51 protein-coding genes (2 of these 51 only partly in view) are annotated in these 56961 nt (G+C 70.9%); 17 read left to right on the forward strand and 34 right to left on the reverse strand.

The window, feature by feature from the left end; all coding sequences use genetic code 11:
- Window positions 1-910, forward strand: partial view of a phytoene desaturase family protein gene (locus ACN6M5_RS11095; protein ID WP_434949780.1) — the 3' portion only. Its footprint begins 656 nt before the window's first position; only the last 910 of its 1566 coding nucleotides appear in the window; its start codon lies off the left edge, out of view; its stop codon occupies window positions 908-910.
- Window position 911: 1 nt separating this feature from the next.
- Window positions 912-1352 carry an SRPBCC family protein gene (locus ACN6M5_RS11100; RefSeq protein WP_434949782.1) on the forward strand — a complete coding sequence of 147 codons (441 nt, stop codon included), beginning with the start codon at window positions 912-914 and terminating at the stop codon, window positions 1350-1352.
- A gap of 5 nt (window positions 1353-1357) precedes the next feature.
- Here the strand turns inward: ACN6M5_RS11100 and ACN6M5_RS11105 are convergent, their stop codons facing one another.
- The 11 genes from ACN6M5_RS11105 to ACN6M5_RS11155 form a co-directional block, all read right to left on the reverse strand.
- Window positions 1358-2140 carry an alpha/beta hydrolase gene (locus ACN6M5_RS11105; protein WP_434949784.1) on the reverse strand — a complete coding sequence of 261 codons (783 nt, stop codon included), beginning with the start codon at window positions 2138-2140 and terminating at the stop codon, window positions 1358-1360.
- Between the two features lie 29 nt (window positions 2141-2169).
- Window positions 2170-2982, reverse strand: coding sequence for an HpcH/HpaI aldolase/citrate lyase family protein (locus ACN6M5_RS11110; RefSeq protein ID WP_434949786.1), 813 nt, complete (start codon window positions 2980-2982; stop codon window positions 2170-2172).
- Window positions 2979-4172, reverse strand: a complete 1194-nt coding sequence (locus ACN6M5_RS11115; protein ID WP_434949788.1) for a CaiB/BaiF CoA transferase family protein — start codon at window positions 4170-4172, stop codon at window positions 2979-2981. Before ACN6M5_RS11115 ends, ACN6M5_RS11110 begins: the two co-directional genes overlap by 4 nt.
- Complete coding sequence (locus tag ACN6M5_RS11120; protein WP_434949790.1) at window positions 4169-6142, reverse strand: SUMF1/EgtB/PvdO family nonheme iron enzyme; 1974 nt, start codon at window positions 6140-6142, stop codon at window positions 4169-4171. Before ACN6M5_RS11120 ends, ACN6M5_RS11115 begins: the two co-directional genes overlap by 4 nt.
- 67 nt (window positions 6143-6209) lie before the next feature.
- Entirely contained in the window at window positions 6210-7175 is a 966-nt protein-coding gene (locus ACN6M5_RS11125) for a ribokinase (protein WP_434949792.1), read from the reverse strand.
- Window positions 7172-8620 carry an ADP-ribosylglycohydrolase family protein gene (locus ACN6M5_RS11130; protein ID WP_434949794.1) on the reverse strand — a complete coding sequence of 483 codons (1449 nt, stop codon included), beginning with the start codon at window positions 8618-8620 and terminating at the stop codon, window positions 7172-7174. Before ACN6M5_RS11130 ends, ACN6M5_RS11125 begins: the two co-directional genes overlap by 4 nt.
- Window positions 8620-9771 (reverse strand): ADP-ribosylglycohydrolase family protein, encoded by a 1152-nt coding sequence (locus ACN6M5_RS11135; RefSeq protein WP_434949796.1) that lies wholly within the window; start codon window positions 9769-9771, stop codon window positions 8620-8622. Before ACN6M5_RS11135 ends, ACN6M5_RS11130 begins: the two co-directional genes overlap by 1 nt.
- A 65-nt stretch (window positions 9772-9836) precedes the next feature.
- The gene (locus ACN6M5_RS11140) at window positions 9837-11132 is read right to left on the reverse strand and encodes an ABC transporter substrate-binding protein (protein ID WP_434949798.1); all 1296 of its coding nucleotides are present in this window, start codon (window positions 11130-11132) and stop codon (window positions 9837-9839) included.
- Between the two features lie 56 nt (window positions 11133-11188).
- A complete protein-coding gene (locus tag ACN6M5_RS11145; RefSeq protein ID WP_179150844.1) occupies window positions 11189-12133 on the reverse strand; it encodes a carbohydrate ABC transporter permease in 945 nt (314 codons plus the stop codon).
- Window positions 12130-13086: a carbohydrate ABC transporter permease gene (locus ACN6M5_RS11150; protein WP_085370564.1), complete on the reverse strand. Its 957-nt coding sequence runs from the start codon at window positions 13084-13086 to the stop codon at window positions 12130-12132. The genes ACN6M5_RS11145 and ACN6M5_RS11150 overlap by 4 nt, the downstream gene beginning before the upstream one ends.
- Window positions 13083-14174, reverse strand: coding sequence for a LacI family DNA-binding transcriptional regulator (locus ACN6M5_RS11155; protein WP_434949801.1), 1092 nt, complete (start codon window positions 14172-14174; stop codon window positions 13083-13085). Before ACN6M5_RS11155 ends, ACN6M5_RS11150 begins: the two co-directional genes overlap by 4 nt.
- Before the next feature lie 138 nt (window positions 14175-14312).
- Between ACN6M5_RS11155 and ACN6M5_RS11160 the strand changes: the two genes are divergently transcribed.
- The 3 genes from ACN6M5_RS11160 (at window position 14313) to ACN6M5_RS11170 (ending at window position 16357) form a co-directional block, all read left to right on the forward strand.
- Window positions 14313-14585: a DUF2277 domain-containing protein gene (locus ACN6M5_RS11160; protein ID WP_085370566.1), complete on the forward strand. Its 273-nt coding sequence runs from the start codon at window positions 14313-14315 to the stop codon at window positions 14583-14585.
- Between the two features lie 100 nt (window positions 14586-14685).
- On the forward strand, window positions 14686-15162 hold the full coding sequence (locus ACN6M5_RS11165; RefSeq protein ID WP_434949803.1) for a GNAT family N-acetyltransferase: 477 nt from the start codon (window positions 14686-14688) through the stop codon (window positions 15160-15162).
- Between the two features lie 52 nt (window positions 15163-15214).
- Window positions 15215-16357 carry a S1C family serine protease gene (locus tag ACN6M5_RS11170; protein WP_434949805.1) on the forward strand — a complete coding sequence of 381 codons (1143 nt, stop codon included), beginning with the start codon at window positions 15215-15217 and terminating at the stop codon, window positions 16355-16357.
- Between the two features lie 3 nt (window positions 16358-16360).
- Here the strand turns inward: ACN6M5_RS11170 and ACN6M5_RS11175 are convergent, their stop codons facing one another.
- Window positions 16361-17119, reverse strand: coding sequence for an IclR family transcriptional regulator (locus ACN6M5_RS11175; RefSeq protein ID WP_434949806.1), 759 nt, complete (start codon window positions 17117-17119; stop codon window positions 16361-16363).
- Between the two features lie 193 nt (window positions 17120-17312).
- Between ACN6M5_RS11175 and hutH the strand changes: the two genes are divergently transcribed.
- The 3 genes from hutH to hutI are packed head-to-tail and all read left to right on the forward strand — an operon-like array spanning window position 17313 to window position 21790.
- The gene (gene hutH, locus ACN6M5_RS11180) at window positions 17313-18860 is read left to right on the forward strand and encodes a histidine ammonia-lyase (RefSeq protein ID WP_434949808.1); all 1548 of its coding nucleotides are present in this window, start codon (window positions 17313-17315) and stop codon (window positions 18858-18860) included.
- A gap of 48 nt (window positions 18861-18908) precedes the next feature.
- Complete coding sequence (hutU, locus tag ACN6M5_RS11185; protein WP_434949810.1) at window positions 18909-20564, forward strand: urocanate hydratase; 1656 nt, start codon at window positions 18909-18911, stop codon at window positions 20562-20564.
- 2 nt (window positions 20565-20566) lie between these two features.
- A complete protein-coding gene (hutI, locus tag ACN6M5_RS11190; RefSeq protein ID WP_434949812.1) occupies window positions 20567-21790 on the forward strand; it encodes an imidazolonepropionase in 1224 nt (407 codons plus the stop codon).
- 23 nt (window positions 21791-21813) lie between these two features.
- On the opposite strand, the gene ACN6M5_RS11195 is transcribed toward hutI, so the two are convergent.
- From ACN6M5_RS11195 to yczR, 4 genes are all read right to left on the reverse strand, one after another.
- Window positions 21814-22725, reverse strand: a complete 912-nt coding sequence (locus tag ACN6M5_RS11195; RefSeq protein ID WP_434949814.1) for an arginase family protein — start codon at window positions 22723-22725, stop codon at window positions 21814-21816.
- 309 nt (window positions 22726-23034) lie between these two features.
- A complete protein-coding gene (locus ACN6M5_RS11200; protein WP_434949816.1) occupies window positions 23035-26505 on the reverse strand; it encodes an efflux RND transporter permease subunit in 3471 nt (1156 codons plus the stop codon).
- A gap of 157 nt (window positions 26506-26662) precedes the next feature.
- The gene (locus ACN6M5_RS11205; protein WP_434949818.1) at window positions 26663-27661 is read right to left on the reverse strand and encodes a putative endonuclease domain-containing protein; all 999 of its coding nucleotides are present in this window, start codon (window positions 27659-27661) and stop codon (window positions 26663-26665) included.
- A gap of 152 nt (window positions 27662-27813) precedes the next feature.
- Window positions 27814-29298: a MocR-like transcription factor YczR gene (yczR, locus tag ACN6M5_RS11210; RefSeq protein ID WP_434949820.1), complete on the reverse strand. Its 1485-nt coding sequence runs from the start codon at window positions 29296-29298 to the stop codon at window positions 27814-27816.
- A gap of 61 nt (window positions 29299-29359) precedes the next feature.
- On the opposite strand from yczR, the gene yczE reads away from it, so the two are divergent.
- Complete coding sequence (gene yczE, locus ACN6M5_RS11215; protein ID WP_434949822.1) at window positions 29360-30289, forward strand: membrane protein YczE; 930 nt, start codon at window positions 29360-29362, stop codon at window positions 30287-30289.
- A gap of 209 nt (window positions 30290-30498) precedes the next feature.
- Here the strand turns inward: yczE and ACN6M5_RS11220 are convergent, their stop codons facing one another.
- The 6 genes from ACN6M5_RS11220 to ACN6M5_RS11245 all read right to left on the reverse strand — a co-directional run bounded on the left by ACN6M5_RS11220 (window position 30499) and on the right by ACN6M5_RS11245 (window position 37471).
- A complete protein-coding gene (locus ACN6M5_RS11220) occupies window positions 30499-31254 on the reverse strand; it encodes a MerR family transcriptional regulator (protein WP_434949824.1) in 756 nt (251 codons plus the stop codon).
- Between the two features lie 72 nt (window positions 31255-31326).
- Window positions 31327-33456, reverse strand: coding sequence for an APC family permease (locus ACN6M5_RS11225; RefSeq protein WP_434949826.1), 2130 nt, complete (start codon window positions 33454-33456; stop codon window positions 31327-31329).
- Between the two features lie 272 nt (window positions 33457-33728).
- Window positions 33729-34355, reverse strand: a complete 627-nt coding sequence (locus ACN6M5_RS11230; protein ID WP_434949828.1) for a PadR family transcriptional regulator — start codon at window positions 34353-34355, stop codon at window positions 33729-33731.
- Window positions 34352-35248 carry a DUF4097 family beta strand repeat-containing protein gene (locus ACN6M5_RS11235; protein ID WP_434949830.1) on the reverse strand — a complete coding sequence of 299 codons (897 nt, stop codon included), beginning with the start codon at window positions 35246-35248 and terminating at the stop codon, window positions 34352-34354. The genes ACN6M5_RS11230 and ACN6M5_RS11235 overlap by 4 nt, the downstream gene beginning before the upstream one ends.
- A gap of 488 nt (window positions 35249-35736) precedes the next feature.
- A complete protein-coding gene (locus tag ACN6M5_RS11240; protein ID WP_434949832.1) occupies window positions 35737-36366 on the reverse strand; it encodes an antibiotic biosynthesis monooxygenase in 630 nt (209 codons plus the stop codon).
- 55 nt (window positions 36367-36421) lie between these two features.
- Entirely contained in the window at window positions 36422-37471 is a 1050-nt protein-coding gene (locus ACN6M5_RS11245; RefSeq protein WP_434949834.1) for a LacI family DNA-binding transcriptional regulator, read from the reverse strand.
- Between the two features lie 163 nt (window positions 37472-37634).
- Here ACN6M5_RS11245 and ACN6M5_RS11250 point away from each other — a divergent pair, with 163 nt between their 5' ends.
- From ACN6M5_RS11250 to ACN6M5_RS11275, 6 genes are read left to right on the forward strand one after another with little or no spacing between them, the layout of a single operon-like run.
- Window positions 37635-37790, forward strand: a complete 156-nt coding sequence (locus ACN6M5_RS11250; protein ID WP_434949836.1) for a hypothetical protein — start codon at window positions 37635-37637, stop codon at window positions 37788-37790.
- A 49-nt stretch (window positions 37791-37839) separates the two neighbouring features.
- Complete coding sequence (locus tag ACN6M5_RS11255) at window positions 37840-39093, forward strand: sugar ABC transporter substrate-binding protein (RefSeq protein ID WP_434949838.1); 1254 nt, start codon at window positions 37840-37842, stop codon at window positions 39091-39093.
- Between the two features lie 40 nt (window positions 39094-39133).
- Window positions 39134-40285, forward strand: coding sequence for a carbohydrate ABC transporter permease (locus ACN6M5_RS11260; protein ID WP_434949840.1), 1152 nt, complete (start codon window positions 39134-39136; stop codon window positions 40283-40285).
- Window positions 40282-41208: a carbohydrate ABC transporter permease gene (locus ACN6M5_RS11265; protein WP_085370911.1), complete on the forward strand. Its 927-nt coding sequence runs from the start codon at window positions 40282-40284 to the stop codon at window positions 41206-41208. Before ACN6M5_RS11260 ends, ACN6M5_RS11265 begins: the two co-directional genes overlap by 4 nt.
- Window positions 41205-41993, forward strand: a complete 789-nt coding sequence (locus tag ACN6M5_RS11270; RefSeq protein WP_434949843.1) for a Type 1 glutamine amidotransferase-like domain-containing protein — start codon at window positions 41205-41207, stop codon at window positions 41991-41993. The genes ACN6M5_RS11265 and ACN6M5_RS11270 overlap by 4 nt, the downstream gene beginning before the upstream one ends.
- Before the next feature lie 8 nt (window positions 41994-42001).
- Window positions 42002-44023 (forward strand): glycogen debranching N-terminal domain-containing protein, encoded by a 2022-nt coding sequence (locus ACN6M5_RS11275; protein ID WP_434952381.1) that lies wholly within the window; start codon window positions 42002-42004, stop codon window positions 44021-44023.
- Window positions 44024-44069: 46 nt separating this feature from the next.
- Here the strand turns inward: ACN6M5_RS11275 and ACN6M5_RS11280 are convergent, their stop codons facing one another.
- Entirely contained in the window at window positions 44070-45143 is a 1074-nt protein-coding gene (locus tag ACN6M5_RS11280) for an NAD(P)-binding domain-containing protein (RefSeq protein ID WP_434949845.1), read from the reverse strand.
- 145 nt (window positions 45144-45288) lie between these two features.
- On the opposite strand from ACN6M5_RS11280, the gene ACN6M5_RS11285 reads away from it, so the two are divergent.
- Window positions 45289-45492: a DUF3073 domain-containing protein gene (locus ACN6M5_RS11285; protein WP_055898390.1), complete on the forward strand. Its 204-nt coding sequence runs from the start codon at window positions 45289-45291 to the stop codon at window positions 45490-45492.
- Between the two features lie 42 nt (window positions 45493-45534).
- On the opposite strand, the gene ACN6M5_RS11290 is transcribed toward ACN6M5_RS11285, so the two are convergent.
- The 10 genes from ACN6M5_RS11290 to ACN6M5_RS11335 all read right to left on the reverse strand — a co-directional run bounded on the left by ACN6M5_RS11290 (window position 45535) and on the right by ACN6M5_RS11335 (window position 55541).
- A complete protein-coding gene (locus tag ACN6M5_RS11290) occupies window positions 45535-46149 on the reverse strand; it encodes a response regulator transcription factor (protein ID WP_434949848.1) in 615 nt (204 codons plus the stop codon).
- Window positions 46146-47327, reverse strand: coding sequence for a sensor histidine kinase (locus tag ACN6M5_RS11295; protein ID WP_434949850.1), 1182 nt, complete (start codon window positions 47325-47327; stop codon window positions 46146-46148). Before ACN6M5_RS11295 ends, ACN6M5_RS11290 begins: the two co-directional genes overlap by 4 nt.
- 25 nt (window positions 47328-47352) lie before the next feature.
- Window positions 47353-48096, reverse strand: a complete 744-nt coding sequence (locus tag ACN6M5_RS11300) for an ABC transporter permease (protein WP_434949852.1) — start codon at window positions 48094-48096, stop codon at window positions 47353-47355.
- The gene (locus ACN6M5_RS11305) at window positions 48093-49079 is read right to left on the reverse strand and encodes an ABC transporter ATP-binding protein (RefSeq protein WP_434949854.1); all 987 of its coding nucleotides are present in this window, start codon (window positions 49077-49079) and stop codon (window positions 48093-48095) included. The genes ACN6M5_RS11300 and ACN6M5_RS11305 overlap by 4 nt, the downstream gene beginning before the upstream one ends.
- A gap of 179 nt (window positions 49080-49258) precedes the next feature.
- Entirely contained in the window at window positions 49259-50677 is a 1419-nt protein-coding gene (locus ACN6M5_RS11310; protein WP_434949856.1) for a Calx-beta domain-containing protein, read from the reverse strand.
- Window positions 50678-50779: 102 nt separating this feature from the next.
- Window positions 50780-51985 (reverse strand): glycosyltransferase family 2 protein, encoded by a 1206-nt coding sequence (locus ACN6M5_RS11315; RefSeq protein WP_434949858.1) that lies wholly within the window; start codon window positions 51983-51985, stop codon window positions 50780-50782.
- Window positions 51986-52026: 41 nt separating this feature from the next.
- Entirely contained in the window at window positions 52027-53148 is a 1122-nt protein-coding gene (purM, locus tag ACN6M5_RS11320) for a phosphoribosylformylglycinamidine cyclo-ligase (protein ID WP_434949860.1), read from the reverse strand.
- Window positions 53149-53175: 27 nt separating this feature from the next.
- Window positions 53176-54750, reverse strand: coding sequence for an amidophosphoribosyltransferase (purF, locus tag ACN6M5_RS11325; RefSeq protein WP_085370901.1), 1575 nt, complete (start codon window positions 54748-54750; stop codon window positions 53176-53178).
- 21 nt (window positions 54751-54771) lie between these two features.
- On the reverse strand, window positions 54772-55134 hold the full coding sequence (locus tag ACN6M5_RS11330; RefSeq protein WP_434949863.1) for a hypothetical protein: 363 nt from the start codon (window positions 55132-55134) through the stop codon (window positions 54772-54774).
- 50 nt (window positions 55135-55184) lie between these two features.
- On the reverse strand, window positions 55185-55541 hold the full coding sequence (locus tag ACN6M5_RS11335) for a sterol carrier family protein (protein ID WP_085370899.1): 357 nt from the start codon (window positions 55539-55541) through the stop codon (window positions 55185-55187).
- Between the two features lie 33 nt (window positions 55542-55574).
- Here ACN6M5_RS11335 and purD point away from each other — a divergent pair, with 33 nt between their 5' ends.
- Window positions 55575-56834: a phosphoribosylamine--glycine ligase gene (purD, locus tag ACN6M5_RS11340; protein ID WP_434949865.1), complete on the forward strand. Its 1260-nt coding sequence runs from the start codon at window positions 55575-55577 to the stop codon at window positions 56832-56834.
- Between the two features lie 96 nt (window positions 56835-56930).
- Here the strand turns inward: purD and ACN6M5_RS11345 are convergent, their stop codons facing one another.
- On the reverse strand, window positions 56931-56961 hold the final stretch of the coding sequence (locus ACN6M5_RS11345) for an FAD-binding protein (protein ID WP_434949867.1). Its footprint extends 1214 nt past the window's final position; 31 of the gene's 1245 nt are visible here — the last part of the coding sequence; its start codon lies beyond the right edge, outside the window; the stop codon is at window positions 56931-56933.

Consider the following 56961-nt stretch of genomic DNA (forward strand, 5'->3'; position numbering starts at 1 on the left):
CCAGTCGATCGCGGATGCGATGGTCGCCGACATCGTCGCGCACGGCGGGGAGGTGGTCACCGGCACGGAGGTCTCCAGCCTGGCCGAGCTGCCCGATGCCCGCGTGGTGCTGTTCGACACCGGCGCGGAGGCTGCCGCCCGCCTGGGCGAGGACCGGCTGCCCCCGTCGTATCTGCGCCGCATCGCCGCGTTCCGTACCGGCAACGGCGTCTCGAAGGTCGACTTCGCGCTGTCCGGGCCGGTTCCGTGGGCGAACGCGGAGCTCACCGAGTCCGCCACCGTGCACCTCGGCGGCACGCGCGCCGCCGTCGCCCGCTCGGAGCGCGAGGTCGCCGCCGGGCGGCACAGCGACGACCCGTACGTGCTGGTCTCGCAGCCGTCGCTGTTCGACAGCACCCGCGCGCCGGCCGGGAAGCACGTCCTGTGGGCATACACCCACGTGCCGGCCGGGTCGTCCGTCGACCAGACCGAGGCGATTACGCGCCAGATCGAACGGTTCGCGCCCGGCTTCCGGGATCTGATCCTCGGCAGCGCGCACAAGACCGCCGCGGAGATGGCCGCGTACAACCCCAACTACGTCGGCGGGGACATCTCGGCGGGAGCGCCCAGCCTGCGGCAGCTGATCGCCCGGCCGGTGGCCTCGCCCGACCCGTGGCGGATGCCCGGCCGCGGGCTCTACCTCGCCTCCGCCGCCGCGGCCCCCGGGCCCGGCGTGCACGGGCTGGTCGGGTACTACGCCGCCCGCAGCGCGCTGCGACACGAGTTCGGGATGCGCACCATGCCGTCGCTCGCGCCCGACGACCTGAACCGGGATGCGCTGCACGGGTCGACGAGTCCTCGCCTCGACCCGACCGGCCCGATCGACCCCGCCGAAGCGTCGCTCCGGCCCGACGGACTCCCGGAGCAGTGACATGTCTGTGACCGTGCGCGCACTCGACTGCACCCCCGAGCAGGTCTTCGCCGTGCTCGAAGACCCGTGGGTCTATCCGACCTGGGTGGTCGGGGCGTCCAGGCTGCGCGCCGCCGACCCGACGTACCCGCGCCAGGGCGCACGCCTGCACCACTCGATCGGCGTCTGGCCGCTCGTGCTCGACGACGAGACGGTGGTGGACACCTGGGATGCGCCGCGGCGCATGGTGCTGGAGGCCAAGACCCGGCCGTTCGGCAGGGAGCGCGTGATCATCGACGTGAAGCCGCGCGGCACGGGCTGCGTCGTACGCATGGAGGAGTATCCGATCGGCGGCCCCGCCCGGCTCATCCCGCGCCCGATCGCCGACCTCATCCTGCACATCCGGAACGTCGAGACGCTCCGCCGCCTCGAATACGTCGCCAAGGGCCGCGCCGCCGGATAGGCGACTCAGCGGACGAAGAGCGGGCGGAGGGCGTCGAGGAGGGCGGTGCGCCAGACGGTGAAGTCGTGGGCGCCGGGGTACGTGCGGGCGTGGACGGTGATGGCGGGGGTCGCGCGGGCACGGCGCGCGATGGCGGCGGTCTGAGGGCCGATGGCGAGCGCATCCGGAGCACCGGGATGCGGCTGCTCGGCGTCGCCGGCCGCGAGCACGAGGTCGAGGGGCGGGCCCTGGAAGGCGTCGAGCATGGCGTGCGGTCCGAGGGTGCGGTAGCGGTCCGCGTCGTAGAGCGTGTCTCCGACCCCGAACGCGCCGTGCTCGCGCGCCGACGACCCGGCCGGCGGCTCCGGATCGTACGCGGCGGGGCTGAGCGCGACCGCGCGCCCGAACAGCTCCGGATGCGCGAGGCCGAACCGCAGGGCGCCGAATCCGCCCATCGAGTACCCGGCCACCACCCGGGATGCGCGCCCCGCCACGGCGATCCCGTCCGGCAGCTGCGCCTCGGCGTGCGCGACCAGGTCGCGGGTGAACGCGGTCTCGACGGGTCTGCCGTCTCGGTGGGCGGAGTCGACGTAGTATCCGGCGCGGTCGCTCCACGGCGCATCCGGGAGCACCGCGATCAGAGGGAGGGCGAGCAGGTCGTCGATGACGGGAGCCCACGACTCCGCGCTGTCGCCGCGGCCGTGCAGCAGGTAGACGATCGGCACCGGGCCGCCCGCGCGCTCCGGCGTCAGCAGCGTGTACACCAGCGGCCCGATCGCGGGGCTGACGAACGAGCGCTGTTCCAGCATCCGGGTGCCTCTGTCGCCGCGGCTCTGCCTCAGCGGCCGGGCTGCGCGGCGAGGATGCCGCGGGCGCGGCCGAGCATGGCCGGATCGACCATCTCGCCGGAGTCCAGCGTCGCCACCCCTCCGCCGTCGACCGCGGCGAGCACCGCGCGCGCCCAGGCCAGATCGGCCTCGCTCGGCGCGAACACCGCGGCGATCACGGCCAGCTGGCTGGGGTGCACGGCCGTGCGGCCGAACCAGCCGAGCCGCGCCCCGCGCTCGGTGTCGGCGCGGAGGCCGTCGAGATCCCGGATGTCCGGGTATGCGGACAGCATCGGCGCCGGCAGCCCGGCCGCGCGGGCGGCGAACAGCAGGCGCGTCCGCGCGTAGTCGATCACGGTGGCGTCCCTGCTGCCGACGTCGCTCGCGAGGTCCGACTCCCCGAGGGCGAGCGACACGACCCGGGGATGCGCGGCGATGGCCCCGGCGTTCTCGACGCCGAGCGCGGACTCCACCAGGGCGGCGACGGGCAGGTCTCCCGCGACGGCGACCACCCTGTCGATGTCCGCGGCGCTCTCCACCTTCGGCACCCGCAGCTCGACGGCGACGCCGAGGTCGCGCAGCGCGGCGAGCTCGTGGTCTGCTCCAGCGTTCACCCGCACCTGGACGAGCGGTCCACCGGATGCGCGCCCGCGCAGCCACGCCGTGACAGCATCCAGCGCCGCCGGCTTCGCCTCCGGCGCGACCGCGTCTTCCAGGTCGAGGATGACGAGGTCGGCTCCCGTCGCGACCGCCTTGTCGAAGCGGTCCGGCCGGTCGCCCGGCACGTACAGGCCGGTGACGATGCGTCGCTCGTCCGTCGTCATCGCACGACCCCCTTCTCCCGCAGGGCGTCCAGCTGTTCCCTGGTCACGCCGACCTCCGCGAGCACGTCGTCGGTGTCCCGGCCGTGCTGCCTCCCCGCCCAGCGGATCGCGCCCGGCGTCCCGGAGAGCCGGAACAGCACGTTCTGCATCTTCACCGGCCCGAGTTCGTCGTCGTCGACCGTCTGCACGGTGCCGATCGCCTGGTATTGCGGGTCGGAGAGGATGCCGCGCACGTCGTAGACCTGCGCGATGGCGGCCTGCGCCTCCTCGAACTCGCGGACGACCTCCTCGGTGGGGCGGGCCGCGATCCAGGCGGCGACCGCCGCATCCAGTTCGTCGGCGTGCTCCGCCCGGCTGTGCCCGGTCGCGAACCACGGTTCGTCGATCACGTCCGGCCGCCCGACCAGCCGCATCACGCGCTCTGCGATGGACTGCGAGCTGGTGGACACCGCCACCCAGTCGCCGTCCGCCGTGCGGTAGACGTTGCGGGGCGCGTTGTTGACCGAGCGGTTGCCGGTGCGCGGCTGCACGGTGCCGAGCTGGTCGTACGCGGTGATCTGCCCGCCGAGCAGCATCAGGATCGGCTCGATGATGGCGAGGTCGATCACCTGCCCGTGCCCGTCGCGCTCCGCAGCGCGCAGCGCGACCATCACGGCGTACGCGGTGGACAGCGCGGCGATGCCGTCTGCCAGCCCGAACGGCGGGAGCGTCGGAGGGCCGTCCGGCTCGCCGGTGAGCGCCGCGAAGCCGCTCATCGCCTCCGCCAGGCTTCCGAACCCCGGCCGCCTGGAGTACGGGCCGAACTGGCCGAACGCGGTGACCCGCGCGATCACGAGCCGCGGGTTGGCCGCGTGCAGCGCATCCGGGCCGATGCCCCAGCGTTCGAGGGTGCCCGGCCGGAAGTTCTCGATCAGCACGTCGGCCTCCGCGGCGAGCGCGAGCAGCAGCTTCGCGCCCTCCGGCGATCCGAGGTCGATCGTGACCGTGCGCTTGTTGCGCCCGAGCGTCTTCCACCAGAGGTTCACGCCGTCCTTCGCCGGGCCGTGCCCGCGGGCGGCATCCGGCCGGGTCGGATGCTCGACCTTGATCACGTCGGCGCCGTAGTCACCGAGGAAGGTCGCGGCGAGCGGCCCGGCGAACAGGGTCGACACATCCAGGACGCGGAGGCCGTCGAGGGCGGACGCGGTCATCGGTCGCCCTCCAGGTCCCCCGCTACGTCCCACGCCAGCCGGAAGCCGATGCTACTGGAGCGCTCGACGCCGAGACCGGGAAGCAGGAACTTGAGGCTGAACGTCGCGTCGCGTCGTCCGCCGTCGGTGTACCAGTCCGAGCCGGTCGTGACGTGGTCGCTGCCGCCCTTCAGCATCACGAACCGGGTGATGCCGTCGGTGTGCTCGCTCTCCGTCCAGTTCCACACGGCCGGCTCGGCCCTGCCGAATCCGGGCTGCTCGGCCGCGAGCTGCCACTCGAACTCGTCGGGGAGCCTGGCGCCCGCCCAGGCCGCATAGGCGCGGGCGTCCGTCAGCGAGACGCCGGTCACCGGTGCAGCGCCGGAGGCGGAGCCCACCAGGAACCGGTCGGCGACCAGCGGCCGGTACCCGGTCTCCTCCACGAACGCCGCGAACTCGGCCGCCGTCACCTCGCGGGCCGCGACGGCGACGCGTCCCCGGATCGTGACGGTCAGCGTCTCGCTCCGGTCGTCGTGCAGCCGGGGAGGCAGCGGCTTCCACTCCTCCACGTACGGTGCCCCCTGGTAGAAGCCCGTCTCGCGGCGGCGGAAGGTCACGGTCAGCTCGCGCGTCCCCGGCTCGATGACCACCGCATCCACCGGGATGCGCATCGCAGGCGCGAGCGCGGGAACTGTGCGCACCGCCTCGCGCGCCGGGAACCGCGCGGCGTCTGCTTCGTTGTCCGCGGCGGTGTCCGCGGCAGCAGCCAGCAGCAGCGACTCCGGATGCGCGCCCCCGGCAGCGACCTCGATCACCCCGGTCACACCCCGCGCGGGCACCCGCACCGTCGTCACGTCGGCCATGCCCGCGGTCACGTCGTGCCTGCGCGCACCCGCTGCCGCGGGCTCTGCGAGGGGATCGCCCGTCCAGTCGGTGTCCCCGCGGTTCACGACCGTCCAGAGCGTCACGCCGTCCGCGGCGAACCGGGACACGTAGATCCCGGCAGCGAGCGCGTCCTCCGTCGCGCCGAGCAGCGGGGACCACTCGCCGTCCACCAGGACGTCGCCGTACGCCCGCTGCACCCGGAGCATCCTGCGCAGAGTGGCCTTGTCGCGCTCGCTCCAGCCGACCCACACGCCGAAGACCGCATCCCACACCAGCAGACCGGTGCCGTTCATCCACGCAGACTGCAGCTCGTCGCTGTGGTCGCGGTTCCAGCGGCGGGTCGAGTGCATCATGTGCCTGCGCTCGAACCAGTGCGCCCGCATCACGCCGGGCGCCGCCGAGTCGGAGAACCACTGCGCCCAGCTCAGCTGGTGGTCCTGGATGCGCTGGTTCGGCACCCGGGATTCGCCCTCCAGCACCTGCGGCGGCGTCGCCTGCAGCAGGGCGTCGATGAGGCGGGCGTCTCCCTCTTTCATCGTGTCGAGGAAGACGCCGTCGACACCGAGCTCTCCGACGATCGCGGCCAGCTCCTCCGGGTCGGCGTGCTGGGCGCGGCGCGTGCCGGTGTCCCAGGGGTTGTAGTCGATGAACACGCGGACGCCGCGGTCGTGGAAGGCCGCCACCACCGCATCCAGGCCGGGAACGTCCCGGTAGAAGTCGAACTGGTTGCGGTCGTCGATGCCGATGACCGGGTACGCGTGCCAGAGCACGACGCCGTCGAAGCCACCGTGGTCTGCTGTCGCCGCGAGGAAGGCGTCGACCGTGAACTGCTGGCGTTCGTGGTCGAACAGCCGTTCGTCCCAGAGCCAGATCTGCGCGACGCTGTACGCGCGGCGGGCCCAGCCGGTCTCCGCCCGCTCGTACACGGCGCCGTCGTAATCGAGTCGGGAGCGGGCCTCGTCGCGCCAGGCGGCCAGATCGGAGCGCCAGGCCGGCCAGTCCGCCGGATCGTCCGGGGCCGCGAAGATTTTGGCGATGTCGCCCACCGCCGGGTCGATGGCGCCGCCGCGCGGCAGCACGGTCGGCCGGTCGATCGCGCGCGGCACCAGCGGATCGAAATCGTTGGTGTTCTCCTCGTCCGGGTCGAACGCGGCGACGGGAGCGGGAGCCTGGTCAGCTGGCCGAGTGGAAATCGTGAATCTCCTCGAGAGTGGGGATGGACGGAACGGCGCCTGCGCGCTGCACCGAGAGAGCGGCTGCGACCGTCGCGAACTCGGCGGCGCGCACCAGCGTGCCGAGGTCGGGGCGGGCGCCGGCTGTCCTTCCGGGTCGCTCGGCGGGGCCGCGGCGGCGGTCGAGCTCGGCGACGAGGGCGCCGCAGAAGGTGTCGCCCGCTCCTGTCGTGTCGACGGCCTGGACGCGGAGCCCCGCGACGTGTGCAGGCGGCTCGTCCGGCACGCGCACGACGGCGCCCTGGGCGCCGAGCGTGACGATGACGGCGAGGCCGAGCCTGCTGAGCACCCCGGCGAGGTCTTCGCCGCTGGCGTCGTGCACGGGCTCGCCGGACAGTTCGGCGGCGAGGTGCGCCGCCTCGTGCTCGTTCACCACGAGCACGTCCACGTCACCAAGCAGAGCGGTGGGCAGCGACCGGATGGGCGCGGCGTTGAGCACCACGGTCGTCCCGGCGGCGTGCGCAACGGCTGCGGCCTCGGCCACGGTGGCGAGCGGCGTCTCGAGCTGCAGCAGGAGCACGTCGGCCGCCGCGACGAGGTCGCGCTCCGCCTGGTCGAGGCCGTCGAGCATCCCGTTGGCTCCTGAGTCGACGACGATCGCGTTCTCCGCTCCGTCGTCGACGGTGATGATGGCGGTGCCGGTCGGGGCGCCCACCCGGCGAGCGCGCAGGTCGACCCCCGCGTCGGCGAGGCTCGCGATAAGCCGCTCGGCCGCAGCATCCCTGCCGAGTGCGACGACGAACGCCGACGGAGCACCCGCCCTGGCCGCGGCGATCACCTGGTTGTTGCCCTTGCCGCCCGGAGCGGAGTCCGACCCGAGCGCGAGCACCGTCTCGCCGGGCGACGGGATGCGCTCGACGCGGTAGACGAGATCCAGGTTGGCGCTGCCGACGACCACGACGCTCATCGCGTGCGCTCCGTGCGCTCCGGGTGCTCCCCGCCCTCCGCCAGGCGCAGCGTGCGCGCGGCGAGGTCGCTGAACCGCACCCCGGAGAACCCGGGAACGCTGGTGGCGAGGGTGTCGTGCAGCGGGTCGATCCAGCGCGCGGGGAGCGCGCGGGCGCCGGTGACGGCTCCGGCGATGGATCCGGCGGTCGCGCCGACGGAGTCCGTGTCCCAGCCGCCGCTGACCGCCAGCGTGATCGTCCGCTCGAAATCGCCTGCGCCGCGGGTGAGCGCGAACGCCAGCACGGCGGAGTTGCCGAGCACGTGCACCCAGTGCAGGTGCCCGAACTCGGCGTGCAGCGCATCCACGGCCGCCTCGTCGTCGAGGTCGCTCTCGCCGAGTTCGACGCCGCGACGGATGGCGGCGGCGTACCTGCTGCCGGTGGGCACGACCGACAGCCCGGCCCGGATCGCCGAGGTGACTCTGGTTTCGACGACGCCGTCTGCGACGACCGCCGCCGAGCAGGCCGCCGCGGCGAACATCGCGCCGTAGACGCCGTTTCGCGCGTGGCTCAGGCGGGCGTCCGTCCAGGCGAGACGTGCAGCGGCGACCGGGTCGCCGGGGTGCGCCCAGCCGTACACGTCGGTGCGGATCTGCGCGCCGATCCAGTCCCGGAACGGGTTGCGCGCCGACGCGGCCCGCTCCGGCTCGTAGCCGTCGAGCAGGTTGCGGTAGACCACCCGCTCCGCGGTGAACACCCGGCCGCCCGGCAGGCTGTCCAGCCAGGCCTGGGCGACATCGTCGGTCGTGAAGTCGTCGCCGGCCCGCTCGAGCAGGCCGAGCGCGATCAGCGGGAAGTTCAGGTCGTCGTCCTCCGGCATCCCGTCGATGTTCTCGACGAGGCTGGTCGGGCGGCTGCGCCTGTTCCACGGGTATCGCGCTGCGACCTCGGGGTCGAGCCCGACCTCGGTGAAGTACGACCGCAGCGGCCAGTTGCCTGTCGACCGCGCGATGGCCCTGATGCCCTCCAGCGAGATCTTCTCCACCGGCTTCCCCAGCAGGCATCCGGATGCACGGCCCAGCCAGGCGCCCAGGATGCGGTCGCCGAGGTCGCCCGAGGCGTCGGAGTCCGAGGGATCGCCGGGCCGGTCGGAGACACCGCCGCCGGCCTCGCCCGCCGCGCCGACCGGCGACGCCGCCAGGATCGCGTCGAGCGCATCCGGTTCCGCCGCGAGCAGCGCAGCCGGATCGTCGCGCTCGTCGATCTCCGCCAGCAGCTCCCTGGCCAGCGCCACCAGTGCAGGGGGCGCAGGCTCCGCCGTCGCGCCGCTGACCGCCGCCGTCGGCGCGCCGCCTGCCGCCTCCCACCGCTCCCGAAGATCGGCCACCGGCCGCCCGTCGAGCTCGGCGGCGACCAGCGCGTGCGGCAGCAGGTCCTCCGGCTGCGTCCAGCTGAGCCTGAGCACTACGCCACCTCGAGGTCGGCGGCGAAGGCGTCGCGCACGGACTCCACCGCGCGGGCACGGGCGGCGTCCGCCGCCCACACCTCCCGCGCGACGGACGCGATGACCGGTCCCGTCGCCGTGATGTCCATCCTGCTCCCGTCGCTCACGCCGTCGATCCACTCGGAGGGCACCACGTCCACCCCGCCGAGAGCACCGGCGATCGAGCCGGCCATCACGGCGATCGAGTCGGAGTCCCTGCCGTAGTTGATCGAGCCGAGCACCGCCTCCCGGTAGTCGCCCTGCGCAGCCACGAGCATCCCGAGCGCCACCGGCAGCTCCTCGATCGACTTCGTCCTGCTCGGGATGCGCGCATCCTTCGCGGGCTGCCGGTACTGCGGGCCGACCGTGTCGAACGGCTCGACCGCGGCGCGGAGCACGCCGAGACCGGAGCGCCAGTCCGTCACCGTCGCCGCCGCCTCGACGACGGCCTCGATCGCGTCCCTGGTGCCGTCCTTCGCCAGCCGGAGCGCCGTCTCGACGACGCTGCCGACCGACGCGCCTGGACGCATCGCCTCCGCGACGGCCGCGGCGTAGACGCCCGCCGCCTCGCGACCGTAGCTGGACTGGTGCGCCCCCGCCACGTCGATGGCCTCCGCGTACGCCGCGTCCGGGGCCCCGGCGTTGACGATGCCGATGGGGGCGACGTACATGGTCGCCCCACAGTTGACGATGTTGCCGACCCCGGCCTCGCGCGGGTCGATGTGGCCGTAGTGCAGCCTCGTCACCAGCCACTTCTCCGCGAGGAAGATGCGGTGCAGCAGCAGTCCTTCCGACTCGAACTCCGGGATCCAGCGCTTCTCGCCGATCAGCAGCGGCACCAGGTGGTCGGCGATCGCGTACGCATCCAGGTGGGCGCGCACGGTGTCGTAGACGTCGACGAGCGCCGTGGTCATCAGGGTGTCGTCCGTGACGTGCCCGTCGCCCTTGTGGTACGGCGCGATCGGCCTGGCGTTGCGCCAGTCCTCCAGGAACGGCGGGACGATGCCGGTGATGAAGCCGTCGTAGCGCTCCTGGATGGCCTCCGGCGTGTTGCCCTCAGCCGCTCCTCCGAGCGCGTCGCCGACAGCCGCTCCCGCGAGTGCCCCCGTCGCCTTCATCACCAGCGCGTCCATCGATCCTTCTCCTTGTTTCCGTTGTTCTCTGTCGCCGTGGTCAGCAGGTCAGCAGGTCGGCCAGGTCAGCCGACGGCCGACCAGCCGTCCGTCAGCTGCTTCTTGAGCTCGTCCAGCGAGATCGAGTTGGCGAAGTACTTCTGCAGGGCGGGAGTCGCGTACTGGTCCTTCCACTGCGGGTAGTTCGTCGCGCCCTGGAACGGAGCGGCCTTCAGCGCCTCGCCCGACTTCAGGATGGCCTCCCAGCCGTTCTTGCCGGAGGTGTCCTTCGCGACCTGGTCGCGCGCGGCGGCCGATGCCGGGATCAGCCAGTCGCCCTCTGCGAGTTTCGCCTGGTTGGCCGCATCCATGAAGTAGTTGATGAACTTCGCGGACTGCTCGATGTGCTTGCTCTGCGCGGAGACGGACATCGTCTGCGGGTTGGCCGCCTGCGCAGTGCCGTCCGAGCCGGCCAGCGGCGGGAGGACGGCCCAGTTGAAGCCGGCGGGCGCAGACTCGGTGATCTGCTGGGCGACGTAGTTGCCGCCGACGTACATCGCGTATTTGCCACCGAAGAAGCCGGGAAGCACATCCGTGCCGCTCTGCGTCAGCGAGGTCGGGTCGAGCGACTTGTCGGTGTACGCCATCTCGTTGATGCGCTTCGGCACCTGCAGCTCGTCGTCGCCGACCTTGATCGTGGACTTGCCGTCCTTGTTGGTGAAGAAGGTACCGTCGAAGCCGAGCGCCAGGTTCATGACGGTGGCGGTCGGCTGCTTCAGACCCCATCCCGTGCCGAAGTTGCCGCCGGAGGTGAGCTTCTTCGACAGGTCCTGGAAGTCGTCCCAGCTGAGCGTCTTGCCGCTCGGGACCTCGGCGCCCGCCGCCTTGATCGCGTCGGTGTTGGCGAAGACCACGTACGACTGCAGCAGCGTCGGCGCCGCCACGATCTTTCCGTCCCCGGTGGTGACCGAGCTCCAGACGTCCTTGGAGACCTGCTTCTTGACGTCGGCGTCGAGGTATTTGCTGAGGTCGGCGAGGTAGCCCTGGTTGGCGAAGCCCATGATGTCCGCCGACTCGTCGTGGATGATGTCCGGGGCCGTTCCGCCCTGGAACTGCGTGACCAGCTGGTCGTGAACGTTGTCCCAGCTGCCCTGGCGGAGCTTCACCTGGATGTCCGGGTTCTTCTTGTTCCAGGAGTCCACGATCTCCTTGGTCGCGGCGACCGTGGTGTCCTGGTAAGCCAGCGACTGGAAGGTCAGGGTGACCTTGCCGCCGCTGGAGGCGTCGGAGCTGCCAGACGTGGAGCATCCGGACAGTGCGAGCGACGCGGCCACGATGCCGGCAACCGCAACGCCCAGGCGGGCGAAGGTTGTTGTGCGCATTGCACACCTCTTTCTGTTGATTCGACTCTCGATGTGGTGGGGGTGGTGCGGGTGTTCTAGCCCTTGACGGCTCCGCTGAGGAGACCGGACGTGAGGCGTTTCTGGATGAGCATGAAGAAGACCAGGCTCGGGATGGTCGCGAGCAGCGAGGCGGCGGCGAGCTGCCCGAGCTGCACCTGGCCTTCTGCACCGACGAAACGGGCCAGCGCCAGCGGCAGGGTCTGCAGGTTGGGGTCCTGGATGAGCACCAGGGCGAAGAAGAACTCGTTCCACGCCGAGATGAACGTGAACAGGCTGGTGGCGACGAGCCCGGGCGCGAGGAGCGGGAGCACGATGGAGCGCAGCGTGCGGAACCGGGTGGCTCCGTCCATCGCTCCGGCCTCTTCGAGCTCGACCGGGATGCCGGCCACGTAGCCCTGCAGCATCCAGAGCGCGAACGGCAGCGACCACACCGTGTAGACGAGGATCAGCCCGAACAGGCTGTTGATGAGGCCGATGTTCTTCAGCACCAGGAACAGCGGAATGATGATCAGGATGAACGGGAAGACCTGGCTGAGCAGGATCCAGCCGGTCGCGAGCCCGCGCAGCTTGGTGCGGAACCGGGCGAGCGCGTATGCGGCAGGCAGCGAGATGAGCGTCACAAGCACCGTGGTGCAGACGGCGACGATCAGGCTGTTGCCCGCGGCCGTGAACAGGTTCGCCTTCTCGATCGCTTGGGCGAAGTTGTCCCAGTTGAGCGTGGACGGGAAGAACCCGGGGTTCGGCGACTGCAGCTCGCGCGGGGTCTTGAACGCGGCCGTCAGCAGGAACAGCAGGGGGAACCCGAGGAAGACGATGTACGCGAACAGCGCGAGGTACTGCAGCGGGCGGCCGATCATCCTGCCGCGGCGCAGCGAACCGCTCTGAGACGACTCCGGCTTACGGCCGCCCTGGCGCTGGCGCTGGACCTGGTGCTGGCCCTCCGCCGCTGTGTTCTGGATGCTGGTGTTCGTGGCGCTCATGAGTTCCGGCTCCTCATCTGGCCGCGCAGGTAGGCGAACAGGAAGATCGCGATCACCACGACCATCACGTTGCCCATCGCGGCGGCGTACCCGAAGTTGCCGTACCGGAACGCCTCGTTGTATGCGAACAGCATCGGGAGCATCGTCGTGCCTCCCGGCCCGCCCGCCGTCAGCACGTAGACGAGGGCGAACGAGTTGAAGTTCCAGATCAGGTCGAGCGTGGTGATCGCGACGATGATCGGGCGAAGCGCAGGCAGGGTGACGTGCCAGAACCTGCTCCACGTGCCCGCGCCGTCGATGGCGGCGGCTTCGAGCAGCTCGGTCTGCACGCTCTGCAACCCGGCCAGCAGGGTGATGGTGGTCTGCGGCATCCCGGCCCAGACGCCCACGATGATCACCACGGGCAGGGCGATGGATGCGTTGCCCAGCCAGTTGATGTCGCTCGGCAGCCCGACGGCCTTCAACATCTGGTTGATCGGCCCGTAGCTCGGGTTCAGCATCAGGCGCCACATGATCGCGATGATCACCGGGGGCATGGCCCACGGCACGAGGGCGAGCGTGCGGGCCAGCCAGCGCAGCCGGAGATTGAGGTTGAGCAGCAGGGCGAGGCCGAGCGAGGCGAGGAACTGCAGGATCGTGACGCTGAACGCCCAGACCAGCCCGATGCCGAACGAGTTCCAGAACAGCTGGTTGGAGCCGAGCTTGACGTAGTTGTCGACGCCGTTGAAGTTGACGGGCAGGTTCAGTCCGGCGCGCGCATCGGTGAAGCCGAGGAAGATGCCCTGCACCAGCGGGTAGACGCTGAACAGCACGACGGGGATGAGCGCGGGAAGGACGAGCAGCCAGGCGTCGCGGCCGCTTCCGCCCGCGGGTCCGCCGCGGTTGCGGCGGCGGCGCTTCGGGGTCTTGGCTGCGTCGCCGGGAGCGAGGATCACGGGGGCGGAGGTGGTCATGCCTGCACCTCCTCGGTGGTGGCTGCGTCGGGGGCGGGGGCGACGGCGGCGTTGGCGACGGGGGCGTCGGTGTTCTTGCCTCCGACGACGGACGACTCGCGCACCGAGAGCGTCGGCTCGATCACCACCTGCTTGACCGCAGCATCCGGGTTGGCGAGGCGACGCAGCAGCAGCTTCGCCGCCGCCTTCGCACGCTTGCCGGAACCGAGGTCGACGCTGGTGATGGACGGGTTGGCGAGCTCGGCGGCGTCCGTGTCGTCCATGCCGACCACGGCCACGTCCTCCGGAACGCGCGCGCCGCGGCTGGTCAGTTCTTTCAGCGTCGCGACGGCGAGGAGGTCGTTGGCGCAGACGATCGCATCGGGGGTGGACTGGCGCAGCAGCTTCGCGGCCGCCTTGCGACCGGCCTTGTACGTGAAGTCGGACGCCGCGACCTGCACGTCGGCGCTCGTGCTGAGTCCGAAGCGCTCGATCGCGGTCAGGTATCCGCTGAGACGGGCGGCGCCAGGAACGGTGTCGACGGGGCCGTTGACGAAGGCGATGCGCTTGCGTCCCTGGCCGACGAGATGCTCGACGGCCAGGCCGATGCCCGCGACGGAGTCGGCGCGCACGTTGTCGAGCTCGACGCCCGCCGGGAGCGAACCGATGATGACGATGGGGAGGCGGCTGGCGCGCAGCGCATCCACCAGGGGCTCCGTCACGCGCAGCGGGCTGAGCAGGAGCCCGTCGACGAACCCGCGGTTGAGGCTGCTGAGCAGGTCGATCTGGTCCTGCGGGTCGTTGCCGGTCGAGGAGAGCACGAGGCGGTAGCCCGCCTTGGAGACGACGCGGGAGACCTCGTGCATCATCGCCACGTAGACGGGGTTTCCGACGTCGGCCACGGCGAACGAGATCTGGTCGGTGCGGCCGACCTTGAGGGAGCGTGCTGTGGCGTCCGGGACGTAACCGAGCGCATCCGCCGCTTCGCGCACCTTCGCGGTGAGCTGGGGAGAGGCCGGCAGTCCGTTGAGCACCCGGGAGACCGAGGCGATCGAGACTCCCGCGCGCTCCGCCACGAGGACGAGCGTCGACTTCCTGCTCTCAGCCATGGTGCTCCCTGCATCATCGAAGGTGGGTTCGTAAACGTTTACAAGAACGTTTACAGAGACTATAGGCGCTCCCCGCGCGGCCTGCAAGCCGAACAATCGCCCGACCATTCGGCGCAGCGGCGGCGTACCCTGGTCGGCATGTGCCGGAACATTCACACGCTCCACAACTTCGAACCGGCCGCGACGAGCGACGAAGTCCACGCGGCCGCCCTGCAGTACGTGCGCAAGATCAGCGGAACGACCAAACCGTCGAAAGCCAACGCAGAGGCCTTCGACCGCGCCGTCGCCGAGATCGCCCACCTCACGCAGCACCTCCTCGACGACCTCGTCACCAACGCGCCGCCGAAGAACCGGGACGAGGAGGCCGCGAAGTTGAAAGAGCGGTCGGCCAGGCGGTTCGCGGCGGCCTGAGGCGTCGGCGCGCGCATCCACTCGGTGCGCTGCGCGTCCGCCGTGCGCGATGCTCGGCGCGCGCATCCACTGTCGCCGCGGGCTCGATACGATCGTGGGCATGCACACCGCGATCGCCGCAGAACCACCTCGCACGCCCGACGTGGAGGAACTGCTGCGCCTCGGCAACGAGTTCACCTTCGCGCTGTACCCGGCGGACAGCTGCTACCTGCTCGACGTGTCCGAGCTGGAGGCGCCCGGCGTGACCGTGTTCGTCGGCCGCGACGAGACGGGACGCGCGATCGGCATGGCCGCCCTCGTCGTGAAGCCCGACGGTTCCGCCGAGCTCAAGCGCATGTTCGTCCACCAGGATGCGCGGGGCCGCGGCCTCGCCTCCTCCCTCCTCGCCGCCGTGGAGGGCGCAGCGGTGACGGCCGGTGTCGAGACCCTGCAGCTCGAGACGGGTCCGCTGCAGGATGCGGCGATCGCGCTGTACGAGCGCAACGGGTACACGCGCATCCCGAACTTCGGCCCGTACGTGGGCGACCCGCACTCCGTCTGTTACGCCAAGCGGCTCGCGCAGGCCCGTGTTCTCTAGCGGCGGCGACGCCTGAGCGCTAGCCTGGCGCCATCGAGGGAAGGGGCCGGCGATGAGCGACGAGACGAGGGGCGCGACGCCGCCCGGTGACGACGGTCTCAGCAACACCCCATCCGTCACCCCATCCGGCGCCGCATCCGCCAGCGGCCGCGCCTGGCTGATCGCGGGTTTCGTGACCGCGGCCGCCCTCATCCTGATCGCCGGCGGTTTCATCGCCGGGACCGTCACCACCGTCGCCCTCTCCTCCGGTGCGGGCGGCAGCTGCAACGCCGCCGCGGTCGCCGACCGGGTGCTGCCGAGCATCGTCACCATCAACGTCGTCGGCCCGGCGGGTTCGGGGACGGGCAGCGGGCAGGTCATCAGCAGCGACGGCTACATCCTCACCAACAACCACGTCATCTCCCCCGCCGCCTCGGGCGGGAAGCTGACCGTCCGGTTCAGCGACGGCCACACCGCGGACGCCACCCTCACCGGCCGCGACCCGAAGACCGACCTCGCCGTCATCAAGGTGGAGGACGAGAAGTCGCTGTCCGTGATCGCCATCGGCGACTCCGGCCGCCTCGTGGTCGGAGAGCCCGTGGTCGCCCTCGGCGCCCCGCTCGGCCTGTCGAGCACGGTCACCGCCGGCATCGTGAGTGCGCTCGGCCGCACCGTTCCCGTGCCGAGCGACGACGATCGGAACGCCATCCTGGTCGGTGCCATCCAGACGGACGCGTCGATCAACCCCGGCAACTCCGGCGGCGCGCTCGTCGACTGCGACGGCCGCCTGGTCGGCGTCAACTCGGCCATCGCGACCGTCCCCGGCGAGGACGGCCAGCGCAGCACCGGCAGCGTCGGGATCGGGTTCGCCGTCCCGCAGGCCCTGGCCATGCCGATCGCGAAGGAGCTCATCGACACCGGCAGTGTCAGTTACCCGACAGCCGGGCTGGATGCGGTCCCCATCCCGCACGCGGTCGCCCAGCACTACGGGTTGAGCGACGGCCTGTTCGTCCAGTCGGTGGTCCGCGGAGGCCCAGCCGCGAGCGCCGGCATCCGCCCCGGCGACATCATCACCACCATCGACGGAGCGCCGGCGGTCAGCATCGACGTGCTCACCGCCATCCAGGTCACCAGCAAGCCGGGCGACACCGTGAAGGTCGAGTTCGAGCGCGCGGGCGAGCGCCACACCACCACGGTGACGCTGGCGGAGGGGTAGCGGTCAGCTGCCCCGGATGCGCCGGGACAGCTCCGCGGCCGCGTCGGCCACCCGGGCGGCCAGCGCATCCCACTGGTCGCGAGCTATATTCTCGCGCGGGAATGTGACGGCGATGCCCGCCGCCGGCCACCCGGCGTGGTCGCGCACGGGCACCGCGACCGAGGCGAAGCCGGGTGTCACCTCGCCGTCTTCTGTCGCGTAGCCGCGCTCGCGCACTTCGGCGACGACCCGCTTCAACTCTCCGTAGGTGTGCGGACCCGCGCCGGTGCGGTCTTCGAACGCGGCAGCATCCGGATAGAGCGCGCGCAGCTGTCCGGCAGGGAGCGTGGCGAGCAGCGCCCTGCCGCTCGCGGTGAGGTGGCTCGGCAGGCGCACGCCCACATCCGTCACCAGGCGTGGGCGGCGCGGCGCGCGCTCCTCGACGATGTAGACGACGTCGCGCCCGTGCAGCACCGCCACGTGCCCCGACTCGCCGATGCCGTCGACCAGCGAAGCCAGGATCGGACGACCCAGCCTGCTCAGCGGCTCCTGCCGCGAGAACGCCGAGCTGAGCTCGTACGCGGCGACCCCGAGCCCGTACCGCTTCGCCTCCGGGAAGTGCAGCACGAACCCGTGATCCCCCAGCACCGTCAGCAGGTGGTAGACCGTCGACCGCGGCAGCCCCAGCGCCGCGGCCACCGTCGCCGCCGGCACCGGCCCGCGCTGCGCGCTCAAGTACTCCAGTATCCGCAGCGTATTCTCCGCCGCCGGCACCTTACTCACACGCCCCTCCCCTTCCGCCCGTCCGTCCTCCCCCACCCCCGAACAATCGAGTCCGAACTTATGCACGCGACACGCCGGGTTCGGGCGTGAACAACTTCGGACTCGATTGCTGCGCCGCGGTGTGTCTGGGATACCGGACGGGGATGAGTGTACAGCCGGGACACGCGCCCGCGCGAGGGAGTGAGATCGGATCATGCTCCACACCACGCACACCGTCACCGTCGGCGCCCACCCGCTCAGCGTCGCCGACGTCGTCGCCGTCGCCCGCCACGGCGCGGACATCGTCCTCGAACCCGAGTCCCTCGACCAGGTCGAGGCCTCCCGCGCCATCGTCGAAGCCCTCGCAGACGACGTCGAACCGCACTACGGCATCTCCACCGGGTTCGGCGCGCTCGCGACCACGTTCATCCCGAGCGACCGCCGTGCCCAGCTGCAGGCCAGCCTGGTCCGTTCGCACGCGGCCGGCTCCGGCCCCGAGGTCGAGCGCGAGGTCGTTCGCGCGCTCATGCTGCTGCGCCTGTCCACGCTGATGACCGGCCGCACCGGCGCCCAGCGCGCCACCGTCGAGACCTATGCCGCCCTGCTCAACGCCGGCATCACGCCGGTCGTGCGCGAGTACGGCTCGCTCGGCTGCTCCGGCGACCTCGCCCCGCTGGCCCACTGCGCCCTCGCGGCGATGGGCGAAGGCCAGGTGAGGGTCGACGGCGAACTGGTGGACGCATCCACTGCCCTGGCTGCCGCGGGAATCGCCCCCGTCGTCCTCGCCGAGAAGGAGGGCCTGGCGCTCATCAACGGCACCGACGGGATGCTCGGGATGCTCGCCCTCGCGATCCACGATCTCACCGCGCTGCTCCGCACGGCAGACATCGCCGCGGCGATGAGCGTGGAGGCCCTGCTCGGCACGGACGCCGTCTTCGCCGACGACCTGCAGCGGCTGCGCCCGCAGCACGGCCAGGCCGTCGCCGCCGCGAACCTGCGTTCGCTGCTCGCCGGGTCGCCGATCGTCGCCAGCCACAAGGGTCCGGAGTGCACCAGAGTGCAGGATGCGTACTCGCTGCGCTGTGCCCCGCAGGTGCACGGCGGCGCGCGCGACACCCTCGCGCACGCCACCATCGTCGCCGAGCGCGAGCTCGCCTCCGCGATCGACAACCCGGTGCTCACCCTCGACGGCCGGGTCGAGTCCAACGGCAACTTCCACGGGGCGCCCGTCGCGTACGTGCTCGACTTCCTGGCGATCGTCGCCGCCGATGTTGCCAGCATGTCGGAGCGTCGCACGGACCGGTTCCTCGACCCCGCCCGCAACCAGGGCCTCACCCCGTTCCTCGCGCACGAGGTCGGCGTCGACTCCGGGCTGATGATCGCGCAGTACACCGCGGCGGGCATCGTCTCCGAGTTGAAGCGGCTGGCGTCCCCGGCGTCCGTCGACTCCATCCCGTCGTCCGCGATGCAGGAGGACCACGTCTCGATGGGCTGGGCGGCGGCCCGCAAGCTGCGCCGCTCGGTCGACGGCCTCGGCAGGGTGCTCGCGATCGAGATCATGACGGCCGCGCGCGGCGCAGACCTGCGTCGGCCGCTCCTCCCCGGTGCGGCCACCGGGGCCGTCATCGCCGAGGTGCGCGACGTGGTCGCGGGACCAGGATCCGACCGCTACCTGTCGCCGGAGATCGAGGCGGTCGTCGGGCTCGTGCAGTCCGGCCGCGTGCTCGCAGCGGCGGAGAGCGTCACAGGGCCGCTCGGCTGAGCCATCCACATCCACCACCGACTTCCACTCACCGACGAGGAGACAGCAATGCAGGGAGCACGAGAGGTCCGCGCCCCGCGCGGCACCACCATCAGCGCGAAGAGCTGGCAGACCGAGGCGCCGCTCCGGATGCTCATGAACAACCTCGACCCGGACGTCGCCGAGCGCCCGGACGACCTGATCGTCTACGGGGGCACCGGCCGCGCGGCGCGCAGCTGGGAGGCGTTCGACGCGATCGTCCGCACCCTGCGCGACCTGGAACCGGATGAGACGCTGCTCGTGCAGTCCGGCAAGCCGGTCGGCGTCTTCCGCACCCACGAGTGGGCGCCGCGCGTGCTGATCGCCAACTCGAACCTCGTCGGCAATTGGGCCACCTGGCCGGAGTTCCGCCGCCTCGAGGCGCTGGGCCTTACGATGTACGGCCAGATGACGGCCGGATCGTGGATCTACATCGGCACGCAGGGCATCCTGCAGGGCACGTACGAGACGTTCGCCGCCGTCGCGGCGAAGAGGTTCGGCGGCACCCTGGCCGGCACGATCACCCTCACCGGCGGGGCGGGCGGCATGGGCGGAGCGCAGCCCCTCGCCGTGACCATGAACGAGGGCGTCGTGCTCATCGTGGACGTCGATGAGACCCGCCTGCAGCGCCGCATCGACCACGGCTACCTCGACGAGCTCGCCACCGGCCTGGATGACGCCATCGCCCGGGTGCTCGCGGCGAAGGAAGCGCGCATCCCGTTGTCGGTGGGCCTGGTGGGCAATGCGGCGACGGTCTTCCCGGAGCTGCTGGCGTGCGGCGTGCCGATCGACGTGGTGACCGACCAGACCAGCGCGCACGACCCGCTCAGCTACCTGCCGGAGGGCTACACGGTGGAGGAGTGGCACGACGCGGCGGCGGCCGACCCGGAGGGCTTCACCACCGCATCCCGCGCGTCGATGGCCAAGCACGTGGAGGCGATGGTCGGATTCCAGGATGCGGGCGCCGAGGTCTTCGACTACGGCAACTCGCTGCGCGCCGAGGCCCGGCTCGGTGGGTACGACCGCGCGTTCGACTTCCCCGGCTTCGTGCCCGCGTACATCCGGCCGCTGTTCGCGGAGGGCAAGGGCCCGTTCCGCTGGGCGGCGCTGTCCGGCGACCCGGCCGACATCGCGGCGACCGACCGCGCCATCCTGGAGCTGTTCCCCGACGACGAGCACCTGCACCGCTGGATCACGCAAGCGAGCGAGAAGGTGCACTTCGAGGGCCTGCCGGCGCGCATCTGCTGGCTCGGCTACAAGGAACGCCACCTGGCCGGCCTGAAGTTCAACGAGATGGTCGCGAGCGGCGAACTCTCCGCCCCCATCGCCATCGGCCGCGACCACCTCGACTCCGGCTCCGTCGCCTCGCCGTACCGCGAGACGGAGGCGATGGCGGACGGATCGGACGCAATCGCCGACTGGCCGCTGCTCAACGCCCTGCTGAACACCGCATCCGGCGCCACCTGGGTCTCCATCCACCACGGAGGCGGCGTCGGCATCGGCCGGTCCATCCACGCCGGACAGGTGATCGTGGCGGACGGCACGCCGCTCGCCGCCGAGAAGATCGAGCGCGTGCTGGTCAACGACCCTGGCACGGGCGTGATGCGGCACGTGGATGCCGGGTACGAGCGCGCGGTGGAGGTCGCGGAAGAACGCGGCCTGCGCATCCCGATGCGGGAGGGGTGAGTATGGGTACCGTTGGTGGTGCTGTGGGTGGTGCGGGTTCATCCACCCTCCTCGTGACTGGGATCGGCGAGCTGGTCACCAACGATCCGGCCAGGCCCGGGATGCTCGGGATCGTGCCGTCTGCATCCCTCCTGGTGGCCGACGGCCGCGTGGTGTGGGCGGGCGCATCCGGCGCAGTGCCCCCGGAATCCGCGGAGCTGGCCGCCACCGCCGAGGTGTTGGACGTGGGCGGCGCAGCGGTCATCCCGGGTTTCGTCGACAGCCACACGCACCTCGTCTTCGGCGGTGACAGGGCCGCCGAGTTCGAGGCGAGGATGTCCGGGCAGCCGTATACCGCCGGCGGCATACGCAGCACGGTGGCCGCCACCCGCGCCGCCACGGACGCCGAGCTGTCCTCCCGCCTCGACGGCTTCGTGGCCGAGTTGCACGCTCAGGGCACCACCACGTTCGAGATCAAGAGCGGCTACGGTCTCACGGTCGACGACGAGGCCAGACTGCTGCGCCTCGCCGAACGCGTGACGCCGGAGACGACCTTCCTCGGCGCCCACGTCGTCCCGGCCGAGTACGCCGACGATGCCGAGGCATACGTCGAACTGGTCGTCGGCCCGATGCTCGACGCGTGCGCACCCCACGCCCGCTGGATCGACGTGTTCTGCGAGACGGGCGCCTTCACGCCGGAGCAGTCCCGCCGCATCCTGTCGGCCGGTGCATCCCGCGGGCTCGGCGTGCGCGTCCACGCCAGCCAGCTCGCCCCCGGCCTCGGCGTCGCCCTCGCAGTCTCCCTCGACGCCGCGAGCGTCGACCACTGCACCCACCTCACGCCCGACGACATCGCTCGGCTGGCCGCTTCCCGCACGGTGGCGACGCTGCTGCCCGGCGTCGAGTTCTCCACCCGGCAGCCGTACCCGGATGCGCGCCGCCTCCTCGACGCGGGCGTCACCGTCGCGCTGGCGAGCGACTGCAACCCCGGCTCGTCGTTCACGTCGTCGATGCCGTTCTGCATCTCCGTCGCGGTGCGCGACATGGGGATGACGCCCGCCGAGGCGCTGTGGGCGGCGACCGCAGGAGGCGCTGCCGCGCTGCGCCGCGACGACGTCGGACACCTGACGCCGGGCGCCAGAGCCGACTTCGCGGTGCTGCGCGCGCCTGGATACGTGCACCTGGCGTACCGGCCGGGGGTGCCGCTGGTGGCGGCCACGTATCGTGCTGGGGTGCGGGTGGGGTGACGGGCACGCTGCTCGGGTGAACCTCAGCCGCGGGACGCCAGCCCCGCCGCGACCTCCAGCACCAGCAGCGCCGCAAGCCGCACGGTGCGCCCGTCCGGGGCGTCGGCCGTCGCATCCACTTCGGCGATGTCCACCGACCGCACGGCCACGGATGCGCCCGCCAGCCTGGCGAAACGCCGCAGCTCCCACGCGGCCAGTCCGCCCGGCACCGACGCCGGGCAGCCGGGCGCGACCGACCGGTCGCACACATCCACGTCCAGATCGACGTGCACCGGCCCGCCGGCCGCCCCGGCGATCTCGAGCGCCTCAGCCATCACGTCGTCGATCGGGCGCGCGTGCAACGCATCCCGGGGCACGACCGTGATGCCGTACGCCTCCGCCCGCGCTGCGTACGCGGGCGAGTTCGCGAAGTCGGCGATCCCGATCTGCACCACTCTCCGGCCGTCCAGCCCGGCCTCGACCAGCCGGCGCACGGGCGACCCGTTGGAGACGCCGTCGCGCAGGTCGTGGTGGGCGTCGAGCGTGATCAACCCGGCGGTCGGCAGCGCTTCGCCCCAGGCGCCGAGGGCGGCGGGAACGGTGAGCGCGTTGTCTCCGCCCACCGCAACGGTGACGCGCGACCGGCCGACCGCGTCCGCCATCGCGGCGATGGCGCGCCCTTCGCCCTCCGGCCCGTCGGGTTCGTCGACGTCGCCGGCGTCGGCGAACGCCAGCCGCTCCACCTCAGACCCTGGCACGAACGCCGCGTAGTAGCGCAGCGCCTCCCGAACCGCTGCCGGCGTCTCCCCCGCTCCGGTCGCCGACAGCGACGTGCGCCAGGTCGGAATGCCGAGAAACGCCAGATCGACCGCCTCATCGCCGGGGATGCCGTCAAGCGACGGCCACGCCCCAGCGCGGGGCCACAGGGGGTCGACGGACAGCTGACGCGTGCTCATACCGCGACGCTAGCAACCCGGTCCCCCCCTCCGGGCGGTGGGGCGGCGTCCCGCGTCTGGTATCTCGGACGCGACCCTCTCCGCGAGATGCCAGTATCTGCGCCGCATCCCGGGCGTTTCGCGACAGTTACTGGCATCTCGCGCGCGCGGGAGGCGCGGGAGCCAGTGGATGCGAGAACCGGCCCAAATGGGAGAAGTGGCCGATGCGAGAACCGGCCGGACGCGCAGCCCCAGGCGCGAGACTCCAGGCGCGAGACCCCGGGCGCGAGAACGGGCCGGACTCCGAGGAGTCCGGCCCGTTCGTGGTCGCTAGCGCTGCTGGCCGCCTGCCGGCGCCGTCCAGACGGGCGGCGCTGCCGCCGGGCCGCCGGATCCAGGGCCACCGGACTCGCCCGGCCCTCCGGGCGCACCCGGCGCACCCGGCGCGCCGGGTCCCCCGTCGCCGCCGGTACCGCTCCCGCCAGCGCCGTCACCCGAGCCCGCGTCCGGCCCGCCGGCCGCCGCGGCCTTCCGCGCGCGCTTCGCCGCCCGGCGCTCGCGCGCGCCCTCGACGAGGTTGTAGAGCGTCGGCAGCACCACGAGGGTGAGAAGCGTGGACGAGACCAGGCCGCCGATCACCACGATGGCGAGCGGCTGCGAGATGAAGCCGCCGTGGCCGGTGAGGCCGATCGCCATCGGGGTGAGGGCCGCGATGGTCGCGAGCGCCGTCATCAGGATCGGGCGCAGACGGCGGGAGGCGCCGTGCGCCACCGCCTCCGGCACGGACATCCCGCGCTTCCTGTACTGGTTGACCAGGTCGATGAGGACGATCGCGTTCGTCACCACGATGCCGATCAGCATCAGCACACCGATCAGCGATGCGACGCCGAGCGGGATGCCCGAGATGATCTGCAGCGCGATGGCGCCTGTCGCCGCGAAAGGCACGGAGACCAGGAGCAGCAGCGGCTGGCGCAGCGACCGGAACGTCGCCACCATCACGATGTAGACGATCAGGATGGCCGCGAGCAGCGCGATCCCGAGCTGCGAGAACGCGTCCGACTGGCTGGAGGAGACTCCGCCGATCTTGGCGGTGGCCCCGGACGGCAGGTTCGCGTCCTTGAGCGCCGTCGTCACCGCGGCGTTCGCGGTGCCGAGGTTGTCGGTGGCCGGGGTGGCCGTGACCGTCGACGTGCGCAGGCCGCGCTCGGTGGTGACCGTGGACGGACCGTTGGTCTCCTCGACAGACGCCAGCGTGCTCAGCGCAACCGGACCGGTGACCGTCGGGATCGGCAGGTCGGCCAGCTGGGCGACCGTCGACGGCGGGTTGTCGCTCTGGATGTAGATGTTGAGCGTCGTGTTGTCGAGGGCGACGGAACCGGCCTGCGTCGGCTGCATGGCCTGCGACACGATGCCGCCGACGGCGACCTCGCTCAGACCGGCTGCCGCCGCCTTGGAACGGTCGACGTTCACCGCGACGTAGGGCAGCGACGCGCTGAGGTTGTCCGTTACCTGCTTGACCGAGTCCTGCTTCTTGACCTCGGCGACGACCGCATCCGTCGCCTTCTGCAGGTCTTCGTTGCTGGTGGCCGTGATGTCGATCTCGATGTCGCTCGAGCCGCCGAACCCGCTCTGCGCGGAGACGACGATGTCGCCCTGGTCCTTCACCGCCGCGAGCTCGTCCTCGATGGTGCTCTTCAGCGCATCCTGATCGGCATCCGGGTCGGTGGTCACCGAGAACGTGGTGTTGCCGCCGCCTCCGGTGAACGCGGCCTGCAAGGATGCCCCGCTCGACCCGATCGAGACCTGCACCGTCTTGACGCCCTTGGTGTCGATGAGCTTCTGCTCGACCACCTTGGATGCATCGTCCTTCGCCTGCAGGGAGGTGCCGGGCGCGAGGGTCTGCGTGATCGTTAGCGTGTTCTGGCCCGTGGATCCGAGGAAGTTCGTCTTCATCAGCGGGGTGAGCGCCAGCGTTCCGACGAGCACGACCACCGCGATGAGCACGGTCGCGACCGAGTGCTTCAACGTCCAGTGGATGATCGGAAGGTAACCGCGCTGCAGTCGCGACGGGTGCTCCAGCTCGTCCTCGCCGGCGGCCATCGCCTCCTCGATCGACAGGTGCGATGCGTCGGACGCCTCGACGCCACCCTCGTGCTTGCGCGCCTTCGGCGGACGGAGGAACCAGTATGCGAGCACCGGCACGATCGTCAGCGAGACGAGCAGCGACGACAGCAGCGCGATGGTCACGGTGAGCGCGAACGGCCGGAACAGCTCGCCGGTCACGTCGCCGACGAACGCCAGCGGGAGGAACACGGCGACGGTGGTGATGGTGGATGCGGTGATCGCCCCCGCCACCTCGCGCACGGCCTTGACGATGGTCGCCGCTCTGTCGACGCCGGCGACGAGCTGTCTCTTGATGTTCTCGATGACCACGATGGAGTCGTCGACCACACGGCCGATGGCGATGGTCAGCGCGCCGAGCGTGATGATGTTGAGCGTGTAGCCGGTCGCCCACATCACGATGAAGGTGATGAGCACGCTGGTCGGGATCGAGATCGCGGTGACCAGGGTGGAGCGGATCGACAGCAGGAAGATCAGGATGACGATCACGGCCATCAGGAGGCCGAGCAGGCCCTCCTCGGTGAGCGAGTTGATCGACTGGGTGATGAACGGCGCCTGGTCGAACACGACGGTGATCTTCGCTCCGTCGCCGAGCTTCGTCTGCAGGTCGTCGATCAGGGCGCTGACGCCGTGCGAGACCTCGACGGTGTTCGCGGACGGCAGCTTGGTGACGGCGATGGTCAGCGCCGGCTTGCCGTCGACGCGCGAGATGGAGGTGGTGGGGTCGTCGGTCTTCTGCACCGTGGCGACGTCGCCGATGGTGGGCGGGGTGGCTGCTGCGGTGGCAGCTGCGGCCGCGGCTGCGTCGGCTGCGCCCGTGGAGCCGGTCGCCCCGGCCCCGGCAGCGCCAGCGTCCGCACCTGCTGCGGCACCTGCTCCTGCACCTGCACCTGCACCCGCGCCTGCGCCTGCGCCAGTGCCAGAACCGGATGCACTCGCCGACCGGATGAGCGGAAGCCCGGCGATGTCGTCGATCGAGCTCAGCTTCGCGCCGGACTGCACGGAGAGCGTCTTGCCGTCCTCGGTGATCGAACCGCCCGGGATGAGGACGCCGTTCTGCTGCAGCGCATCCTTGATCGACTGGCTGGTCACGCCGGCGGCGGCGAGCTTGGCACTGTCCGGGGTGATGGTGATGCGCTGGCCGACCTCGCCGACGAGCTGGGCGTCGTTGACGCCGGAGACGTCTTTGATGTCGGGGATGACCAGCTTGGTGATCTTGTCGGCGAGCGCGCGCGAGTCCTGGTCACTGGTGACGGCGAGCTGGATGACGGGGAAGTCGTCGATGCTGCCGGAGAACACCTGCGGGTCGACGTTGCTCGGCAACGTGGACTTGATGCGGTTGATCGCCTGGTCGATCTTCTGCTCTGCGGTCGCGAGGTCGGTGCCGTAGGTGAACTTCGCCGTGATGATCGACTGGTTGGTGCTGCTCACCGCCGACGTGCTCTCGAGGTCCGGCACGCCCTGGATGGCCGTCTCGACCGGCGTGCTCACGTCGTTGTTGACCACCTCGGGCGATGCGCCGGGGTAGCTGGTGATGATCGCGAGCTGCGGGAACGAGATGGTCGGAGCGAGCTCCTGCTTGAGGTTCGTCAGCGCCAGGCCGCCGAACACCGCGGCCACGATCGTGACGAGCGCGATCAGCGCGCGGTTCTTCATACTCAGGACGGCGAGGAAATGCACAGTCTTTTCCCTTGACAGAAAGTGGATGTGAGACGCGCGGCACCACAGCCGCCCGCAAAGTATCTCATTGCAGCCTGTGCAAATTCCTCATGCCCTGGTACGACTTCGGGGTGGAGACGTACTCCCCCGGGACGGTTCTCGCGCCTTCTGCTGACACTCACGACGGATCCCATCCCCGCGACGCGAGCGAGCGGAAGACCAACCCGACCAGCCGTTTCTCCGACCGCAGGTGCTCGGCTCCCACCCGCAGCACCAGCTCGCCCCGCTGCTGCAGAGCCGTGGTCCGTGTCAGGTCTCTGCGCCACTGGCGCGGCTCGATGCGGTGGTGGTCGCCCTCGTACTCGACGATGGTGCGGTACGGCGCGAACCGGAGGTCCGGCCTGGCCAGGAACCGCCCATCCGGAGTGTGCAGGTCGACGTTCACATCCGGCGCAGGCAGTCCGGCCTCCGCCAGGATCAGCCGCAGCAGCGACTCGGGCGGAGACTCCGCGCGGCCGTCGAGCAACTCGACCGCGGCCCTGGCCCGGGATGCGCCCCGAGCGCCCGCGGGAGGGACCGCCGCCCGCAGGTCGTCGTGGCAGGCGAGCGGCGCCCGGCCGCCGAGAACCGCATCGCCCAGCACCACCAGCTCCCGGATGCTCGCCGTCGCGGCCAGGTCGGCCCACGTCCGCGCCGCCGACGTCACCGGCAGCCCCCGCACCCGACGCGTCTCGCCCGCGGCGAGCGGACGCGAGTGGGACCGCACGCCGGTGAGGCGCGGCGGCCGCGCGGGCGGTGCGACGGTCAGGTGCAGGACGGGCTGTGCGTGCGTGGGTGGCGCATCCGGAGGTGGGAGGTGGTCGTGAAGCGCAGACGAGCTCGGCGCATCCGGAGGCGGCAGATGAGCCCGCGCACCCCGCTGCCGCACGCCAGGCAGCCACCGCGTATCCGGCAGCCCCAGCAGGATGGCGGCCGTGGTGTGGGAGAGGACACCGCCGGGCTCCCTGGCGCAGAGGGCGGCGCAGCGCGCGACGAAGTCGGCCGCCAGCCTGGCGGGCACCCGAGCGCCGCGGAACGGCGTGACCAGCTCGCTGCGCGACAGGCGGACGGGCTCGACGCCGAGCGCCCGCGCCTCGCGGAGGGAGAACGGGCGGTTGCGCAACCGGGGATGACTCATGCCACCCACCATGCCCAATTCCGCCACCACGCGTCGGATTCTCTCCACAGGCCGTCCCGCCAGCCCGCGAGATGCCAGTATCTGTCGCGCATCCCGGGCGTTTCGCGACAGTTACTGGCATCTCGCCGCCCAGCCGCCGGCCACAGGCCGAGCTAGACCACGTTGGGCAGCGGGGCCGCGTCGGCGAACGCCGACGGCTCGCGCAGCGCGTCCGGCCACGCGCGCGACAGCGCCGCGAACGCGCGCACCGTCTCCTCCTCCGAGTACGTGATCGGGATGCGCAGGAAGCGCTCGAACGCCCCATCCAGCCCGAACCGCGGCCCGGCCGCGATCAGCAACCCGTGGTTGCGCGCACCCAGCGTCAGCGCCGAGCTGACCGGCGCGCCGATCCCGATCCACGCGGCGAGACCGCCGTGCATCCTGGGCACCACCCAGTCCGGGAACGTCTGCGCCGCCAGCCGCGCCACCCGCTCCCTCCCCGCCGCGAGTTCCGAGCGCCGGGACTCCAGGATCTCCGCCATCTGCGGCAGCATCCGCGCCACCACCAGCTGTTCCAGCAGCGGCGTGCCCAGGTCGGTCGCCGGTTTCGCCGCGATCAGCTTCTGGATGTGCGGCCGCTCCGCCCGGATCCAGCCGATCCGCAGGCCGCCCCACAGGCTCTTGCTCGCCGACCCGATCAGCAGCACGGGCGCATCCCCCGCCCCTCGCGAGCCGTAGCGGGGCAGCGGGAGGTGCTCGCCGAGCCTGTCGATGTCGAGGTCGGCCGTCGTCTCGTCGCCGACCACGATCGTGCCCTGCGCCGCCGTCGCCGCCAGCAGCCGCGCGCGCGTCTCCGGCGACATGGATGCGCCCGTCGGGTTCTGGAAGTCCGGGATCAGATAGGCGAGGGCCGGGTTGGCGCGCCGCAGCGTCTGCTCGATCGCGTCGATGTCCCAGCCGTCCTCCTCCGCGCCCACCGGATGCGGGGCGTCGGCGGGCGGGATGGTGACCGTCACCGGCACCAGGCGCGCCCCGGCGAGCCGGAACGACTCCGTGGCGTGCGGGTAGGTGGGCATCTCGATCATCGTGCGGTCGCCGCGGCCGACGAAGGTGCGCGCGATCAGGGCGATGGCCTGCTGCGCGCCGACCGTGACGAGCACCTGGTCGGGGTCGGTGGGGAGGCCGCGCTCGCGGTAGCGGTCGGCGATGGCCTCCCGGAGGTGCGGGAGGCCGACCGCGTCGTATCCGGAGTGCGGGAGGAAGTGCGGCAGCTCCTCCGCCGCGGCGCGCGCTGCCGCGGGGAGGGACGATGCCGCCGGCAGGGCCGCCTTGGTGAAGTCGAGCATCCCGTCGCCACCGGGGGTCGGGGCGGTGACGAGCACCGGTCCAGGCAGCCGGGCGACGCTGCCGGATCCGCGCACGCTGTCGAGGAATCCGGCGTCGCGCAGCCCCCGGTACGCGGCGGTCACGGTGGTGCGGCTGAGTTCCAGCCGGGCGGCGAGGTCGCGCTCGGCGGGCAGTCGCGTGTCGATCGGGATGCGTCCGTCGAGCACCAGCAACCGGATGCGGTCGGCGAGCGCCTGGTAGTGGGCGCCGCCTCCTCGCCACTCCCCGAGGAGCGTTTCGAGCGATCGGGCGGTGAGCTGAGCATCCGGCATAAGGCCACCTTAAGCGAATTGGACTCTTGATAAAAGGCCAATCAACAAATTGGATAGGAGCGTGACCCGCCGACTCCTCCTCACCAGACGCCTCGCGCAACTCCTCATCGGGCTATTCCTCTACGGAATCGCCATCGCGATGATGGTGCGCGCCGGCATCGGGGTGTCGCCGTGGGACGTGCTCGCGCAAGGTCTGTCGATCAAGACGGGCCTGCTGTTCGGGCTCATCACCAACCTCGTCGGCATCGCCGTGCTGCTGTTCTGGATCCCGCTCCGCCAGCGCCCGGGACTCGGCACCGTGCTCAACGTGCTGCTCGTCGGCCCGAGCGCGCAGCTCGGGCTCACGCTCATCCCGCAGCAGACCGAACTGTGGGCGCAAGTGCTGCTGTTCGCCGGCGGCCTCCTGCTCCTGGCGGTCGCGACCGGCCTCTACATCGGCCCCAAACTGGGCCCGGGCCCGCGCGACGGCCTGATGACCGGGCTGCACGCGCGCACCGGCTGGCCGATCTGGGCCGTGCGCACCGGCATCGAGGTGACCGTGCTCATCATCGGGTGGCTGCTCGGCGGCAACGTCGGCATCGGGACGCTCGCGTTCGCGCTGCTGGTCGGGCCGCTCTGCAGCATCACCCTCCCCTTCTTCGCGATCCGGCTGCCGCAGGACGCTGCAACGACTGCGGCGGCGCTGGAAAGCGAGCTCGAGGGAACGGCCGAGCAATCGGCCGGCCTCGGGGAGCAGGATGCCGCCGCGTTCGACGTGCGCGACGGCATCCTGCTCGAAACCGACGCGGCCACCAGGATGCGCGACCACCGCGCGGCCGACAGCAACGTGATCGGCGGGGTGCAGCCCGACCGCGAGGCGAGCGCATCCCGTCGCCCGGCGCAGGCGGTCGCCGCGTACTGGCTCGATGATCGACTGATGTCCAGGGAACGTGGCCCTGGCCGTGGCCGTGGTGCTGAGTCCCGACCGCGTCCTCGTCCCCGCCGCGCCTGAGCGCGAGTCGCCGGAGCTGACGCCGCGCGCGCCGCCCCGAGCTCCGCATGGTCGTGGCCGCGTCCCCGACACCCCGCGCGTCCCCGAGGCGCTCACCGTGGGCGGGTCGCGTCCCAGCCTTCTCACGTCCGCAGCAATCGAACCGGGACTTGTGCACGCCCCGACACGGCGTGTCGCGTACATAAGTCCCGGCTCGATGACTTGAGGCCCTACAGCCGCGCCGCGTACGCGCGCAGCGCGTCGCGCACGAACGTGGCGCCCGCGGCGCCGCCGTAGTTCGCGGCGAACCGCGGGTCGGCGACGTACATCTCGCCGAGGCCGGTGAGGTAGGCGGCCGTCGGGCGGCCGTTCTCGCTGCCGGGGGTGCCGGGGACCGAGCCGAGCCAGTCGGCGTGGCGCTGGGCGAGTGCCTGCGCCTCGTCGCCCTCCGGGTCGATGCCGCGGTCGGCGGCGGCGATCCAGTCGGCGGCGAGCTGCTTCTGCAGGCGCTGCCATTCGGCGCGCTCGGCCGGCGTCTTGCTGCGCCACCACGCGTCGGACGCGGCGTACGCGTCCTTGCCCCAGCGCTCCTCCACCTCCTCCTTGTATTGGGTGTGGTCGAAACCGTCGAGCATGTCTTCCGCCATGATGTCTTCTCCTTCGCTGATCGCCTGGATGGTCGTCTCGACCGACGCGATCTGCCGCGCCAGCCGTTCCCGCTCGTCGCGCAGCCACGCGAGGTGGCCGTGCAGGGCGGGGATCGCATCCACCTGGTTCGTGAGCACGTCGGCGATGGCCGGGAGGCCGAGTCCGAGGTCGCGGAGCAGCAGGATGCGCTGCAACCGCACGAGGGAGTCCCTGTCGTAGTACCGGTAGCCATTGCTGCCGATTCTGCTGGGCGGGAGGAGCCCGATGTCGTCATAGTGACGCAGCGTCCTGCTGGTCGTTCCGGCGAGCCTGGCGATCTCTTGGATGGACCAGTCCATCGTCGTCTCCTCTCTCTCGTGGGGTGCGAAACCCACGGTAGAGGTTGACGTTACGTCAAGGTCAAGCGGCGATCAACGCTTGGCGCGGGCCGGGATCTTCTTCGTCTCCGACACCGGCGTCTGCGGCTGCTGCGGCTGCTCCGTCGCGCCCTGCGTCGGCGCAGGCGACTGCCCGGCGGAGGCCGGCGTCCCGTGGCCGCGAGGATGACCGTGCTGCTTCGACGCCGGCTCCAGCGGACGCCGCGCGACCGGGCGCACCGGCTCGCCACGACGATCCTGACCGGGAAGCGGACGGGAACGGCGGCCGTAGATCAGCGACGACGAGTCGAGCAGCCACGGCACGAGCGCGACGGTCACACCGTGGCAGAGCAGCAGCTGCTGCCGGATGCGCCGTGCCCGGTGGTTGTGCAGCAGCGACTCCCACCAGTGCCCGACGATGTACTGCGGAAGGTAGACAGTCACCACTTCGGAGCCGTGCTCCTCGCGGCGGTGCTTCAGGTACTTGATCAGCGGGTGGCCGAACTCGCGGTACGGGGACTCGATGATGGTCAGCGGCACGTGGATGTTCTGCTGGATCCACTGCTGCTGCAGCTTTTCCGTCGACTCCTCGTCGACCGCCACGTGCACAGCCTCGATCGAGTCGTGCCGGGCGGCGATGGCGTAGTCGAGCGCCTTGAGCGCCGGCTTCTGCATCTTGCCGACGAGCACGATCGCGTGGTCTCCGCGGCTGCCGAACGTGGTGACCGGGTCGACCTCGATCTCCTTCTCGACATCCCGGTAGTAGCGGTTCACGCCGAGCATGAGCAGCCACAGGATGGGCATGAAGATGAAGACGAGGTATGCACCGTGGGTGAATTTGGTGATCGTCACGACGATGAGCACCACGGCGGTGAGGAACGCGCCGAACGCGTTGATGCAGAGCGAGCGGACGATGCTCGACCGTTCGTGCGGCTTCACGGTCCCGGAGCGCAGCAGCGTGATCCAGTGCTTGACCATCCCGGACTGGCCGAGCGTGAACGAGACGAACACGCCGATGATGTACAGCTGGATGAGCTGGGTCAGGTTGGCGCGGTAGACCAGCAGCAGCACGGTCGCTGCGAGGGCCAGCAGGATCATGCCGTTCGAGTAGACCAGGCGGTCGCCGCGGGTGTTCAGCGACTTGGGCGCGTACGAGTCGCGGGCGAGCACGGAGCCGAGCAGCGGGAAGCCGTTGAACGCGGTGTTCGCCGCGAGCAGCAGCACGACGGCGGTCGCGGCCTGCACGATGAAGAACAGGATGGTGTTGTTGCCGAACGTCGCTGCGGCGATCTGGGCGATCAGGCTGCGCTGCGGTTCGGTGGCGCACTGCGCCCAGCCCTGCAGGTCGCACGGATTCTCGGCGTAGTGCACGCCGCTGATCAGGGCGACCGTGGTGAGCCCGGCGAACAGGATGATGGCGATGCCGCCCATCAGTCCGAGCGTCTTGCGGGCGTTCTTGATCTTCGGGGTGCGGAACGCCGGCACTCCATTGGCGACGGCCTCCACACCGGTGAGGGCCGAACATCCGCTGGAGAAGGCGCGCAGCAGCAGGAGCACCGTCGCGGCCTGGGTGAGGCTGGTGGCGTGCACCTCGAAGTTCGCGGACTCGGCGACCGGCGCATCCCCGAACGCGGTGCGCACCAGCGCGGTCACGATCATCACGAAGATGCTGCCGATGAAGAGGTAGGTCGGGATGGCGAACGCCTTGCTCGACTCCCGCACGCCGCGGAGGTTCACCGCAGCGATGACGATGACGAAGAGCACGGCCAGCTCGACCCGCCAGTTGGACAGGAACGGCAGCGCCGAGATGATGTTGTCCACACCGGATGCGACGGACACGGCCACGGTGAGCACGTAGTCGACGAGCAGCGCGGAGGCGACCACCAGGCCGGCCTTCTCACCGAGGTTCTTGTGCGCGACCTCGTAGTCCCCGCCGCCGGACGGGTATGCCTTGACCAGCTGGCGGTAGCTCAGCACGACGGTGATGAGGAGCACGACGACCGCTGCGGCGACCCACGGAGCGAAGCTCAGGAACGCGAGTCCGCCGATGAGCAGGATCATCAGGAGTTCCTGCGGAGCGTACGCCACGCTCGACAGTGCGTCGGAGGCGAAGATGGGTAGGGCGAGGTGCTTCGGGAGTAGCTGTCCTTCGAGCTTTTCGCTCGGAAGCGGGTCGCCGATCAACCACCGCTTCGGGGATCTCCCCTCATTTGTCACGAGCCTCGACACTACTCGCTGCCAAACCGCTGTCAAGTCGGCGCGTCGCGGCACCCGATGCTTGCGGTTCCGCAAAGGATTGTGTCTGCGCTTTCAGCCGCCCGAAATGAAAGCAAAACCCCTGGAAACACGCCGGAAACACGGAAGGCGCGCCCGCACCTGAGTGTCGGACGCGCTTTCGCTGAGTGTGGCTGTGTGCAGAGAGGCGACGGCGTGTCGAGACGCCGTCCGGCGTTCGCTCAGCGGCGCCCCAGAGCCTCCAGCACCGACGCGCGCACGCGCGCGAGCTCGGACTTCAGCTGCGGCACCACCCCATCCGGGATGTCGCCGCGCGCCGCCTGCGACCGGAAGTCGGTGCGGAGCTGCTGACGGAACTCGTTCAGCGCCGCCTCGGCATCCCGGGCCGCCGCGTTCGCCGCTTGCCGCGCATCCCGCCCGGCGTCGCGCGCCTCCTGCCGCACGTCGATGCGCGGGCCTCTGCTCGCATCCCGTGCCGCCGAGGCCAGGTCGGCGCGCAGCGAACGCATCGCCTCGTTGACGCCGGCGCGCACCTCGTCGGCGAGACGACGGACGGAGTCTGTGACCTCGTCCTCGATCGCGTCGAGCTCGTGCTCCCGCTCTGCCAGCTCTGCCCGGCCGGCGTCGGTGATCGCGTAGACGGTCTTCCTGCCCTCCGCCGCCTTGGTCACCAGGCCCTCCTCCTCGAGCTTCGCGAGCCGCGGGTAGATGGTGCCTGCGCTCGGGCTGTACGTACCGCCGAAGCGGTCGCTGAGCGCCTGGATGAGCTCGTAGCCGTGCCGGGGCGACTCCGCCAGGAGGCTGAGCAGGTAAAGGCGCAGACTCCCGTGCGCGAACACGGGGGTCACGCCGACGCCCCGTTCTGGTCGGAGCCGGCTGCCGAGTCGGCGGGTGCGTCTGTGCCAGCGCCCGTGCCCGTGCCCGCGCCCGTGCCGGTCGGCGCGCTGCGCAGCACGTAGACGTTCCCGGACACCGAGTTGGCGTTGACGTCCATCCAGGTGCCGTCGAGCGAGCCGGAGGTGCCCTGGTACGTCTTGCCGGGCATCCCGTGGATGAAGGTGTTGTCGAGCTGCACCTTGCCGGAGATCGTGTTGACCCGGTAGCGCGCGCCGAGCGCCTCCGGGACGCGGATGGTCAGGTCGCCGGAGACCGTGTTGCTGGAGATCTCGTCGGGCGTGCCGACCACATCCACCATCACGTTGCCGGAGACGCTGTCGACCGTGAACTTCGGGATGCGACCGGATGCTGTGACGTCGCCGGACACGGTGTGCGCGAAGATGCGGCCGGAGTGGTTGCGGGCGGAGACCTCTCCGCTGACGCTGTTGAGCTCGATGTCGCCGGTGACGCCGTCGACCACGAGATCGCCCGTGACGGTGCTGAGCTTGGCGTCGGTGTCCAGCCCGGCGACGAGCGCCGTGGCGGAGACGACGCCGAGCTTGAGCGCGACATCGTGCGGCACGAGGACGCTGACCTCGGCCCTGGCGTTGTCCCGCATCGACTTGAACACCTCGATGAAGTTGTCCCAGCGCAGCTGCGGGTGGTCGATCTCGAGGCGGTCGCCGTCGAGCGTGATCTTAAGGTCGCGGCCGGTGACCGAGTGGACCTCGACCCGCGCTCCCTGCTCGTCGTGCCCGATGATGTCGACCTGTCCTGCGATGAAGCCGGCCTTGAGGGATCGGACGAGCTCGACGTCGATGGTCTTGCTCTCGCCGGGCTGGATCAGCCACTTGTCTTGTGTCATTGCGTGCTCCTGAGTGCTTTCGTTCGCGGACCGCTGCTGCCGTCCGCCAGTCGGTGCCCGCTGAGCGGACCCTCGGTGATTCGCGATATATCGCGTTGTTGACAAGGTCACGATATATCGCGTCTGCGGGCGGCGCAAGTGGACGCGAGGAAAACGGAGCGGATTCAGGGTGCGGTCAGGGTTCCCCCTGAGCGCGCGCCGCGTCCCGCCTCTCCGCGCGAACCTCGACCCGCCGCATCGGGGCCCGATTCTCCGTTCGAACGGAGACAAGCCACATCCGGGCCCGATTTAACCGCCCGAACGGAACCTTGCGCGGCGTGTCGCGCGAGACTTCCTCCGATACGCGCGGCGGCCCGCGCCCATCCACGTTCTCCGTTCGTGCGGAACTCCGCCGCGACGCGCCGGCGGGAGTTCCGTTGGAGCGGAGAAGGGGTGATCGGCGCGCGAGATTTCCGCGCGAACGGACATGCCTGGTGAGGCGGGAGCCGTCAGCGGCGGGGCCGCTGCAGCCACGGGTGCAGGATGCGCGTGACCAGCGGGAGCAGGAGGTACGTCATCGTCGGGGTGAGGCACAGCGTGGTGATCAGCACCGTGGCCGGAAGCCAGAGCTGGTGCCAGAACGGGACGAAGGTGGTCACCAGGAACGTGAACAGCAGCGACAGCGGGAAGAAGCCGAGCCAGATGGTCACGGCCTGTTTCCAGCGCGGCGGGGAGGTCGGGGCGAGGCGGTCCGTCGCATCCTGAGCGTCTGCGCCCTGCGTCTGGTGCTGCGGCTGGTCGAACCAGCCCTCGATGCCCGTGCGGCGCTCCACCCGCGAGAGCTCGACCAGTTCGCGGCCCTCGAACAGCCAGGCGGCGCGGTCCTCCGAGCCCTCCCAGGCGTCCAGTGCCGCATCGTCGGCGAAGCGGTAGAGCATGTGCCACTCGTCCGAGTCGTGGGCGGCGCGCACCCAGCCGGAGCCGAGGAAGCCCTCGTACGTGTTGGCGATGTTCACGCCGGATTGCACCCAGCGGGTCACGTCCGGCAGGCGGGTGCTGTCGACGCGGCGGGTGATGGAGACGGTGACGGGGAGGCGACGCGCTTGTGGCGCATCCAGCAGAGACTCTTGTGGAGGCATACCTCCAGTGTCGCCGACGGAGCGTTACACGCGCATTTCGGGATGCTGCACGGTGTCAGCGAGCGGCCGTGATCACGGTCGGGCCGTCGCGCACCACCAGGTGCGGAGCGACGAGCCTGTGCATCGGGTCGGCCGTCGACGATCCGGGATGCACGCGGCCGCCGTGCGTGCCTGTCAGCAGGTCGAGGACGCCCGCCGCCACCTCGTCGAGCGGCTGCTCGACGCTCGAGAAGCCGAGGGATGCGGCGACCGGCGTGTTGTCGTAGCCGACCACCGGGATGCGGCCCGCCGTGGCCATGAGCGCGCCGAGAGCGAGCGAGTCGCTCGTGCAGACCACCGCATCCACGGTGCCTGCCGCGCGTTCGAGGCGGCGCATCGCGTCCGCGCCGAAGGTGACGCCGTCTTCGGCGGCGACCTCGAGGGAGGCGAGGTCGTCGTCGCCGAGGCCGCTCCCCGCGCGCATGGCGTCGAGCCAGCCGCGGCGGCGGTCGTCGCCGGTCCCCGAGCCGCTCGGCCAGCCGACGAAACCGATGCGGCGCGCTCCGGTGCCGAGCAGGTATGCGGTGGCGTCGCGCAGCCCGGACGAGCCGTCGACGTCGACCCAGAGGTGCTGCGGGTCGGCCATGTCGTCGATGCCCCACGGCCGGCCGAAGGTGACGAACGACTGGCCGTGCTCGATCAGCCACTCGGTGCGCGGGTCGCCGTGGAAGGTGGAAGTGAGTACGAACGCGTCCACGTCTGCGCCGTCGCTGAGCCGGCGGAACTGCTCGATCTCCCCCTCCGGCCCGGATGCGGTGAACAGCAGCACGCGCAGGTTCATCCGGTCGGCCTGCTCGGTGAGCGCGTGCAGGAACCTGTCCAGGATGCTGCCGGAGATGCCGTCCGTGGTGATCGGGTCGAGGCGGATGCCGATGGTGGAGCTCTTCTGGGTGCGCAGGCGCCGGGCGGAGGCGTGCGGCCGGTAGCCGAGTTCTGCGATGGCGGCCTGGACGCGTTCCCTGGTCTCCGGGCGGACCAGCTGCGGGGAGTTGAGGACGTTGGAGACGGTCTGGCGGGAGACGCCTGCGACGTCGGCGACGTCGCTGACCGTGGGTTGAGCACCCATGTCTCTCCTCTCCGTCGGCTGGATAAGACCCTAGCGTGGCGCCGCTTGACACGTTGGGAACGCGGTGGTTATCTTGGCAGCACCCCGATTTGATCGTTCAAAACACAATCTAGCAGTGCAAAATTTGATCGATCAAACCCGTTAGACAGACCAAGGAGGTCCGATGCCCGCGACGATCGCCCCGCATCCCTCCCGTCCCGTCTGCCCTGCCGATCCCGGCTGCCCCGGCAGCCAGCTCAGCCCGGCCCACACAGGCCGCCACAACCGCCGGCTCAGTCCCGCCCACCCGGGCGCCCACACCCGTCCCTTCCCCGCCTGACCCCCCTGTGCGTCCGATGACGGGCGCACTCACACCAAGGAGAGAACACATGCAACGACCTTCACACCGGTGGCTCGCCGGCGGCGCCGTCGCCGTCGCGACCGCCCTCGCCCTCACCGCCTGCGGCTCCGGCTTCAGCGGCGGGAGCGGAGACGACTCGTCCGGCAAGCTCACGTCGTCCGACAAGGCGCTGACCGTCATGATCGGCTCGTCCGGAGACGCGGAGACCGCCGCGGTCAAGTCCGCGGTCTCCGACTGGTCGAAGAGCGACGGCACCAAGGCGTCCGTCGTCGCGGCGAGCGACCTCAACCAGCAGCTGTCCCAGGGCTTCGCGGCGAAGAAGCCCGCCGACGTCTTCTACCTGTCGACGGATGCGCTGGCCGGGTACGCCTCCAACGGCTCGCTGCTCGCATACGGAGACCAGCTCTCCAACAAGAGCGACTTCTACCCGAGCCTGGTGAAGTCGTTCACGTACGACGGCAAGTTCTACTGCGCGCCGAAGGACTTCTCCACGCTGCAGCTGATCATCAACACCGACATGTGGTCGGCCGCCGGCCTCACCGACAGTGACATCCCGAAGACGTGGGACCAGCTGCAGGCCGTCTCCAAGAAGCTCACCGGCGCCGGCCACGTCGGCCTCGGCATCTCCGGCGAGTACGCGCGCATCGGGTCGTTCATGACCCAGGCGGGCGGCAACCTGATGAACGACGACAGCACCAAGGCCACCGCCAACAGCGACGCCAACGTCAAGGCGCTCGACTACGTCAAGACGCTGCTCAACGACGGCGACCTCAAGTACGCGAAGGACCTCGGCGCCGGCTGGGGCGGCGAGGCGTTCGGCAAGGGCCTGGCCGCGATGACCATCGAGGGCAACTGGATCACCGGCGCGCTCTCGTCCGACTTCCCGAACATCAAGTACAAGGTCGTCGAGCTGCCGAAGGGCCCGGCCGGCAATGGCACCCTGCAGTTCACCAACTGCTGGGGCATCGCAGCCGACAGCCCCAACCAGGCGGCGGCGCTGAAGCTCGTCGAGAAGCTGACGAGCAAGGACGACCAGCTCGCCTTCTCCAAGGCGTTCGGCCCGATGCCGTCGATCAAGTCGGCCGCCGACGAGTGGAAGTCGCAGAACCCGGACCTCGTCCCGTTCCTCAACGCCGCCGACTACGCCAAGGGCGTTCCGACGGCCAAGGGAGCGGCCGACGTCGTCACCGACCTCAACAGCAAGCTCGAATCGCTGTCGACCGGTGACCCGAAGGCGATCCTGGATGCGACGCAGAAGAACCTCGAAGCCCTCCTGAAGTAGCCGAGTAGCCGAGTAGCCGAGTAGCCGAGAGCCAAGCACAATGTCGCAAACCACGAGTCGGTCTCGTCGTTCCGGAATCCGGCGCGGCGAGGCCGCCTCGGGGTGGTTGTTCACCGCCCCGGTCATCCTCCTCCTCGGGGTCTTCCTCGTCGTCCCCGTGCTCATGGCACTGTGGGTGAGCTTCTCCGACTGGGGAGGCCGGGGCAGCCCCTTCTCCTCCGGGGTCCACTTCGTGGGCTTCGAGAACTACCAGGCGATCCTCTCCGGAGGCGGACTGGCCGAGCAGGACTTCGGCATGTCGCTCAAGAACAACGCCTGGTACGTGGTGCTGGTGGTCCCCATCCAGACCGCCGTCGCCCTCGGGCTGGCCGTGCTGGTCAACCGGGCGATCCTGCGCGGGCGCGGCTTCTTCCGCACCGCCTTCTACTTCCCGTCGGTGACGAGCTCGGTCGCGATCACGGTGCTCTGGCTGTTCCTGTTCAGCACGACCGGCGCCGTGAACAAGGTGCTCTCCTGGGTCGGGATCAACGGACCCAACTGGTTCAACGATCCAGACGGCATCGTGCACAACTTCCTCGGGCTGTTCGGCGTGAAGCAGGGGCCGAGCGCCCTCACCCAGAACACCCTGCTCGGCGTCTCCTGGTGGGACTGGCTCGGCGGCCCGTCCGTCGCGATGAGCGCGTTCGTCATCATGGCCGTCTTCACCACGAGCGGCACGTTCATGCTGCTGTTCATCGCCGCGCTGCAGAACCTCGGCGGCGACATCACGGAGGCGGCGATGATGGACGGCGCGAACGGCTGGCAGCGGTTCTGGCGCATCACGCTCCCGCAGCTCCGCCCGACGCTGTTCACGGTGCTCACCCTCGGGCTGATCGGGTGCTGGCAAGTCTTCGACGCCATCTACACCGGCACGCGAGGCGCGCCGGGCAAGACGACGCTGACGCCGGCGTACCTCTCATACAAGAGCTCGTTCGTCGACCAGGACTGGGGTCAGGGCGCCGCGATCGCGTTCATCCTGTTCGTCATCATCGTGGTCTTCACCATCTTCCAGCGCTGGGTGCTGCGCGAACGCACCGTGTCCAAGCGCCGGATGCGGTTGTACCAGCCGGCCGTGACGGCGTCGTCAGAGCCTGCCCAGTCGGCAGACGGCAACGCAGACAGCAGTGCAGACAGCAGAGGAGTCCGCCGATGACCGCCGGGACCACCACCTCCGATGCCGCGAACACGATCGCCGTCGGCACCCTCGCGAACGCGCAGCCCCCGCTCCGCCCTCAGCGGCAGCGGTCCACCGGCTCCGTCGTCGCGTCGTCGATCACGTACGCGATCCTCGTGGTCATCGCCGTCATCTACATCGCGCCGTTCCTCATCCAGCTGGCCACCTCGTTCAAGACGGACGCGGATGCGACGGCCAACCCGGTGTCCCTGATCCCGGAGACCTGGACGACCGCCGCGTACACGAAGCTCTTCCTCAACTCCGACTTCCCCACCTGGTTCAAGAACTCGATCATCGTCACCGTGTTCGTCACGGCGGGGCGCGTGTTCTTCAACTCGCTGGCCGGCTACGCGCTCGCGCGCCTGCACTTCCGGGGCCGCGGCGTCGTGTTCGCCGGGCTCGTGGCCGTGATGTCCGTGCCGGTCGTCGTGCTGCTCATCCCGAAGTTCCTGGTCATCAACCAGCTCGGGATCTACGACTCGTACGCGGGCATGATCATCCCGCTGCTGACGGATGCGGCCGGAGTGTTCATCATGAAGAACTTCTTCGAATCCATCCCGGCCAGCGTCGAGGAGCAGGCGCGCATCGACGGCGCTGGCACCTTCCGGGTGTTCTGGTCGATCGTGCTTCCGATGGCGAGGCCGGCACTCATCACCATCGTCATCCTGTCGTTCCAGGGGTCGTGGAACGAGCTCGCGCACTTCATCGTGTCCACCCAGGATCCGTCGCTGACCACGCTGACCAAGGGCGTCGCCGGGCTGGCGAGCGGGCAGCTGAGCCAGGGCAGCCAGTACCCGATCAAACTCGCGGCGGCGGCGATCATGACCATCCCGGTCGCCGTGCTGTTCTTCATCTTCCAGCGGCGCATCATGAACACCAGCGAAGGGGCGGTGAAGGAGTGACCGCCGCAGCGCCCACCATCGTCGCCACCTGCGGCGGCCTCACCCCCGGCACCTGGACCGACGCGGTCTACGGCCCGCTGATTGAGCACGCCGTGTCGCTCGCCCAGGTCTCCGGCCGCCGTCCGCGGGTCACGCACGTCAACACGGCGGGCGGAGACCAGCGCCAGATCGAGGGCACCGAACTCGAAGCCGCGCGTCTCGCGGGCGTCGACGCCGTGCATCTGCGTCTGTTCCCCCACCCGAACGTGGAGGACGTGCGCGCGCACATCCTGTCTCAGGACGTGGTCTGGGTGAGCGGAGGCAGCCTGGTCAACCTTCTGGCCGTGTGGCGCGCCCACGGACTGGATGCGGTCTTCCGCGAAGCCTGGGAGGCCGGCGTCGTGCTCGCAGGAGGGTCGGCGGGTGCGCTCTGCTGGCACAGCGGAGGGACGACCTCGTCGTTCGGCCCGCAGATCGGCGCGGTTCCGGACGGGCTGGGCCTACTGCCCGGCTCCCTCGGCGTCCACTACGACTCCGACCCGAACCGCAGGGTCGCCCACCGCGCGGCGGTCGCCGCCGGGGTCCTGCCGGACGGCTACGCGCTCGACGAGGGGGTCGGCCTCGTCTACGAGGGCACCCGCCTCGTCGAGGTGATCGCCGAACAGCCCGGCCGCTTCGCCTGGCGCGTCGAGCGTGACACGGCGAGCGCCGACCCGTCCTCGCCGGGCGTCCGCGAGAGCAGGATCGTGCCGCGCACACTCACTTCGACCAGAACATCAGACAACCCCCACTCCGAGGAGGCGTGAACGCCACGATGACCCAGCCGCTCCAACCCCTACTGCACGACAGTGTCGTGGTGCTCACCGCGCCCAGCCAGGCGTGGTCGACAGCAGACGGCACCGTCGACGGCCGGGGCATCCACGGCTTCTACCACTCGGACCTGCGGGTCCTCGGCGGTATCGGGCTCACCATCGACGGCGCGACACCGGAGCACATCGCTACGGGCTCCCCCGACGCGGCGACGGCCGTGTTCACCTCCCTCGCCCGCGGCATCGACGACCACACCGCAGACCCCCGCGTGCGCATCGACCGCACCAGAAGGGTCGACGCCGGTTCCCTGGTGGAGTCGATCACCGTCAGCAACGCGCTGGCCACCGCCGTCCAGCCCACCGTCGAGGTGTCGCTGCTCGCCGACTTCAGCCCGATGCAGGTGGTGAAGGCCGGACTGACCGGCAGCGAGCATCCCGTGGTCGCGACGGCGACGGCGGACGGGGTGACGTTCGCATCCGGGGTGGTGGCCGCCACCGTGGTCGCGCCTGCTGCCAGCGTGGCGGTGGACGACATCGGCGCGACGCTGACCTGGACCGCTGAGATCCCCGCGCACAGCGCCGCCACGTTCACCTGGCGCATCGAGGTCGACGACCCGACGGCCGTGGTCTCCGGGGCGGAGCCGTCGCAGGACTGGGCATCGTTCACCGCCGCGACGGGCGACTCCCGTCTCGCCGCCTGGCTGCACCGCGCGCTCGGCGATCTGCAGGCGCTGCGCACGTCCACCACCGACCGTCCGGAGGACGTCTTCCTCGCGGCTGGCGCCCCCTGGTTCTTCACGCTGTTCGGCCGCGACTCCCTCTGGGCGGCCAGGATGCTCCTGCCGCTCGGCACCGACATCGCCGCCTCCACGCTGCGCGTGCTCGCCTCGATGCAGGGCACCGAGACCGTGAACGCCACCGCGGAACAGCCGGGCAAGATCATGCACGAGCTCCGCCCCGCCGCGCTGACCATCCCCGGCGAGGGCGTCGTGCTGCCCCCGCTCTACTACGGCACCGTGGATGCGACGGCCCTCTGGGTCACACTGCTGCACGACGCGTGGACCTGGGGCATGCCCGCCGCAGAGGTGGAAGCCCTGCTGCCCCACCTGGAGGCCGCCCTCGCGTGGATGCGCGACTACGGCGACAGCGACGGAGACGGCTTCCTCGAATACGTCGACACCACCGGCCACGGCCTCGCCAACCAGGGCTGGAAGGACTCGGGCGACTCCATCCAGTGGATGGACGGCACCCTCGCCGACGGACCCATCGCGCTCTGCGAGGTGCAGGGCTACGCCTACGAGGCCGCGGTGGGCGGCGCGGAGCTGCTGGAGGCGTTCGGCCGCTCCGGCGCCGACGAGTGGCGCACCTGGGCTGCGGAACTGAAGGAGCGCTTCGCCGCATCCTTCTGGATCGACGACCCCGACGGCGCATACCCGGCGATCGCCCTCGACAGCGCCAAGCGCAAGGTCGACACCGTCACCAGCAACATCGGGCACCTCCTCGGCACGGGCATCCTCACCGCAGACCAGGCCGCACTGGTGGCCCGCCGTCTGGCCTCCCCCGAGCTGAACTCGGGCTACGGGCTGCGCACCATGTCGTCGGCGTCCGGGGGATACTGGCCGCTGAGCTACCACGGCGGCTCGGTGTGGGCGCACGACACGGCCATCGTCATCACCGGGCTCGCCCGCGAGGGCCACACGGCCGAGGCGGAGGCGCTCGCGAGCGGCCTGCTCGCCGCCGCGGAGGGCTTCGGCTACCGGATGCCCGAGCTGCACTCCGGCGACCCGGCGACGCTCACCGCGACCCCCATCCCGTACCCCGCCGCGTGCCGCCCGCAGGCCTGGTCGGCAGCGGCGGCGGTCGCCGTGCTCGGGGCGCGGCTCGGTCTCCGCGCCGACGCGAGCGCCGGAACCCTCTCGGTCTCGCCGGCGCCCGGCGTCGGCACCATCGAGGTCGACGGTCTCCGGTTCGCCGGGGAGCCGGTGAGCATCGCGGTCGACGACGCCGGGGTGGTCACCAGGAGCTGAGGGGCTGAGCAGCGGAGCGCAACTGCGGGAGCCCCCGGCGGGGCTCCTACAGCTGCGCCATGATCTGCCTGGCGATCACGCGCCCTGCGCGGTTCGCGCCGATGGTGCTCGCCTGCGGGCCGTACCCGGCCAGGAAGATGCGCGGGTCCTGCCACGACGCACCGGATGCGACGGTCAGCCCTCCCGACTTCTCGCGCAGCCGCAGCGGAGCCAGGTGACGCAGCTCCGGGCGGAAGCCGGTGGCCCAGATGATCGCGTCCGCGCGCGTGAAGGAGCCGTCGTCCCAGCGCACGCCGTCCCGCTCGATGGCGGCGAACATCGGCCGCTCGACGAGCAGCCCGCGCGCGATCCCGGATGCGATGCGCCTGGTGCGAGGGACGCCCGTGCCGCTCACGATGCTGGGCAGCGCCCCGCCCGCGCGGGCGGCAGCATCCTGTGCGGCCACCGCCGCGACGCCGCCCTCGATGGTCAGCTCGGACTCGTCCTTGAACTCGACCGGCCTGCGGGTGGCCCAGACGACCGCATCCGCCACGTTCTCGAGCTCCAGCAGGAACCCGATCGCCGACGTCCCCCCTCCGACCACCACCACCGACTGCCCGGCGAACTCCTCGGCCGCCAGATAGCCGGAAGTGTGCACGTGCCGCCCGGCGAACGCGTTCATCCCCGGGTAGTACGGCACGAACGGCGCGCCCCAGGTACCGGATGCGTTGACCACCATCCGCGTCGCCGTCTCGCCGCGGGTGTGCTGCACGATCAGGTCGGCTCCGCGGTCGAACACGCTCGTCACGGTGACGGGGCGCTGGACGTCCAGCCCGAAATGCTCCTCGTAACGGCGGTAGTAGCCGGCGACGATGTCCTTGGCAGGGAGCGACCTGTCCGCGGTCTCGAAGCTGATGCCGAGCTCGGCCATCCCCGGCAGATCGTTGACGTGGTGAGCGCTGCCGAGCTTCAGTGCATCCCAGCGGTGCTGCCACGCTCCGCCCGTGCACGGACCGCGGTCGTAGACGATGAAATCGGTGCCGGGAGTCAGCTCGAACCGGCGAAGATAGTAGGCGACAGCGAGACCTGCCTGGCCTGCGCCGATGATCGCCACCTGAGTGTCGGTCCTCGTCGTTGTCACGCGCCCATCCCATCATGTCTCGCTGTGCGCGAACTAAGGGCCACTCAGGTCCTACATGCTAAACTAGACGCTAGTTTTCACGTTCATGTTCGGATTCCCGGGTGGCTCATCTCCTACCCGGCCTGGCACCGTAAGGGGGTCACGCATGGGGCGCGGCCGTCAAAAGGCAAAGCACACCAAGATTGCGCGCGAGTTGAAGTCATTCAGCCCGAACGTGAACTACGACGCGCTCGAACGTGAGCTGACGGGACACTCTCACAACGACGAGCAGTACGAGAAGTGGGCGGACTACGAGCCCGAGGGCTACAAGGACGACTACGAAGACGAGGAAACGCCGAAGCGCGCCTGACGGCCCCGGCGGATGTCGTGCATCACGGCCGGCTCCCGCACCTCACAACCACCCCTGTGAGGCCGCGATCGTCGCCGCTTCCGAGCGGTTTCGCGCGCCCGTCTTCCCGATCGCGTTCGACAGGTGATTGCGCACCGTTCCCTCGCTGAGGTGCAGCTCCCGTGCCATATCGGTGACGCTCCCTCCCCGGGCGGCCACGGACAGCACCTCCGTCTCGCGCGGCGTGAGCGGCGACGTCCCCGACGCCAGCGACTCCGCCGCCAGCGTCGGATCGACCACCCGCAACCCCTGAGCCACCCGCCGCACCGCGTCGGCCAGCTGCCCGGACGGCGTGTCCTTCACCACGAACCCGGATGCGCCCGCCTCCATTGCGCGCCGCAAGTAGCCCGGCCGCCCGAACGTCGTGACGATCAGCGACCGGCAGTCCGGATACTGAGCCCGCAGAGCTGCGGCAGCCTGGATCCCGTCCAGGCCCGGCATCTCCACGTCGAGGAGCGCGACCTGCGCCGCCGACGCTCGTGCCGCATCCACCACCTCGTCGCCGCGTCCCACCTGGGCGACCACCGTGAGATCCGGTTCGAGGTCGAGCAGGGCGGCGAGCGCACCGCGCACGAGCGCCTGGTCGTCGGCCAGCAGCAGCCGGATGGGTTCTGTCACGCTTCCGCCTTCCGCACCGTGAGGCGCACACCGCCGTGGGGGCTGGCACTCACCAGCACCCTGGCCCCGACCGCGCGGGCCCGCGCGATCAGCCCGTCGAGCCCGTTGCCACCTGCCGGCGGGAGCGCCACGCCTCCCGGCGCGCGCTGATCCGCCGCCGAGCCGGGTCCCACGGCGCCGACCCCGGCCATCCCCCGGCCGTCGTCGTCGATCTCCAGCCTGTCCTCCGCCACAGTCACCCAGCAGTTGCGCGACCCGGAGTGCCGGATCACGTTGGTGACTCCTTCGCGCAGCACCCAGCCGAACAGTTCCCGCAGCTCGGGGTCGACGCCGTCGCCGTTGCGCGGCAGGTGCGCCTCGATGTCGGCGGCGGCGAGCGCAGCCTGCGCGGCGGCCAGCTCGGTCGACAGGCTCATCTCGCGGTAGCCCGCGACGGCGGCGCGCAGGTCGGCGAGCGCCGACCTGGCCAGGCGCTCGATGTCCGCGATCTCGTCCTCCGCCCTGGCCGGGTCGAGCGGGACGAGCCTCCTGGCCAGTTCCGACTTCACCGTGACGACGGTGAGCGAGTGCCCGAGCACGTCGTGCATGTCGCGCGAGAACCGGGCGCGCTCCTCGATCACGGCCAGCCTGGCGATCTCGCCCTGTGCCTCCCTCAGCGCCCGCAGCGACGCGATCTGACGGGAGAAGGCCGACATCATCACCCCGATGGACACGGTCACGAGGGCGATGTACCAGCTGTCGTCGAACTCGCCGGCGAGGAAGATGATGGCCAGCTGCAGCGCGCCGATGATCCCGATGATGATGAGCGATGTCCTCGCGCTGGTCAGCACCATCCCCGCCGCGCAGGCGACGTACACCCAGGTCCAGGTGGTCGCCGTCCCGATGAACGGGAACAGCAGGCAGGTGAACGCGAAGTACACGCCGACCCCGGTCAGCCGCACCCGTTCGCTCTCCCACCACAGCAGCGGGGGAAGGAGCAGGAAGCCGACGTAGACGACCACGAGCAGCGCGGTCGCCGTGACCTTCGTGGCGGTGTCGCCCACCGCCGTCCACAGGCCGACCAGTACCGAGATCTGGTAGAGCAGGCCGATCATGGCGCCCGGATACCAGCGGCGTGCGGCCGGGTGGGTGAGGCGCGGGACGACTCCGGCCGGGCGGCCGCTCTCTGTGCTCTGCACGCTCACCAGCCTAGGCCGCACGCCGTCAGCTGCGCGCGGCATCCCGCCGGTAGCGCCAGATGATGAACGCGCCGAGAGCGAGAGTCCAGCCGGCCAGCACGAGGGCGGGCGAGAGGATGTCGCCGCTCTGGTGGGCGCCCATCTGGCCGATCCTGTTGAGCCAGTACGACGGGACGATCTGGGCGACGTTCGCCACCCAGGCGGGGAAGATCTGCAGCGGAACCCACAGGCCGCCCAGCACGGCCATCCCCATGAACACCGCCATGAAGAGCGGCTGCGCGAACTCCGGCTTGGCGAACTGGCCGATCAGGATGCCGAGCAGCGCGAACGGGATGACCCCGCACCAGATGGCGAGCCCGGTCGTGAGCCAGTTCCCGAGCGAGAGCGGCGGGTGGTAGAGCAGCTCGGAGACGGTGAAGATGACGACGATGGACACCAGCGCCATCAGCATCGCCGTGATCGCCTTCGAGACCAGGTAGCCGGTGCCGGTGAGGGGCGTGATGCGCAGCTGGCGGTTCCAGCCGATGGAGCGCTCGGTGACGATGTTGAACGCCTGGGACAGCGCCGCCATCATCCCGCCGTAGCTGGCGACCTGGATGGTGGTGACCACGATCCACGGGAGCTTCGTCACAGGGTCCACCTGCCCGCTGCCGCCGAAGCTGCCGCCGAACGCGACCAGCATGATGAGCGGGACGGCCAGGGTGAAGATCATCGAGCGGGCGTTCTTGAGCTGGCGGAAGGATTCCAGCCCGAGGTAGGCGATGCTCATCGGAGTGCTCCGTTCGTGATGGTGTCGGTTGTGGGCGCGGTGGTGGTGGGCGCGCTGGTGGGCGCGGTGCCGGCCAGGCCCGTCGCGCCTTCGGTGAGGGCGAGGAACGCGTCGTCCATCGTGTGCGCCGTGACCTCGATGTCGTGGATGTCGTCGTGTGCGACGAGCAGGGCGCGCAGGGTGGCGTCGGAGTCGTCGCTGACGATGGTGAGCTGGCCGGAGCGGTGGTCGAGCGAGCGGACGCCGGGGAGACGGCCGAGCGCATCCCGTGCTGCGTCGGTCCAGTCGAAGTCGATGGATGTGCGGATCCGGCGCCCGGACACGACCGCCTTCACCTCGTTGGGCGTGCCGTCGGCGACGACGACCCCCTTCGAGAGCATCACGATCCTGTCGGCGTACGTGTCCGCCTCGTCGAGGTAGTGCGTGGCGAAGACGACGGTGCGTCCTTCGTCGGTGAACTCGCGCATCGACTGCCAGAAGGTGCGCCTGGCCTCCACATCCATCGCCGCGGTCGGCTCGTCGAGGAACAGCAGGTCCGGGTTGGAGACCACGGCGACCGCGAACCGCGCCCGCTGCATCTGCCCGCCGGACAGCTTGCTGACCTTCTGCTTGGCGATCTCGGTGCACCGCGCCCGTTCGAGCGCCTCCTCGACGCTCAGCGGATGCGCGTGCGCCGCGGCGACGAGCGCGACCGACTGTGCGACGGTGAGCGTCGGCAGCAGCGCGCCGCCCTGCAGCATCGCCCCGACCCTCCCCTGCTCGATGGCATTGCGGGGGCTCTCCCCGAACAGGGTGGCGGTGCCGGACGTCGGATGCGCGAGCCCGAGCGCCAGGTCGATGGTGGTCGACTTGCCCGCGCCGTTCGGCCCGAGCAGCGCGACGACCTCGCCGGGCGCGATGCTGAGACTCACGCCGTTGACGGCGTGCAACGAGCCGAACGACTTCCGCAGGTCGGTGAGCTGGATGGCTGGTGTCTGATTCACCCTCTCAGACTGGCGGCGCGGAGGCGGCGGGGAGCAGAGCGGATGTCAGGGATGCCGGGTGACATTTGTCATGGGGGTGGGGAGCGGGTGAGGGGTGTGGCAAGCGAGCGGGCTGCGAGATGCGGCCGGGGTGCGACGAGCGCGCGAGATGCGACGAGCGCGCGGGGTGCGTCCGCCGCTCACACCCGCGCTTCGCGCGAGCCGCCGAACCGCACCAGCCCGACCACGCCCAGGATGCCACCCGCCGTGAGCAGCGCTGCCCCGATCAGCATGGCCAGATCTTCGGCGTGGGCGACCGGCGAGGGGCTCGTCGGGTCGCCGGCGGGGAGGACGGAGTCGCCGCCGATGCCGCCGGAGCGCGATGCTCCGGTGACCGCGGCGCCGCCCGGGGTGGACGGGACCGCGGGGAGCATGATCGTGGCGGCGGCCGCATCCACGGTGGTCGTCGCGCGCTGCAGCAGCACGAAGAACGTGGATGCCTGCGCCCCGGGAGCGCGCACCGCGAGCCGGATCTCGATGGCGGCGCTCGTCTGGCCGTCGTGGAAGGCGAGAGTGCCGCGGGAGGCCGTGTACTCGGTCCCGGCGACGGCGGTCCCGTCCGCGGTGGCGTAGTCGACGGAGGCCGCCCCCGCACCGGATGCGCGACTCACCGTGACCGTCGCCGTACCGCCGTCCGCGGCGGGGGTGACGGAGGTGGCGGTGACGCCGAGCGCGCCGGTGGCGGTCGTGACCGTGAGCGGCGACGTGCGGGTGGACGGGCGCAGCTGTGAGCCGTCAACCGGGCGGTACGCGGCGGTCACGGTGTGGTCGCCGGGCGGCGGAGCGGGGAGGTCGGCGCGGGCAACGCCGTCTGCGCCGACGGCGGCGGTCACGGGCGCTGCGCCGTCGACGGCGAACTCGACGGTTCCGCCGGTGGGCGGCGCGAGGAACAGGCGACCGACCGCTGCGGACGCGGTGATGGTCGCGCCGGACGCCGCGACGCGCGGGGCGGAGAGCGCCACGGTGGTGACGGTGGCGCAGGACGGGGCGTCGGCGTCGATGGTGACGGTCGCGCCGCCGAGCTGCCAGGTGGCGGACGGGGTGCTGCGCGCATCCAGGGTCAGCGACCAGACGGCGTGGTGCTCGCCCGGCTCGAACGCGGTGGGCTGGCCGCGGTCGGCGCGGCCGGGCGCGAGGCCGTTGCTGCCAGCTGCCGCCACGACCCGGAGGGTGTCGTGCGCGGAGTTGCGGTAGCCGAGCAGGACGGTGCGCGAAGTGACCGTGCTGCCGAGCGGCGCATCCACGATGCAGTCGACGAGCGGCGTGAGCGTCCCCGGCGGGACGGCGGAGGCGGGAGCCGGTGGCGACGACGGTGTGGATTTGGAGGACGGTGCGGACGTGGATGAGCCGGCGGCAGTGGCGGAGGGCGACGGCGTCGCGGTGGCGGGCGCCTTCGCGGTGGCAGGCGCGCTCGCGGCGGCGGCCGCCTTCCCCGCGGAGGGCGTCGCCGCTTGCGCGGGAGCCGCCGCGGCCTGCGCCAGCAGCGCGCCGCCGCTCACGGCGACGACGAGTCCGGCAACGCCGAGCATCCTTCGGATACTGGAATACTTGGCGGCCACGACCGCAACTCTAGCCGGTGGGGGCCGACCGGCGCGTCTACCACAACGGGTGACACCACGAGATGCCACCAACTGTCGCGAAACGCCCGGGATGCGGCGCAGTTACTGGTATCTCGCCCGCAGCGCGCGCAACGAGTTGCCAGCGCGGGCCAGGCGGCCGTCGGAGTAGCGGACCCCACCGCGCAGCCGCAGCCCCACCGCGATCCACGCGCAGACGCCGCGTTCCAGCAGCCAGAGCGGCGCCCACAGGGCGCTCGTCGCCGGAAACGCGCGCCGGGCCGGCCCGCTCCCCCGCCGCCACCCGACGCCGTCCCCACGCCACGTCCGCGCATCCCCGCGCCACCCGGCGCCGTCCCCACGCCGCGTCCGCGCGTCCCCGCGCCACGCGGTGCCGTCCCCGTGCCGCGCACCATCCCCGCGCCACCGCACCTCCACGTGCGCACCCCCGTGCCGCACCCCGTCCCCGCGCCGCCGCACCTCCGCGCGCGCATCCCCGCGCCGCCGCACCTCCACGCGCGCACCCCCGCGCCGCCGCCCGGCCTCCGCCGCCGCGACCGCGACCGCCCCGAGGGCGGGCAGCCAGCGCGGCGCGCGCACCGCCAGCACGAGCACCACCGGCAGGATCAGCAGTTCGGCCGCCAGGCGTCCCGGCTGCGCGAAGCTGTCGTACGCCTGCCGCACCCGCTGCCGCAGGAAGTGCGAGGCGGACGGAGGGCGCCGCGCCACCAGGCAGTCGTCCGCCGCGAGATGCCTCCCACCCGCTGCCCGCACCGTCCGGATGAGCTCCAGGTTCTCGAACAGCACGTCGCCGTCGTACCCCTCTTCCGGCAGAGCCGACCGGCGCAGGGCGAGCGTGCCGGGGTAGTCGTGCGCGAGCGCCCGGTTGAGCAGGATGCGCGCCGTGTCCCACCTGGCGTGCCAGGGCAGCGGCGCGAAGAAGTTCTGCGGCGTGACCACGTCGGCGACGCCGAGCAGTTCCACGACGGTCGCGAGGGCGGCCGCGTCGTAGCGCACGTCGTCGTCGCCGAGGACGATCCGCTCGTGCCGGGATGCGCGGACCCCGGTCATCACGCCGGCCACCTTGCCGTTGCGTCCGGGCCGCGGCTCGACAGGGAGGTGCCTGACCGCCGCAGGGAACGCCGACGCGTGCCGGGCGAACGCGGCGGGTGCAGAGCCGTCGACCACCGTCACGTCGATCAGTGCGGACAGCGCCTGCAGATACGCGGCGAGCTCGGACAGCGCAGCATCCGCACCGGCGTCATCGTCGTCGTCCCAGCGCAGCGGCAGCACGTATTCGGCGTCGATCATGCCGTGAACCGTACGCGCGCGGGGCGCCGCCTGCTAGCCGATCAGTTCGCGTAGCTCCCGACGAGACGCACAGCGCCGCCGTCGACGCCCTTCGCACCCTGCTCGAACCCGGTGAGGTCGCGCGTCGAGGTCGACACCGTCCCGACGCTCCAGGCCGGGATGCCGTCCTGCTCGATCGCCGCGATGACCCGGTCGGCGGCCGGAGCGGCGACGACGGCGAACATCCCGATGCCGAGGTTCCAGGTGCCTTCGCTCGACTCCAGGCTGCTGCCGGCGAGGTCGCTCAGGATGCGGAACACAGGGCTCGGCGACCAGCTCGCGCGGTCCACCTCCACCCACGATCCGACCGGAAGCACGCGCGCGAGGTTCGCGGCAATGCCTCCACCGGTCACGTGGCTCAGCGAGTGGATGGCGCCGGCGAGGGACGGCTCGCTCAGCACCCGCAGGAGCGGCGTGGTGTAGAGCCTGGTCGGCTCCAGCAGGGCCTCGCCGACGGTGCCGCCGAACGCATCCGAGTGGTCGGTGAAGCCGATGCTGTTCTTCGCCAGGATGTGACGCACGAGCGAGAAGCCGTTGGAGTGCAGGCCGGAGGACGCGAGCGCGATGACCACGTCGCCGTCCTGCACCAGCTCGGCGCCGAGCACGGCGTTCGCCTCGACGGCGCCGACCGCGGCGCCCGCCACGTCGTAGTCGTCCGGGCCAAGGAGTCCGGGGTGCTCCGCGGTCTCTCCACCGACCAGGGCGGTGCCCGTCTCCTCGCAGGCGCGCGCGATGCCGGCGACGATGTCGGCGATGCGCGACGGCACCACCTTTCCGCAGGCGATGTAGTCCGTCATGAACAGCGGCTTCGCACCCACCACGACGATGTCGTCGACGACCATGCCGACCAGATCCTGACCGATGGTGTCGTGCTTGTCGATGGCCTGCGCGATGGCGACCTTCGTGCCGACGCCGTCGGTGGAGGTGGCGAGCAGCGGGCGGTCGAACAGCTTGAGGAACGACACGTCGAACAGTCCGGCGAACCCGCCGACGCCGCCCAGGACGTTCGGCCCGTGCGTGCGGGACACCGCCGACTTCATCAGGTCGACGGCGAGGTCGCCGGCGGCTGTGTCGACGCCGGCCTCGGCGTAGGAGGCGGACGTGGATGCGGGCTGTTCGGTCACGGGGTCAATCGTACTGGGACCGGGCTGCTATTCCTTGCGCCCCGGGTCTCCGTACGAGGGCAGCAGCACGCTCTCGAACTCGGCGTCCGGACCGGGATCGCATCCATCGGCCGCCGCGCCCTCACCCTCGCCGCGCGGAGCCTCCGGGCGTTCGAGCAGGTTCTTGCCGAGGTGGTGCGCATCCGGGAGCTCGATCGGGTACACGCCGGTGAAGCAGGCGGTGCAGAGACGTTCGCGCGGCTGCTCGGTGGAGGCGATCATGCCGTCCTCCGACAGGTAGCCGAGGCTGTCGGCCCCGATCGACTGGCGCACCTCGTCGACGCCCAGGCCCGTGGCGATGAGCTCTGCCCGGGAGGCGAAGTCGATGCCGTAGAAGCACGGCCAGGTGATGGGCGGGCTGGAGATGCGGACGTGCACCTCCGCCGCTCCGGCCTCGCGCAGCATCGAGACGAGCGCGCGCTGGGTGTTCCCGCGCACGATCGAGTCGTCGACGACCACCAGGCGCTTGCCCTTGATGACCTCTTTCAGCGGGTTCAGCTTGAGCTTGATGCCGCGCTGGCGGATGGTCTGCGACGGCTGGATGAACGTGCGGCCGACGTACGAGTTCTTCACAAGTCCCTGGCCGAACGGGATGCCGGACGCCTGCGCGTAGCCGATCGCCGCCGGGGTTCCGGACTCGGGGGTCGGGATGACGAGGTCGGCTTCGACCGCGTGCTCGCGGGCCAGCTGGCGGCCCATCTCGACCCGCGCCTCGTGCACGCCGCGGCCGGCGATGGTCGTGTCAGGACGGGCCAGGTAGACGTATTCGAACACGCAGCCCGCGCGCTTCTCCTCGGCGAACCGCTGGCTGCGGAGGCCGTTCTCGTCGATGGCGATCAGCTCGCCGGGCTCGACCTCGCGCACGAAGCTCGCGCCGACGATGTCGAGCGCAGCGGTCTCCGAGGCGACGACCCAGCCACGCTCGAGGCGCCCGAGCACCAGCGGGCGGACGCCCTGCGGGTCACGCGCCGCGTACAGGGTGTGCTCGTCCATGTAGACGAGGCAGTATGCGCCGCGCAGCCGCGGAAGGACCTCGAGCGACGTGGCTTCGAGGGTGTGGTCGAGGTCGCCGGTGAGCAGCGCGGTGACCACGGCGGTGTCCGTCGTGTTGCCTCTGGACAGCTCGCCGTCGTGCTCCGGATACCGGTCGTGGACGAGCTGCATCAGCTCGGCCGTGTTGGTCAGGTTGCCGTTGTGGCCGAGGGCGACCGTTCCGCTCGACGTGCGACCGAGCGTCGGCTGCGCGTTCTGCCAGCTGGATGCGCCGGTGGTCGAGTATCGCGTGTGCCCGACGGCGATGTGGCCGGTCAGCGAGTTCAGCGCGTTCTCGTTGAACACCTGCGAGACGAGACCCATGTCTTTGTAGATGAGGATCTTCGAGCCGTCGCTGGTCGCGATGCCCGCGGACTCCTGCCCGCGGTGCTGCAGGGCGTAGAGACCGAAGTAGCTGAGTTTGGCGACTTCCTCGCCAGGTGCCCAGACACCGAAGACACCGCAGGCATCCTGCGGACCCTTCTCGCCGGGAAGTAGATCGTGACTGAGAAGACCGTCGCCTCCGGACAAACCGGAACCCCCTTCAGGGAATTAGCTCTCGATGGATGAGCGGGTGTCAGGTGCGTCGCCATCCTCTGGCTGCTCGCCCTGGGTGGTGCGCACGTCGATTCTATCCGCCTGGACGGTGCGCGCCCGACGGTTCGTCGCACGGTCGAGGATCAGGGCGACGACCGCCCCGATCGTGACCCCGACAGCCACGCCGATCGCCAGCAGGAAGCCGAAGACGCTGCCCCGGTCGTATGTGGGGTTCGCCGGGAACGCGAACGTGAGGATGAGCGCGACGATCGCGAACAGGATCGCCCCGGCAAGCATGAACCGGAAGTAGCGCGGCGACCGCCGCACGAGCACCGAGCTCTCGGTGACCGTGGCCTGCTCGTCGTTCTCCTGACTCATGCATCCATTCTCCCTCACGTTGTCTGGGAGCTCGGACGGGAGGGGCTGCGTCAGAATCGCAGCGGCAGCAGCCCGTCGAGGGATGCGCGCTGACCGGACGCGTGCACGGCACCGGATGCGACGGCGTCGGCCCACGGCGTCGCTCCGCTGGCGAGCGCGAGCCAGGTCGGCGCATCCATCTCCACCACGTTGGGCGGGGTGCCCCTGGTATGCCGGGGGCCCGGGATGCACTGGGTGGCGCCGAACGGCGGCACCCGCACCTCGACGGTGTTACCCGGCGCGCGCTCGGCGAGCAGTTGCAGGAGGTAGCGCACGGCCATCGCCGTGGTGTTGCGGTCCGCTCCACCCGCCAGTGCTGCACGCACGGCCGGGCCGCCCTCCGCATCCTGGATCTTCGCTCTGGCCATCCCCTTATCCTCGCAGCCTCTACCATTGGTCGCGTGAAGATTCTGGTCCTGGGTTCCGGTGCACGCGAGCACGCCATCGTCACGTCGTTGCTGAGCGAGGAGGCCGACCACCGGATCGTCGTCGCTCCCGGCAACGCGGGGATCGCGGCGGAAGCGGCCGTCGAGCCCGGACTCGACCCTCTCGACGGCGAGGCGGTCACGGAGTACGCGATCGAGAACGGCATCGAGCTCGTGGTGATCGGGCCGGAGGCCCCCCTCGTCGCCGGTGTCGCCGACCCGCTGCGCACCCGCGGCATCCCGGTGTTCGGTCCTGGCAAGGTCGCGGCGCAGCTCGAAGGGTCGAAGACGTTCGCCAAGCGGATCATGGACGCGGCCGGGGTTCCGACGGGGCGTGCGGTGCGCGCATCCACGTTGGCGGAGGCGGAGAGCGCGCTGGACACGTTCGGTGCTCCGTACGTGGTGAAGGCGGACGGTCTGGCGGCGGGCAAGGGCGTGCTGGTCACCTCCGACCGCGAGGCGGCCGTCGCCCACGCGACCCACTGGCTCGGCCACGGCGGCGTGCTGATCGAGGAGTTCCTCGACGGCCAGGAGGTGTCCCTCTTCCTGGTGAGCGACGGACACAACGTGCTTCCGCTGTCGCCCGCGCAGGACTACAAGCGGCTGCTCGACGGCGACGGCGGACCGAACACGGGCGGGATGGGCGCGTACTCACCGCTGCCGTGGCTGCCGGAGAACTTCGTCGACGAGGTCATCGACACGGTCGCCCTGCCGACCGTGCGCCAGCTGGCGAAGGAGCAGACGCCGTTCATCGGTCTGCTCTACTGCGGGCTCATCATGACGAGCCGCGGCATCCGGGTGATCGAGTTCAACGCGCGCTTCGGCGACCCCGAGACGCAGGTGGTGCTTCCCCGGCTCGTGACGCCGCTGTCGTCGCTGCTGTTCGCCGCGGCGACCGGCGCGCTGGCCGGAGTGCCACGTCCGGAGTTCGCGCTCGACACCGCCGTGACCGTCGTGCTGGCCAGCGAGGGATACCCGGAGGCGCCGCAGACCGGCCGGCCGATCACCGGGCTGGATGAGGCGGCGCGCGTCCCCGAGGTGACCATCGCGCACGCCGCGACGGCCCGCGACGAGGAGACGGGCGCGCTGCTCGCGACCGGTGGGCGCGTGCTCAGCGTCGTCGCCCGTGGCACCACGTTCGCCGAGGCCCGCGCCCGGGCTTACGAGGCGGTCGCGCTCATCGAGCTTCCCGGCTCGCACTTCCGCACCGACATCGCCGCCCGCGTCGCCGACTAACCGCGCCCACTCCATTCCCAAATAAACGAGTCCGAAGTTGTTCACGGTTCGACACGGCGTGTCGCGTGAATAACTTCGGACTCGATTGTTTTGGGGTCAGGCGAGGAAGCGCGTGACGAAGGCGTTG

The organism is Leifsonia araucanica, assembly GCF_051161895.1.
Taxonomy (GTDB): Bacteria; Actinomycetota; Actinomycetes; order Actinomycetales; family Microbacteriaceae; genus Leifsonia.

What these genes read in the sequence shown, in the direction of transcription:
- ACN6M5_RS11145 (WP_179150844.1), bottom strand. Translation starts at nt 12,133, where the DNA reads ATGAGCGCCACGAACACCAGCATCCAGAACACAGCGGCGGAGGGCCAG.
- ACN6M5_RS11315 (WP_434949858.1), bottom strand. Translation starts at nt 51,985, where the DNA reads ATGATCGACGCCGAATACGTGCTGCCGCTGCGCTGGGACGACGACGAT.
- hutI (WP_434949812.1), top strand. Translation starts at nt 20,567, where the DNA reads ATGGGTACCGTTGGTGGTGCTGTGGGTGGTGCGGGTTCATCCACCCTC.
- ACN6M5_RS11260 (WP_434949840.1), top strand. Translation starts at nt 39,134, where the DNA reads ATGTCGCAAACCACGAGTCGGTCTCGTCGTTCCGGAATCCGGCGCGGC.
- ACN6M5_RS11235 (WP_434949830.1), bottom strand. Translation starts at nt 35,248, where the DNA reads ATGACACAAGACAAGTGGCTGATCCAGCCCGGCGAGAGCAAGACCATC.
- ACN6M5_RS11285 (WP_055898390.1), top strand. Translation starts at nt 45,289, where the DNA reads ATGGGGCGCGGCCGTCAAAAGGCAAAGCACACCAAGATTGCGCGCGAG.
- ACN6M5_RS11110 (WP_434949786.1), bottom strand. Translation starts at nt 2,982, where the DNA reads ATGACGACGGACGAGCGACGCATCGTCACCGGCCTGTACGTGCCGGGC.
- ACN6M5_RS11330 (WP_434949863.1), bottom strand. Translation starts at nt 55,134, where the DNA reads ATGAGTCAGGAGAACGACGAGCAGGCCACGGTCACCGAGAGCTCGGTG.
- ACN6M5_RS11150 (WP_085370564.1), bottom strand. Translation starts at nt 13,086, where the DNA reads ATGACCACCTCCGCCCCCGTGATCCTCGCTCCCGGCGACGCAGCCAAG.
- ACN6M5_RS11160 (WP_085370566.1), top strand. Translation starts at nt 14,313, where the DNA reads ATGTGCCGGAACATTCACACGCTCCACAACTTCGAACCGGCCGCGACG.
- ACN6M5_RS11165 (WP_434949803.1), top strand. Translation starts at nt 14,686, where the DNA reads ATGCACACCGCGATCGCCGCAGAACCACCTCGCACGCCCGACGTGGAG.
- ACN6M5_RS11115 (WP_434949788.1), bottom strand. Translation starts at nt 4,172, where the DNA reads ATGACCGCGTCCGCCCTCGACGGCCTCCGCGTCCTGGATGTGTCGACC.
- ACN6M5_RS11170 (WP_434949805.1), top strand. Translation starts at nt 15,215, where the DNA reads ATGAGCGACGAGACGAGGGGCGCGACGCCGCCCGGTGACGACGGTCTC.
- ACN6M5_RS11245 (WP_434949834.1), bottom strand. Translation starts at nt 37,471, where the DNA reads ATGGGTGCTCAACCCACGGTCAGCGACGTCGCCGACGTCGCAGGCGTC.
- ACN6M5_RS11205 (WP_434949818.1), bottom strand. Translation starts at nt 27,661, where the DNA reads ATGAGTCATCCCCGGTTGCGCAACCGCCCGTTCTCCCTCCGCGAGGCG.
- ACN6M5_RS11105 (WP_434949784.1), bottom strand. Translation starts at nt 2,140, where the DNA reads ATGCTGGAACAGCGCTCGTTCGTCAGCCCCGCGATCGGGCCGCTGGTG.
- hutH (WP_434949808.1), top strand. Translation starts at nt 17,313, where the DNA reads ATGCTCCACACCACGCACACCGTCACCGTCGGCGCCCACCCGCTCAGC.
- ACN6M5_RS11155 (WP_434949801.1), bottom strand. Translation starts at nt 14,174, where the DNA reads ATGGCTGAGAGCAGGAAGTCGACGCTCGTCCTCGTGGCGGAGCGCGCG.
- ACN6M5_RS11300 (WP_434949852.1), bottom strand. Translation starts at nt 48,096, where the DNA reads ATGAGCATCGCCTACCTCGGGCTGGAATCCTTCCGCCAGCTCAAGAAC.
- ACN6M5_RS11100 (WP_434949782.1), top strand. Translation starts at nt 912, where the DNA reads ATGTCTGTGACCGTGCGCGCACTCGACTGCACCCCCGAGCAGGTCTTC.
- hutU (WP_434949810.1), top strand. Translation starts at nt 18,909, where the DNA reads ATGCAGGGAGCACGAGAGGTCCGCGCCCCGCGCGGCACCACCATCAGC.
- ACN6M5_RS11250 (WP_434949836.1), top strand. Translation starts at nt 37,635, where the DNA reads ATGCCCGCGACGATCGCCCCGCATCCCTCCCGTCCCGTCTGCCCTGCC.
- ACN6M5_RS11255 (WP_434949838.1), top strand. Translation starts at nt 37,840, where the DNA reads ATGCAACGACCTTCACACCGGTGGCTCGCCGGCGGCGCCGTCGCCGTC.
- yczR (WP_434949820.1), bottom strand. Translation starts at nt 29,298, where the DNA reads ATGCCGGATGCTCAGCTCACCGCCCGATCGCTCGAAACGCTCCTCGGG.
- ACN6M5_RS11265 (WP_085370911.1), top strand. Translation starts at nt 40,282, where the DNA reads ATGACCGCCGGGACCACCACCTCCGATGCCGCGAACACGATCGCCGTC.
- ACN6M5_RS11335 (WP_085370899.1), bottom strand. Translation starts at nt 55,541, where the DNA reads ATGGCCAGAGCGAAGATCCAGGATGCGGAGGGCGGCCCGGCCGTGCGT.
- ACN6M5_RS11135 (WP_434949796.1), bottom strand. Translation starts at nt 9,771, where the DNA reads ATGGACGCGCTGGTGATGAAGGCGACGGGGGCACTCGCGGGAGCGGCT.
- ACN6M5_RS11125 (WP_434949792.1), bottom strand. Translation starts at nt 7,175, where the DNA reads ATGAGCGTCGTGGTCGTCGGCAGCGCCAACCTGGATCTCGTCTACCGC.
- ACN6M5_RS11275 (WP_434952381.1), top strand. Translation starts at nt 42,002, where the DNA reads ATGACCCAGCCGCTCCAACCCCTACTGCACGACAGTGTCGTGGTGCTC.
- ACN6M5_RS11195 (WP_434949814.1), bottom strand. Translation starts at nt 22,725, where the DNA reads ATGAGCACGCGTCAGCTGTCCGTCGACCCCCTGTGGCCCCGCGCTGGG.
- ACN6M5_RS11220 (WP_434949824.1), bottom strand. Translation starts at nt 31,254, where the DNA reads ATGGACTGGTCCATCCAAGAGATCGCCAGGCTCGCCGGAACGACCAGC.
- ACN6M5_RS11240 (WP_434949832.1), bottom strand. Translation starts at nt 36,366, where the DNA reads ATGCCTCCACAAGAGTCTCTGCTGGATGCGCCACAAGCGCGTCGCCTC.
- ACN6M5_RS11140 (WP_434949798.1), bottom strand. Translation starts at nt 11,132, where the DNA reads ATGCGCACAACAACCTTCGCCCGCCTGGGCGTTGCGGTTGCCGGCATC.